The organism is Streptomyces sp. NBC_00647, from assembly GCF_045207245.1.
Classification (GTDB): Bacteria; Actinomycetota; Actinomycetes; order Streptomycetales; family Streptomycetaceae; genus Streptomyces.
In genome coordinates this window covers 8,426,713-8,484,383 of sequence record NZ_CP109040.1, presented here as the reverse complement: position 1 = coordinate 8,484,383, position 57,671 = coordinate 8,426,713, and the positions used below count along the sequence as shown (strand labels likewise).

The following is a 57,671-nucleotide window of genomic DNA, read 5'->3' as shown; positions in this document are numbered from 1 at the left end:
GTGGACCCAGGCGATGGAGGAACCGGGCAGGATGTCGTGGAACTGATGGAGCAGCACGGTCTTCCAGAGCCGGTCCAACTCCTCGTACGGGTAGGGGAATCCGGTGCGCACGGCGGCCGTCGCCGCCCAGAGCTCGGCCTCCCGCAGGAGGTGCTCGCTGCGCCGGTTGCCCTGCTTGGTCTTCGCCTGGCTGGTGAGGGTGGCGCGGTGCAGCTCCAGATACAGCTCGCCGACCCACACGGGCGCGTCGGGGTATTCGGCCTCGGCCTTGCGGAAGAAGTCCTCGGGGGTCTCCCACACCACGGTCGCCGACCCTTCGAGGTCACGCAGCCGGGCCGCCTTGGCGATCATCTCGCGCGTGGTACCGCCCCCTCCGTCACCCCAGCCGGTGGGGGCGAGGGAGTGCCGGGCGACACCCTTGTCCTTGAAGTTGTTCGCCGCGTGGGCGATCTCGCTGCCCTTCATCGAGCAGTTGTAGGTGTCGACGGGCGGGAAGTGCGTGAAGATCCGGGTGCCGTCGATGCCCTCCCACCGGAAGGTGTGGTGGGGGAACTTGTTGGTCTGCGACCACGAGATCTTCTGTGTCAGCAGCCACTTGGAGCCGGCGGCCTTGATGATCTGCGGAAGTCCGGCGGCGAAGCCGAAGGTGTCGGGCAGCCAGGCCTCGTCGTTCTCGACACCGAACTCGTCGAGGAAGAAGCGCTTGCCGTGCACGAACTGACGGGCCATCGCCTCCGAGCCCGGCATGTTGGTGTCCGACTCGACCCACATGCCTCCGGCGGGCACGAACCGCCCGTCGGCCACCGCCTTCTTCACCCGGGCCCACACCTCGGGCCGGTGGTCCCTCACCCAGGCCCACTGCTGGGCCTGGGACATGGCGAAGACGAAGTCGGGCTCGTCCTCGAGGAGGGCCGTCATGTTGGACGTGGTCCGGGCCACCTTGCGGACGGTCTCGCGCAGCGGCCACAGCCAGGCGGAGTCGATGTGCGCGTGCCCGACGGCGCTGATCCGGTGGGCCGACGGCACGGCGGGCGCCGCCAGGACGTCCCGGAGCTGTGAACGCGCCGCGTCCGCCGTGCTGTTGACGGCTTGCAGGTCCACCGCGTCCAGCGCCCGCTCCACCGCGCGCAGGATGTCCCAGCGCCGCGCGGACTCCACCGGCAGCTCGGCCATCAGCTCGCCGAGGACCTCCAGGTCGTTGACGAGCTGCCACACGGTCTCGTCGAAGACGGCGAGGTCCATCCGCTCCAGCCGGTACTGCGGCTCGCTGCCCGCCGTCTCCTTGTCTCCCAGCCGGGTGGGCAGGAAGGGGTGGTAGTCGAGGATCACCGGGTTGGAGGCGGCCTCGATGTGCAGGCGGACGCGTTCGCCGCCCTCGACCGGGTCGCCGATCCGCACCCACTGGTTGCGCGGGTTGAGGCCCTTCACCGGGGTGCCGTCGGGCCGGTAGACGAGTCCCTCGCACTGGAAGCCGGGCATGTTCTCGTCGAAGCCGAGGTCGAACAGGGCCTCCACCGTCCGGCCGGCCCATGCCTCGGGGACGGTCCCGGTCACCCGGAACCAGCTGGTGCCCCACGGAGCACCCCAGCGCGCGCCCACCTCGATCGGTTCCGGCGCGGCGGCGAGGCCTTCGTCGACCGGGACGGGCTCGCCCGGCGCGTTCCACACCGCCACCTCCAGCGGCACGGACTCGGGGTACACGGCCGGACGGATGCGTTCGTCCAGGACGCGCTTGAGGCGGGCTTCGACCAGCGTGCGGTCGTCATGCATGTGAGTGCTCCGTGGGGTGAGGGTGCGGGCTACCAGGTGTGGGTGGTCGTCGCGGGGGTCGAGACGGTGAACAGCTCCCCCACCGACCGCAGTTCGAAGCGCGCGGCCGCCTCGCCCTGCTCGGGGGCGAGACCGCCGACGTGGAAGGCGCGCTGGCAGGTCCCGCCGAGGAAGCGGCGCGTGCCGTCGGGAAGGATCCGGTACAGCTCGTAGTGGCGTACGGCTGACGCTGCTTCCTCGCCGGCCGGGCCGGGGGCGGCCTGCCAGGCGAGGCGCAGACTGCCGCCGTCGGCGTCGGTGACCCGCAGGCCGGTGGGCGCGTCGGGGGTCACGACCGCGTCCCGGACGGCGAGTCCGCCGAGCCGCCAGCGCACCGGGGCTCCGGCCCCGGTCAGCCGGACGCCGAGGGCCCGGACGGTCCCCGACAGCCCGGTGAGCGGCACGGTGGAGGTCTGCCAGTCGTTGCCCGACGTCAGCGGGAAGTAGGCGTACGGGGGCGCCCCGCCGGCCGCGTCCGGTTCGGCCGTGGCGACGGCGAGTTCCAGGGACGCGTCGCCGGTGTCGGTGCGGTGGGTGAGCTCGACGACCGTGTCCGGGCCGAGCGGGAGGCGCGTCGCGTACAGGTCCAGGGTGGCCGGCGCGTCGAGGTCGCCGGAGACCAGCAGGCTGCTGCCGCCGCGCCAGGCGTCCGCGAAGTCGAAGGCCACCGTGGGGCGTCGGCCGGTGGTGCGGACCACCCAGCGGCGGGAGGGCAGCCGGTCCTGGAGCCCGAGGTGGTTCCAGGCGGCGTCGGAGATCGCGCTGCCGTCCTCGTACCACTTCAGGCCGTGGCCGGTGTTGAAGACGGTCGCGAACGGGAGGGCGGTGACCGTGGAGCGGTCGGCGACGGAGACGGCGGGCGCCCGCCATCGCGCCGTCGGGTCGGGTCGCGCGGGGTCGAGGGAGGCGCCGGTCCAGAACGCGTCGTCGGCGGCGTGGAAGTCGCCGGGTGTGCGGCTCGCGGGAAGGTGGTTGCGAGTCCATTCGGGCCGGTAGAAGCCGATGGAGGTGACGTGTGCCGTGGTCGTCGGCACGGTGGCGTCCCAGTTCACGGAGGCGTTCGTGCCGTTCGCCTCGACGTCTACTCCGGCCCACAACTCGTACCGGTCGCGGCTGAGTTGCCGGGCGGTCGTCCCGGAGGAGGCGAGGCTGCTGCGGGACCAGCGGAAGTCGAGGAACATGGAGTCGGCGGCCTGGAAGAACGTCTTGTTCTGGTTGTTCAACGCCCCCTGCCAGCTCACCGTGCCGTTCACGGTCATCGAGTCGTACCAGGTGACGCGCTGCCCCTCGGCCGCGCCGAGTGCCTTCAGCTCGCGCAGGAAGCCGAGCATGTCGGCGGCGAGCGCGGCGTTCCCGCCGCCGGTCTCGGCGTTGATGAACCAGCCGTCGAAGCCGTACGCGGCGGCGACCGCGACGAGTCGCGCGGCCAGGGGGAAGTGCCCCGCGGAGTCCTTCTGGACCAGGTCGCGGGTCCACCGCAGCTGGCCGCCGTAGGCGACGGGCGGCAGGAACACATTGCCGAGGACGGGTACGCCGTGGCGGTGGGCGGCGTCCACGATCGGCGCGTTGGGCGCGAGGATCAGTCCCTCGCCCGACGAGCCTCCCCAGAAGACGAGTTCGTCGACGTACGCCCAGTGGGTGAGCGCGTAGTAGTCGGCGGTGGCCGCCCCCTGCGCGGGGTTGCCCGACGTGGGTCCGAAGGAGACGAGGGACTGGACGCGGGCCTGGCCGGAGCGGGCCGTGGTGTTCGCGGGCACCGGGGTGAAGCGGGCGGCGAGCGGCACGGTGGCGGCGTTGAAGGCCAGGTCCGTGTCGCCCTCGGCGCTCCATTCCTTCAGGCTGCGCCAGGTGATACCGGTGCCGGGGGTGCCCGAGGGCAGCGAGTCGGGGTACCAGTAGGAGGCGTACGGCTGGAGGTCGCGGCCGGCGGCCGCGGCCGTGCCCGGCAGGCCGGGGAGGAGTCCGGCGGCGGCGCCGGCTCCGGCGAGCAGGACGGTGCGTCTGCTGAGGTTCACGGTGTGCTCCGTATCGTTGGGGGACGGGCTACGGTGCTGGGATCAAGCGGTGACCTGACCCGGTGTGACGACCTCGGTGATGCCGCGGGCGGCGAGATGTTCCCGGTCGGCGGCGCGGCTCGCGAGGACAGTGGTGGGGCGGACCCCGTCGGCGGTCAGCCGGGCGAAGGCCTCGAAGACGGGTCCGCCCGGCGCGCAGACCGAACGACCGGGCGCTGTGTCGACGGCCAGCGCGGTGGTGCGCGCGGCGGGTGCGCCGGTACGGCCCTCCTTGACGATCCTCGCGATGGCCTCCCCGGCGGGTTTGGTCCGCCGGTCGCTCGTCAACAGGCCGAGGCTGTATTCGAGTTCGGGGAAGTCGGCGAGGTCGCGGCTGACGTCGTGCGAGCACCACCAGGTCACGCCCCACAGGTCGGGACAGTCCAGGGCGGCCGCGACGGTCGCCTCGGTGAAGGCGGCCGCGTGCTCGGCGGGGATCAGCGGGGCAGGGGCGCCGACCTCCTGGAGCCAGACCGGCCGGTGCGGGTCGTCGGCCCAGGCTTTGGACAGCTCGATCAGGTAGGCGGCGTGATGCTCGGTGGCGACGCCGGTACGGCCGTGACGCTGTGCCGTGCCGTTGAACACCCACGAGTGCACGGCCGTCATCGCGCCGAGCCGGGCCGAGTGACCGGGTGTGAAGGGCTGGTCGTCCTGGTACCAGGCGGCGTCGTACGAGGCGTGCAGATGTGTCCTGCCCGGGGCCCCCTCCTCGCAGGCGGCCAGCAGGCACCGCAGCCACGCCTCGGCCTGGCCGGCGGTGACACGGTCCGGGTCGGGGTGCGGGCCGGCCGCGAACTGGTTGACCTCGTTGCCGATCGTCATGCCGATGAAGTTCGGCCGGTCGGCGAGGGCCGCGGCCAGGGTGCGCAGGTACTCCGCCTCCCCGTCGACCACGTCCGGGTCGGTGAAGATGTTCCGCCGGTGCCAGGTCCGCGTCCAGGCCGGCAGGAAGTCGAAGCTCGACAGGTGTCCTTGCAGGCCGTCCACGTTGACGTCGAGTCCCCGCTCTCCGGCCGCGTCGGCGAGCGCGACGAGCTGCTCGACGGCCCGCGGGCGGATCAGCGTCCGGTTGGGCTGGAAGTAGGGCCACAGCGGGAAGACCCGGATGTGGTCCAGGCCGAGCGCGGCGACGGAGTCGAGATCGGCCCGTACGGAGTCCAGGTCGAAGTCGAGCCAGTGGTGGAACCACCCGGCACTCGGGGTGTAGTTGACGCCGAAGCGCACGGCAGGAGGCATGCGGGATCCTCGCGAATCGGAAGGACGGGAGTGCGGAGGTACGGGAGCGGAGGTACGGAGCGGAGGTGCGGGAGTGCCGAGGTGCGGAGCTCCGGAGGTGCGGGCGCGGCGGCGAAAGGCCCCTCGGCCGTCAGCCCTTCACCGCTCCCTCGCCCACACCCCTGAAGAAGTACCGCTGGAGACAGGCGAAGAGGGCGATCAGGGGGGCCACGGCGATGACCGTGCCCGCGGCCACGAGCCGTTCGTCGTTGGCGAAGGTGCCGTGCAGATAGTTGAGTCCGATGGTCAGGGTGAACTTCGACGGATCGCTGAGCACGATGAGCGGCCACAGGAAGTCGTCCCAGGCGCCCATGAAGGCGAAGATCGCGACGACGGCGAGGGTGCCCTTCACCGAGGGCAGCGCGATCCGCAGGAACCGCTGCCAGACGTCGGCCCCGTCGACGAAGGCCGCCTCCTCGATCTCGTAGGGGAGGTTCAGGAAGGCGTTGCGCATCAGCAGCACGTTCATCGCGCCGACGCAGCCGGGCAGGACGACCCCGATCAAGGTGTTGTTCAGACCGAGCTCCCGCATGGTCGTGAACTGGGCGATGATGACGCCTTCGACCGGCACCAGCATGGCGAGGATGAAGACCAGGGTGGCCACGCGCCGCCCCCGGTAGCGCAGTCGGGCCAGGGCGTAGCCCGCGAGTGCCGAACCGACGCAGTTGGTGACGACGTTGGCGCCGGCGACCTTGATCGAGTTGAGGGCGTAGTCCCACACCGGGATGGTGTCGGCGACCCGCTGGTAGTTGTGCAGGGTCGGTTCGGCGGGGAGGAACCTCGGCGGCGAGCTGAAGATGTCCTCGGTCGGTCCTTTGAGCGAGGTGGACAGCTGCCACAGGAACGGGCCCACGGTGAGAGCGAGGACGGCGAGCAACAGCAGGTAGCGCAGGGCGAGTTCCCAGGCGCGGACGCGGCGTCCGTGTTCGTCGGTGACACGGCGGCGGGGCGTGCGCTCCGCCGCCGGTCGCCGGTCGGCGGGACGCACCTTCTCCGGCACGCTCACGCGTCCTCCTTCCGGTCGGCGCGCAGCACGAGCAGCATGAGCGCGACGGTGACGACGAAGACGACGACCGAGATGGCGGACGCGTAGCCGACCCGGCCGGTCAGTCCGGTGCCGGTGCGCTGGACGAGCATGACGAGGGTGGTGTCCTCGCCCGCCGGACCGCCGTCCGGGCCCGCCATCAGGTACACCTCGGAGAACACCTTGAAGGCGGCGACCGAGGAGAGCGCGGCGACCAGCACCATGGTGGAGCGGACGGCGGGCACGGTGACCGTGAGGAAGCGGCGCACCGCGCCCGCGCCGTCCACCGAGGCGGCTTCGTGCAGTTCGCGCGGCACGTTGGCGAGCGCGGCCAGGTAAATGATCATGTAGTAGCCGAGGCCCTTCCAGACCGTGACGGCCATGGCGCTGAGCAGGAGCAGCCACTGGTCGCTGAGGAAGCCGACCTTGCCCACTCCGATCGCCTCCAGCAGCGAGTTCACCAGCCCGCGTTCGTCCAGGAGCCATACCCAGATGAGCCCGACCACGACGATCGACGCGACGACCGGGGTGTAGAAGGCCGACCGGAAGAAGGTGATGCCGGGGATGTTCTTCTGGACCAGGAGAGCGAGCAGCAGCGGCAGGAGCACGAGCGCGGGGACGACCCCGAGGACGTACAGCGTGCTGTTGCGCAGCGCGGTCCAGAACATCTCGTCGTGCAGCAGCTCCCGGAAGTTGGCGAGGCCCACGAACTCGCCGGGGATCAGGGTGCGACGGTCGGTGAAAGAGTTGATCACCGTCGAGACGAACGGATACAGGATGAAGACACCCACGACCAGGAGGCCGGGTGCGGCGAACAGCCAGGGGCTGATGGCCAGTTGCCGCCGCACCCGGGTCTCGGGCCGCCGGACCCGGTCGCCGGGCCGCCGCCCCGGGGAAGGAGACCTGGACTCCCTCGCGAGGGGCCGGGGTTCCCGCACGGTGCCGGAGGATCGCGCCATGTCCGCTCAGCCCTGCTGCCGTAGCAGTGTGTCGCAGGCCTTGACAGCGTTGTCAAGCGCTGTCTTGGGGCTCTTCTTGCCCTGGAGCGCCTTGGCGACCTCGTTGCGCAGTGCCGTCTTCATCTGCTCGCTGAACAGGACCGGCGTGTAATTGACCGCGTTCTTCAGCGACTTGGCGGCGGCGATCCGCACCCGCGTCTCGTCGGTGCCGTCCTCCTCGGTGAAGTACGGGTCGTCCAGGGATCCCGCCGTGCTCGGGAAGATCGCGACCTTCTTGGCGAAGGACATCTGGTTCCGCGCGTCGGTGACGTAGTGCGCGAACGCGACGGCGGCCGGGGTGCGCTTGGTGCGCGCGTTGACCATCACGCCCATCACGTACATGTTCACCTTGCCGGTGCTGGTGATCTGGTCCGTGATGCCGATGTTCTTGTAGAGGTTCGGCGCCTGCTTCTTGAAGTTGCCGAGGTCCAGGGCGCTGCCCGGGTTCATGGCGACGGCGCCGGTCAGGAACTTCTTGCCGGACGACTCCGGGGTGGCGGTCAGCGCCTGCGTGTCGAGCGCCTTGGCGTCGTACAACTCCTTGTACTTGGTGAGGAGTTCGACCCCCTTGGCGTCGTTGAAGGAGAACGCGGTGCCCTCCTTGTTCATCAGCTCGACGCCATAGCGGCCGAAGTCCTCGATGGTGGGCACGTTGGCGAGGGTGGCGACCTTGCCGTCGCTCTTCTTCGCCAGGCGCAGCGCGTCCGCGAAGAGTTCGTCGTACGTCGTCGGCGGCTCGGTCGCGTCGAGGCCGGCCTCCTCGAAGAGCGACTTGTTGTAGAAGAGCGGGCCGGTGTTCAGGTACCAGGGGAAGGCGTACGTGCCGGTCATGCCCGGCACCTGGTGACCGGCCCAGGCGCCGTCCAGGTACTCCTTCTTGTACTGGCCCGCGGACTTGTCGAGGTCGAGCGCGAGGCCCGCCTTGGCGAGCGGCGCGACAAGGTCGGGCGAGACGTTGACGACATCGGGCAGGGTGCCGCCCGCCGCGTCCGCGCTGATCTTGTCGGCGTAGCCCTCGGCCGGCTGGTCGATCCACTTCACGTGGGTGCCGGGGTACTTCTTCTCGAAGTCCGCGATCACACCCTCGAAGTACGGCTTGAAGTTGGCCCTCAGGTTCCAGGTCTGGAAGGTGATGTCGCCCTCGACCTTGCCGGAGGCGTCCGTCGAGCCGCCGTCGTCGCCGGAGCCGCAGGCACTCAGCGGCAGGACGAGGGCGACGGCGGCGGCGACTAGTGCTCTGCGGGGTATGGGCACGGTGACACGGCTCCCTTGCGGCGTCGGCAGTTGGTGGCGCCAGCGACCATGCCCGGGGTACTTCAAAGAAGTCAATGGATTCGAACGGACTAAATGAATCCGCAGAACATTAGTGCAGGTCAGAGCATTGACAGCAGCGACTTGCACACGATCACTAATGCGCTTTAGGCTGCGATCACTCAAGCGCATTAGTGTGCAGCATCAAGAAATGGGGAGCCACCATGCCGGCCAAGCGGTCCCCCGCGCGCCGCCCGACGATGAAGGACATCGCGCGCCGCGCCGGAGTCTCCGAGAGCGCGGTCTCCTTCGCGCTCAACGACCGGCCCGGCGTCTCCGAGGTCACCCGCGACCGGGTCCGCCGGGTTGCCGAACAGCTCGGATGGCGGCCCAGCACGGCGGCGCGCCAGCTGTCCGGCGAAGGCGCGGCCACCGTCGGCCTGGTGGTGGCACGCCCCGCCGACACCCTGGGCGTGGACTCGTTCTTCCTTCAGCTGATCTCCGGAATCCAGGAAGTGCTGGCGGAGCGTCATCTCGGTCTGCTCTTCCAGGTGGTCGAGGACGTGGACGCCGAGTGCGCGGTCTACCGGCGCTGGTGGGCGGAGCACCGCGTGGACGGTGTACTCGTCGTCGACCCGCGCGTCGACGACCCGCGTCCGGGCCTCCTCGACGAGCTGGGTCTGCCCGCCGTGGTGATCGGCGGGGCGCCGGACGCCCGGCATCCGGGACTGTCCACGGTCTGGGCGGACGACGCGGGCGCGATGGCCTCGGTCGTCGACGAGCTGTACGCCCTCGGCCACCGCCGGATCGTGCACATCGCGGGTCTGCCGGGGCTCGCCCACACCGAGCGGCGCATCCGGACGCTGCGCGCGGAGGCGGAGCGGCGGGGCCTGGCCGAGGTGCGCTCGGTCACCACGGACTACTCGGACGCCGAGGGCGCCGCGGTCACCCGCCGCGTGCTGGAGAGCGCCGTCCCGCCGAGCGCCCTGGTCTACGACAACGACATGATGGCCCTCGCCGGCGTGGCCGCGGCGACGGAGCTGGGCTTCACCGTCCCGGGTGACGTGTCCGTGGTCGCCTGGGAGGACTCCCCGCTGTGCCGCATGGTCAGGCCGTGGCTGTCGGCGCTCTCCCGGGACACGGTCCAGTTCGGCCGAACGGCGGCCCAGGAACTGACCGCGCTCCTGGACGGCGGGCCGGCCCGGACGGTGCGGGTGCCGGTGCCCCGGCTCATCGAGCGCGAGAGCACGGGGCCCTGCGGGGCGTGAGTGGGTCCCGCGTCGGGGCTCCGGCGACCGATCCGGCAACTCCACCGGCCGTGAACGGGGCGTTCCCGAGCGGAGGACCGGGCGATGGGGTCAGGTTCGCTTTCGATCCGTCGGCCGTCGCCCCTGCCGGTCCCGTCGGCCGTCGCCCCTGCCGGTCCCGTCGGCCGTCACGCCGGTCCTCTCCACGGTCGTCCCGCCCTGGCGGGACCGGACGGTCCCACGCGCGACGGCGGCCCTCGCGGGCACCTCGGCCGGTGCGCCACTCGACGCCCGCGAGGGCCGGGCGAAAGGTCCGGGGCCGCGGACTCTCGACGCGGCGCCCCACCTCCGGGCAGAGTGCTCCTCGTAACTACTCGCCAGTACGCCAGTCGTGAGGAGCGCCCGTGACCACCTGGGTCGGCCGGACCGCCACCGAGATCGCCGCAGCCGTACGCGAGAAGCGGGTGACCCCCCGAGAGGTGGTGGCCGAACACCTCGCGCGGATCGAACGGCTCGACGGCCGCGTCGGCGCCTTCCGCACGGTCCGCGCCGAGGCAGCCCTCGCGGAGGCCGACGCGCTGGCGACCGGGGATCTCGGCCGACTCCCCCTCGCGGGCGTGCCGGTGGCGGTCAAGGACAACCTCGCGGTGCGCGGCGAGTCGAACCGCAACGGATCCGCCGCGACCGCGGACACGCCCGCCGACGAGGACCACGTCACGGTGGCCCGGCTGCGTGCGGCGGGCGCCGTCGTGGTGGGACTGACGAACGTGCCCGAGCTCTGTGTCTTCGGCACCACGGATGGCGTGTTCGGCAACGCCCGCAACCCCTGGGACCTGTCCCGCACGGCGGGCGGATCCTCGGGCGGCAGCGCGGCCGCGGTCGCCGCCCGGATGGTGCCGATCGCGCTCGGCAACGACGGGATGGGCTCGCTGCGCATCCCCGCCGCCAACTGCGGTCTGGTCACCCTGAAGCCGGGCCATGGCGTGGTCCCGGCCGGGATCGGTCACGGCGACTGGTTCGGCATGTCCGAGAACGGCCCGCTCGCCACGACGGTCGAGGACGTCCGGCTGCTGTTCTCCCTCCTCGCGGACACCGAGCCGGCACCTCCCGCGGAGCCCGTCACCCGCAGGATCGCCGTCTCGGTGCGCAGTCCGCTGGCCGGTGTCCGCGTCACCGGGCCGTATACGAGAGCGGCCCGGGAGGCCGCCGCCCTGCTGGCCGAGGCGGGTCACCAGGTGCGCTCCGCGAACCCGCCGTATCCGCTCTGGCTGAGCACGACCTCTCTCGCGCACTGGACGGCTGGCACCGCGGTGGACGCCGAGGATCTCGACCCGCGCAGACTGGCCCGGCGCACCCGGGTGCACGCCGCGGTCGGACGCCGCTTCGTGACCGGGGTGCGCAAGGGGGCCCGCCGCGAGCAACTGCGCGGCCGCCTGGCGCCGTTCTTCGCGGAGCACGACGTGCTGCTCACCCCGGCGCTCGCCCGGCGCAGTCCCGCCTCGGCCGACTGGCACAAGCGGGGCTGGCTGCGCAATCTTCTGGCCAACACCAACTACTCGCCGATGACGCCGCCGTGGAACCTCACCGGCTGGCCCGCGATGTCGGTCCCGTTCGGGACACTGCCGAACGGCGCCCCCTGCGCCGTGCAACTCGTCGGCCTGCCCGGCTCCGAGGCGGCGCTGCTCGACGTGGCCGGACAGCTCGAGGTGCTGCACCCGTGGCGGCGTACCGCACCGCTCGGCTGAAGGGTGTTGCGGTCCTGGGCTGCGGGGCGCGGCTCGGTCACAGCGCGCGGTACATGATGTGCAGACCCACCGGCCCGTGCCGGGCGTGCTCGTAGGCGTCCGGGACGGTGCCGAGAACGGTGAAGCCGAGCGAAGTCCACAGCCCGACAGCGGGGTTGGTCTCCACGACCGCGTTGAACACCATGCTCCGATAGCCGTCGGCCTTCGCGCGGGCGAGGACGTGCTCGGCGAGGGCGCGGCCGATGCCCCGTCCGCCGTGGTCCGGGTCGACCATGAATCCGGCGTTGGCGACCCGGGCGGCGGGACCGCCGTAGTTCGCGGTGACATAGGCGGAGGCGACGACGGCGCCGGTGTCGTCCTCGGCGACGTACACGCGCTTGCCCGGGCCCGTCCACAGGGCGCGGGCGGCCTCCTCGGAGGTGTCCGGATCCCAGGCGTAGGTCTCCCGGGCGGCGACGATCCGGTGCCAGAAAGGCCAGATCCGCGGCCAGTCGTCGGCCGCGGCTTCTCTGATCAGCATGGGCGCGAGTCTGGCACGCCCATGCCGTCAGCGATCGCGATGGACCCTGGCGTCGATCAGTCGACGCTGGGCAGGATGTGGGGCTCGGCGAGGTCGTCCTCGTAGCCCGCGAGGCGGATGGGGGCGGACCTGGCCCACACGTCCAGGCTGCCGAGCTTGGTGTCGGTCCCACCGCCCGAGCGCTCCGTGTGTTCCTTGGGGCGCTGATCGCGATTCGTCTTCTCTGGTGTCACCGCGCACTCCTTATGTGTCGGGTAACCCTCGGGACATACAGCACGGTACGCGCCGCTCACCTGACGTCCGCTCGGGTCTGAGTCGAATCAGTTAGGGACGCGGTGGCGCCGGTAACTCGTAAGAGAGCGAGCCGTTGTAGCCGGCTTGTCCCGGGACGGACCGTGGGTGTGGGTGGACCCCAGTAAGGCTGTCCGTCGGCTACAGAGTAACCAAATGAGCAGGCCCCTGCTCGATGGGGCTGAAAACTTGAGGTTACTGTCACACGTCATCCAGGACTCATCAGGCCTCGATCTGCGGCGATTTGAAACATGATGCCCGCTTCGCTACCACCCATTCGGCTCAAAACCGACCCTGGGCGTGGGTGTCGGCACCGGCCCACGGGTAAGCCTGAAGTCACCGTCGGCCCACGGCGACTCACGCAGCCGGCACCGAAGACGGCACGCGGTTCAGGTCCTGTTGGCCGGTTCGCAAGGAGGCCATGCTCTGCCGGCGCCCGGCAACGGCCTTTCCCGCGGGAGGACTGACGCATGGAGCTGCGCAGCGTCGAGGAGCTGATGGACCTGCTGCACGCGTGCCGGGGCGCCCGGGACACCCCGGACCTCTCCGGCTCCCGGCTTCGCTCGAGCGGGGGGACTCGCGTCGGCGACCCCGTCGATCTGCACGAACACGCACTGCAGACCGCCGCGCTGCTGCGGCGGGGCCGTCCCAGCGACAAGGAGCTCCAGGTCGCGGGCCTGGTCCACGACGTAGGGCATCTGCTCAGGCCGGGGGACGACGCCGGGCACGCCGACCACGCGGCCGACGCGGTACGGCCACTGCTCGGCGAGCGGGTCTCCCGCCTCGTACGCCTGCATGTGGCGGCGAAGCGCTATCTGGCGGCCACCTCACCGGGCCGCGGCCCGTCCCCGCAGGGCGCGCTCACCCCGACCGGGCAGGGGGACGCGATGACCCCGCGCGAGGCGTCCGCGTTCGAGCGCGACCCGCTGGCCGAGGACGCGGTGACCCTGCGGCAGGCGGACGACGCGGCCAGGGTCGTCGGCCTGGACGCCGGGGTCATGTGAGGACTGGCGCACGGTGCTGGAGTTGGTGGCGGAACGTTCCGCGCGCCTCGGGGCCGTGGACTGACGACGGCCGCGCCGCCCGTTCAAGGCCCCCTCGCCGACCCCGAGCCGCCGCGCCCGGGGCCCTCGTTGCCGGGCCCTCGCCTCCGCGCCCGCAAAGGACCGCCGCACAGGACCGCCGGACAGGACCGCCGCGCGGGAGAGCCGCCCACGGCGCTCGCCGTCCTGCCCACCGGACGGCGAGCCGTCGCCGCCGGGGGCTGTCGGCTGACGGTCCGTCATGAGACGGTACGCGGATGATGTCGCCGTACACGCTCGAGGGCAGGGCCGCCATCGTCACCGGGGCCTCGCGCGGGATCGGTCTCGCCGTCGCCGAGGCGCTCGCCGGAGCGGGCGCGCGGGTGTGCGTGAGCGCGCGCGATCCGGACGCGGTGCGGCGCGCGGCCGAGCGGGTCGGCGGCATCGGGCTCGCGGGTTCCGTCGCCGACGGGGCGCATCTCACGGAGCTCACCGCGCTGACGCTCGGCACGTTCGGTCGCGTCGACATCGTGGTCAACAACGCGGCGACCAACCAGCCCTACGGCCCCCTCATGGACGCCGACCCGGAGCGCTGGCGCGACGCGTTCACCGTCAACGTCGAGGCCCCGCTGCGGCTGGTGCAGTGCGCGTGGCGGGCCTGGATGAGCGAGCACGGCGGGGCCGTGGTGAACGTCTGCACGGAGGGCGCCGGACACGTCGGGCCGCAGGTCGGCGCGTACGGCACGAGCAAGGCCGCCCTGCTCCATCTGACCCGGCAACTGGCCGGGGAGCTGGCCCCGAAGGTACGGGTCAACTCGGTCTCCCCCGGCCTCGTCCGCACCGAGATGGCCCGCTTCGTGTGGGAGCACTCCGAGAAGGAGCTGGGCGCCGGGCTCCCGCTCGGCCGTATCGGGCGGCCCGAGGACGTCGCCCGTGCCGTGACCTGGCTGGCGTCCGACGCGGCCGAGTGGATCACCGGGGCCGATCTGCTGGTCGACGGGGGTACACGAGTGCGGGCGGCGTACGCGGGCTCCCCCGCCCACGCCGTCCACGAACGCCTCCGGACACGGACGCCCGACGGGTGAGGCCCCTGGACTTCGGCCGGTTCGAGGCCTCGGGGTGGTACGAGACCACGGGCAGTACGAGCGCTCGGGGCGGTACGAGCGCTCGTACGCCGGCGGAAGCACCGCCGTGGCGCCCGCGGTGACGACCGCCCACGGGCGTGGTCACCGCTTGCGGGCGCCACGGGCATGGGCACCGCTTGCGGGCGCCCGCCGTCGCCTCCACGTCGCGGCGCCCGCCCCGGTCACCACTTGCCGGGCGCGTAGTCCTTCAGGAAGACGCCGTACAGGTCCTCGCCCAGTTCGCCGCGGACGATCGGGTCGTACACACGGGCCGCGCCGTCGACGAGGTCGAGCGGGGCGTGGAAGCCCTCGTCGGCCAGGCGCAGCTTGTCGTAGTGCGGGCGCTCGTCCGTGATCCAGCCGGTGTCGACCGAGGTCATCAGGATGCCGTCGGTCTGGAACATCTCCTGGGCGCTGGTGCGCGTCACCATGTTCATGGCGGCCTTCGCCGCGTTCGTGTTCGGGTGGCCCGCGCCCTTGTAGCCGCGGCCGAACACACCCTCCATCGCCGACACGTTGACGATGTACGCGCGCTGGGCGGGCGCCTTGCGCGCGGCCTCCGCCATCAAGGTCCGCAACTTGCTGATCAGGATGAACGGCGCTGTGTAGTTGCACAACTGGGTCTCGAGGAGCTCCACCGGGGAGATCTGCTCGATGGTCTGCACCCAGGTGTTGCTGTCGACCACGTCGGGGACCAGGCCGCCCGCGTCGATGGCCGTGCCGTCGAGGTGCCGGGCGACGCTGGCGTTGCCCGCGACCAGCGCGAGGTCGGCGACCTTCTGCGCGTCGATGCCGCTGGTGCCCAGGGGCAGCGCCGCCAGACCGTCGACGGCTCCGGAGTTGAAGGCGCCGATGACGTGGCTGGCGGGCAGTTCACCGGCCGGCAGCGGGGCGCTCTCGCCGTCGACGAGCGCGGCGTAGGCGGAGGGCAGGCGCCGCACCGTCTGTGTCGCGTTGTTGATCAGGATGTCGAGCGGGCCCTGTTCGGCGACCCGGTCGGCCAGGGCCACGGCCTGGGCGGGGTCGCGCAGGTCGATGCCGACGACCTCCAGGCGGTGCATCCAGTCCGCCGAGTCGTCCATGGCCTTGAAGCGGCGGATGGCGTCCTTCGGGAAGCGCGTGGTGATGGTGGTGTGGGCACCGTCACGCAGCAGCCGCAGCGCGATGTACATGCCGATCTTGGCGCGGCCGCCGGTGAGCAGCGCCCGCTTGCCGGTGAGGTCGGCGCGGGCGTCGCGGCGGGAGCGGTTCAGGGCGGCGCAGTCCTGGCAGAGCTGGTGGTAGAAGTAGTCGACCTCGACGTAGCGGGCCTTGCAGGTGTAGCAGGAGCGCGGGCGCTGGAGTATCCCCGCGATCCTTCCCTCCTCCGTCACCGACGACGGAAGGAGACCCTCCGTCTCGTCGTCGATGCGCTGGGCGGAACCGGTCGCGGTGGACTCTGTGACCATCTTGTCGTGGGCCGTCTTGGCGGCGCGGCGCTCCTGGCGGCGGCGCTGCTTCACGGACCGGTAGATGCCCGCGGTGGCGCGGCGCACGGTGATGGCGTCGGGGTGGTCGACGTCGATCTTCTCGAGTTCGTCGAGCACGCTGAGGCAGACGGCCAGCCGCTCGGGGTCGATACCGGGACCGAACGCGACGTCGGCCGCCTCTGTCGTGTCCACGGCGGGGGTCGCCCGGCCGTCCTCTGTCACCGTCATCGCTGCTGCCGTTCCTCGGGTTGTGCGCCGCGTTCGAACCGCGTTCGCTTTCGAATGCGGAATTTTACGGAGCAATCGCGCGCGGCACCAAACCCGTGATGATCAAGGCGTGCAGGCGGTGATCAGTGCGCGCACCTCCTCGGTCAGGGAACGGGCCAGCAGATCGAGGTCCGGCACGGCCTCGGCGTCGGCGACGAGCCCGTAGTGGACCTTGCCCCGGTAGGTCGAGACGGCCACCGCGACGGCCTGGCCACGGGCCAGCGGGGCGAACGGGTAGACCTCGGTGAGCGGGCAGCCGCCGAGCTTCAGGCCGAGGCTGGGCAGCGGCACGCTGGTGACGAGGATGTCGAACAGCAGCCGGGCGGCCTGGCCGACGACCGGGCCGCCGAGCCGGTGCCCGAGCGGTGGCACGTGGTCGGCGAGCAGCGCGACGGCACCGGCGCCCCGGTTGGGTCCGGCGTCCTTGTTCCGGTCCATCGCCGTCCGCACGGCACGCAGCCGGCCGAGCGGGTCCGGGTCGTCGACGGGAAGCCGTATCAGGTAGCCGGAGAGCCGGTTGCCCTGTGGCTGCGCGGTGCGGGGGCGGCGCCGCGAGACGGGGATCAGGGCGCGTGGGGAGACCCCCTCGCTGCCGTCACCGCGTTCGTCGAGCCAGCGGCGCAGGGCGCCCGCGACGACGGCGATCAGGACGTCGTTGACCGTCCCGCCGACGGTCTTGCGGACGACGTGCACGTCGTCGAGGTCGATGACCACACCGGCGGTGCGCCGGGTGCCGGTGGGCTCGGAGGTGAGGGCGGGCGAGGACTGGACGCCGAGTGTGGCGCGGGCCACCGAGGTGCCGATGTCCAGGGCACGGCCCACGTCGGAGAGGGTGCCGCGGACCAGACCGGGCAGCTTGCGGACGTCCGGGAAGAGCCCGCGGGGCTGCTCGGCGGGGCGCCGGCGGGGCTCCGGCAGGTCCATCGGGTCCATGATGGCGGCGGCGAGCATCAGCGCCCTGAGCCCGTCGGCGAGCGCGTGGTGGAACTTGAAGAGCACCGCGAAGGAGACACCGTCCTCGCCGGGAAGCACGTGGGCCTCCCAGGGCGGCCGGCCGCGCTCCAGCGGGCGTTCCATCAGGCGGCCGGCCTCGGCCTGGAAGTCGGCGGTCGGCGCGTGCAGCAGGACGTGGTCCAGCGGCTCGAAGTCGGGTGCCGGCTCACGGGCCGCGCTGCCGAAGGCGAGGGGTGCCAGCGGCTGCCACACGTCACGGATGCGCATCCGCAGTCCGGGGACGGCGGCGGCACGGGCCGCGAGCAGGTCCGCGGCGTGCGCACCGGCGGTGGGTGAGTGCGCGGCGAAGACACCGAGGGCGCCGAGGTGCATCGGATGCCGGTCGGACTCGATGTTCCAGAACGCAAGGTCGAGTGGTGCGAGCAGGTCAGAAGTCAAAGGCTTGCTCTCGCGTCGGCAACGGGTGAACTTGCAGTCAAACCCGGACCGGTGATTACGGTCAAGTACGATCAGGCTACGCTCAGTTAACACCAGATTAAGTCCCGCCCCTCCCGGGAGGGGCGGGACTCTTTTCACCTCACGACATGCCCCACGTCACTTCAGGACAGGCGCGCCCTGCGTCACTTCAGGACCGGAGGCGCCGCCGAGGCCGACGTTCCCCACTCGGACGGCTCCGGACCGACCGTGAAACCGAGCGAGCGGATGCCCCGCAGGGTGCCGGTCGTCAGATACGTGCGGCCGTACGACGAGCCGTCCACCCGCGCCGACTGGATGTACCGGTCGGTGTCCGAGGTGCCCGGCGCCGTCACCGTCAGGGCGCCCAGCGGGTAGTAGCGCCGATCGAGCGTCAGGTCGACTCGCTCGAACACCGGCGTGGACAGCCCCCAGGTGTCGTAGCCCGGCTGCACCGGGAAGATCCCGATGGACGACAGGACGTTCCAGGCGGACATCGTGCCGAGGTCGTCGTTGCCGGTCATCCCGGTCGGCGCGTCCGTGAAGAGGGTCAGCGCCGCGTGCACGACGTCGGTCGTCTTCCACGGCTGGCCGGTCGACAGGTAGGTGTACGGGGCGATCAGGTCGGGCTCGTTCTGCGGGTTGTACTTGTCCGCGTTGTAGTAGTCGTACGGGCCGTTGACCCAGACCTCGCGGGCGGTCTTCGCGGGGTCCTTCAGCAACTGCCCGTAGGCGAAGAACGAGTCGAGCCGGTCGTTCGCCGCCTGCTTGCCGCCGATCAGGTCCACCATGCCGGGCAGGTCCTGCGGCACGAGCCACTGGTACTGCCAGGACGTGCCCTCGTGGAATCCCTCGCTCTGGGCCGGGTCCGCCGGTCCGGTGAAGGCCCCGGAGGCGTCCCGCGCGCGGAAGAAGCCGGTCGAACCGTCGTGGACCGCGCGGTAGTTCTGGGCCCGCGCCAGATAGCGCTCGGCGTCCGCGTCATGGCCCAGGTCCCGTGCCATCGCGCCGAGCATGGCGTCCGACAGGGCGTACTCCAGGGTCGCGGAGGCGCCGTGGTCGTAGTCCGAGTCGCCGGGCTTCGCGTGCGGGCGGCCCTTGACGTAGGGCGCGAAACCGTTCGCGATGTACTCCCTGTTGGCCTCGCGGCCCACCGCCGGCGAGTCGGTGGGCGGCACGCCGTCGGCGTTCTTCCTCAACGCGCTGTAGGCCCGCTCGGCGTATCCGCCGGCCCCCTTGAGCAGGCCCTGCTGATAGGCGTTGGTGAGGAACGGGGTGACCGGATCGCCGGTCATGATGTTCGTCTCGACCGTGCCGTAGCCCCACTTGGGCAGCCAGCCGCTCTCCTCGTCGATCTTGATCACGGAGATCGCCATGTCGCGCGCCTCGCGCGGCGCGAGCAGGGCCAGCAGCTGCGACTGGGTGCGGTAGGTGTCCCACAGCGACCAGTTCTGGTAGTACGTGAAGCCCTTGGCGCGGTGGATCCGCTGGTCCCAGCCGGTGTAGCGGCCGTCGGCGTCGCTGCCGATGTTGGGTGCGAGGAAGGAACGGTAGAGCGACGAGTAGAACGTGCGGCGCAGGGTGTCGGAGCCGCCCTTCGCTCGTACGTCGTCGAGCCGGTCCTCCCAGGCGCGGTGCGCGGCGTCGCGGACGGCGTCGAAGGAACGGCCGCCCTCGGAGCGGAGGTTGACGGCCGCGCCGCGGGCATCCACGTACGAGAGCGCGGTGGTCGCCTCGACCGTGCGGTCGTCGGTGGTGTCGAAGCGCACGAAGGCGCCGGTGCGCCCGGTGGTGCCGGCCGACTCCCTGGAGCCTTCGGTGACGGTGTCGCCGCTCCAGGTGCCCGAGGTGGTGAACGGCCGGTCGAACCGGGTGATCGTGTACACCGTGTACGGCTTGGTGGACTGGCAGAAGCCACTGCCGGTGATCGCCGTGCGGACGGTCCGGTTGTCCAGGATCTCGACCTTCGTCGAGACGGTCCTGTGCAGCGACTGGCCCGCGTTCAGCAGCACGTTGGCCTTGTCCGTGGCCGGAAAGGTGTAGCGCTGCACGCCGGTGCGCTCCGTGGCCGTCAGTTCGGCCTCGATCCCGGTCTTCAGGCCGACCTTGTAGGAGCCGGGGTGCGCTTCCTCGGTGTCGTGGCTGAACTCGGCCTCGTACTTCGCGTAGTCCGTCCGCGTGACGTCCCCGGTGGTGGGCAGGACGGGCAGGTCGCCGCCGAGACCGCAGCCGACGCCCGAGAGATGGACGAGGGAGAAGCCGCGGATGTGGTTCTGGGAGTGGTCGTACCCGGTGTTGTGGCCGGTGTCCGGCGAGAACTGCACCATGCCGAAGGGCACGGCGGCGCCGGGATAGGTGTTGCCCTCGTTCTCCGTTCCGATGAAGGGGTTGACCAGATCGGTGAGTTGGCCGTCGCGCGGCTCGGCGGCCTGTGCGGTGGGCAGGGCGAACAGCGCGGAGGCTGTCACCAGCCCCGCCGTGCACAGGCGCAGGCGCCGGGTCCATCTCATGCGGGAGACCTCCGGTGGGTGATCGACATCGTTGTCTCATGCATGGTCGGGGCGGGGGATCGGCTTTCCGGGCAACCGGCGAGGATCCCGCGGGACGCGTCGCGTCCGGGCACGGCGCGTCCGAGACCACCACGGCCGATGACATCGTTGTCAGAGCTGTACAACGTTGTCATCGACAGCAGTTGGCATGACAACACGCACCCCCACCCCATGTCCAGGGACATGACAAACGGCCCCGGAATGCCGGGTTCGGTGAGCCCGGTGTCCGGGGCCGTTGTCCACGCACGGCATCCCGGGCCCCGGCCGTCGCCCGAGGACGACGGCCGGGGCCCGGGGTGTCCGCTGCCGGCTACGGCACCCGCTGGCCCTTGCCCAGCCCGATCACCCCGCCCTTGGAGACCGTGTAGAGGTCGGAGTCGCGCTCCGGATTGACGCCGATCGTCGCGCCCGGCGGCACCTCGACGTTCTTGTCGAGCACCGCGCCGCGCACCACGGCACCCCGGCCTATCTTGACGTTGTCGTGCAGGATCGAGCCCTGCACCACCGCTCCGGGATCGACGACCACGCCCGGCGACAGGACCGACCGCGTCACCTGTCCCCGGATCAGGCACCCGGCGCTGATGATGGACTCGCTCGCGATGCCCCCGGCGTTGAACCGCGCGGGAGAGAGCTGCCCTGAGCTCGTGTAGATGGGCCAGCTGCGGTTGAACAGGTTGAAGGCGGGGCGCTCGGCGATCAGGTCCATGTGGGCGTCGTAGTAGGCGTCGAGGGTTCCCACGTCACGCCAGTAGCCCTGGTCGCGGGTGGTCTCGCCGGGCACGTGGTTGTCGCTGAAGTCGTACAGCTGCGCCTCGCCCCGCTCGGTGAGCGCGGGCAGGATCGAACCGCCCATGTCGTGCACGGAGTTCTCGTCCTCGGCGTCCCGCTGGAGCGCCTCGATCAGCGCCTTGGTGGTGAAGACGTAGTTGCCCATCGAGGCGAAGACGCACTCCGGGTCGTCCGCGAGACCCGGCGGGTCGGCGGGCTTCTCCAGGAAGCCGCGCACGGTCTGGCCGTCGGAACCGGGGCTGATGACGCCGAAGGACGACGACTCCGTGCGCGGCACCCGTATCCCGGCCACCGTCACACCCGCCCCGCCCTCGATGTGCTGCGCGAGCATCTGCCGGGGGTCCATCCGGTAGACGTGGTCGGCGCCGAACACCGCTACGTACTCGGGCTGTTCGTCGTGGATCAGGTTGAGCGACTGGAGGATCGCGTCCGCGCTTCCCAGGTACCAGCGAGGGCCGAGCCGCTGCTGGGCCGGAACAGGCGTCACATAGTTGCCGAGCAGGCTCGACATCCGCCAGGTGGTGGTGATGTGCCGGTCCAGCGAATGCGACTTGTACTGCGTGAGCACGCAGATGCGCAGGATGTCGGCGTTGACGAGATTGGAGAGTACGAAGTCCACGAGGCGGTATGTGCCGCCGAAGGTCACCGCCGGTTTCGCCCGGTCCGCCGTGAGCGGCATCAGCCGCTTGCCCTCACCGCCCGCCAGTACGATGCCCAGCACCGAAGGTCCACCGCGCCGCATGCCGCCGCCCCTCTACACCCGGTAGGGCCACGCCCGGCTGCCCGGGCCCGCCCGTGTTTCCGAAGCTCGCCTGTCCGATGGTTACCCCGGTTTGAGCACTTCCTCGTACAACCGGACGGTCTTTCGGGCGACCGCGTCCCAGCCGAACTCCCCCACCGCGCGCCGCCGTCCGGCCTCGCCCATGCGGCGGGCCCTCTCGGGGTCGGCGATCACGGAGTCCAGGGCCGCCGCCAGAGCGGTCTCGAAGTCGTCCTGGAGCGGCACGAGCAGGCCTGTCTCCCCGTCCTCGACCACCTCGGGAATGCCTCCGACGCGCGAGGCCACCACCGCCGTCCCGCAGGCCATCGCCTCCAGGTTGACGATGCCGAGCGGCTCGTACACCGAGGGACAGACGAACACGGCGGCGTGCGTGAGGAGTTGGATGACGTCCGGACGGGGCAGCATCTGCGGGATCCAGTGCACGCCGTCGCGCACACCGCTCAGCTCCTGGTACAGCTCGCGGAACTCCCGGTCGATCTCCGGGGTGTCGGGGGCACCCGCGCACAGCACCACCTGCGCGGCCGGGTCGATGTCCCGTACCGCGCGCAGGAGATGGGGCACGCCCTTCTGCCGGGTGATGCGGCCGACGAACAGGATGTACGGGCGACCGGTGTCCAGGCCGATCCGCTCCAGGACGTCCGTGCCGTGGTCGGGCCGGTAGAGGGAGGTGTCGATGCCGTTGTGCACGACGTGCACCCTGGCCGGGTCCAGCACCGGATAGCAGCCGAGAATGTCCTCGCGCATGGCGCCGGAGACGGCGATCACGGCGTCCGCGGCCTCGATCGCGGTGCGCTCGGCCCAGCTGGACAGGGCGTAGCCGCCGCCCAGTTGCTCGGCCTTCCAGGGGCGCAGCGGTTCGAGGGAGTGGGCGGTCATCACATGCGGGATGCCGTGCAGGAGCTTCCCGAAGTGTCCCGCGAGGTTGGCGTACCAGGTGTGGGAGTGGACGAGTTCCCGGCCTTCGAGGGCGGCGGCCATGGAGAGGTCCACGGAGAAGGTGCGCAGGGCGTCGTTGGCGCCGTCGAGCGTGGGCCAGGACCGGTGGCGGACGACCCCGCCGGCTCCGCCCTCGCCCCAGCAGTGCACGTCGAGTTCCGTGAGAGCGCGCAACTCCCGCGCGAGGAACTCGACATGGACGCCTGCACCGCCGTACACGTCCGGCGGGTACTCCCTGGTCAGCAGTCCCACGCGCACACAGAACCCCCGTGATAGCCGGCTGGTGCCCCTCATGGTCACTCAGTTGAAGCCGATACGGAAGACCACGCGGGAAGCCCCGCCGTCAGGTCCGGCCGGGCGCGGGGCGCGGCGGGCGGTCGAAGCAGCAGTCGCCGCAGACTCCGCCGCCGGGCACCCGGTAGTAGAGACAGCAGCTGCGGCGGCGGAGCGTCCCGGGATCGAGGGTGCCGGCGAGGTCGGGGTGCTCGAAGAGCCGCCCGGCCAGTGTCCTGGCCCGCTCGCCCACGTCCGGGCGCCCGTGGGCGAGCGCCCAGCGGTCCAGCCCGCGCACGGCTCCGGCCAGGGCGGAGCCCGCGTTGCCCCACAGCAGGGCCGGTGAGACGCGGTGGCGCGAGCGCAGAGCGGCGCTCAGCGGTACGAGAAGCCCGTCGCGCACGACCGCGTCGAGATCGGTCACGGGCCGGGGGCGGACCTCGGCGAGCCACAGATCGTCCGGGACACCGGCGTCCGGGTCCCAGCGCAGCAGCTCCGGATCGAGGTCGGGCAGGCTCCCGCAGAGCGCGGCGGCACCCAGCGCGATCGACCAGAACCGGGCCGCGAGACCCTGCTGCGCCACCGAGGCCGCGACTCGCGGCTCCGGTGCCCGAATACTCTGTGCGACCTTCCGGACGCGAAAAGTTACCGGATCCCCGTAAACCTCGGCAGGGGTCCCGAATCGCGGGTTCTCCCAGGCGCTCGCGAGGGTCGGCAGGGGGCCGCGCGGCGCTACGCCGGTACGTAGTACGAAGAATCCGCCGAGCGCGTCGAGCGCCGTGAGTCGGGGGTCGAGGTCCACGAAGACCAGTAGTACCAAGCCCCCTAGGGGTTACCACCAGTGGATCGGTCCGTGGTGTCGCCCACCCTGGGGAGGACAAGGGGCGTTTCGTACTCCATCGGCAGTAGGACCCAATGACTGCTCAGGGACGACGACGAGAAACAAATCGCGGGGCATCGTTGTTTGCATGGAAGCCGACCGTTCGTCGCGCCGGGCAGCTGCTCCGCGCCGTACGCAGAGGAGGGACTCATGAGTGCCCTCGCTTTGTCCGTAGTGCTCTCGTTCGTCTCGGCCGTCGCGTATGCGGGCGGCGCGATCATTCAGGAACAGGTCGCGCTGACCTCTCCCGGCCAGACCTACGCACCGCTGCGCAGGCCCGGCTGGTGGGCCGCCGTCGCGCTGACCGGCCTGGGCGGGCTGCTGCACGTGGTCGCCCTCGCGTTCGGCCCGCTGAGCCTCGTACAGCCGCTCGGCGCGCTGACCATCGTCTTCGCGCTTCCGATGGCGGCCCTGTTCGTCGGCCGGAAGGCCGGAGCGACCGCCTGGCGCGGCGCGATCATGGCCACGGTCGGTCTCGCCGGTCTGCTGGCGCTGGTCGGCGCGTCCGACACGCAGTCGCTGAGCGGCGCGCAGCGCCTGGCTCTGGCCGTGGTGGCGGGCGGCGCGGTCGCCGCCCTCATGGTGGCGGGGCGCGCGGCGCACCGGCACCCGGCCGTGCGCAGTGTGCTGCTGGCGGTCGCGGCGGGCATCGCCTTCAGCTTGTCCTCCGTGTTCACCAAGTCCGTCACGGTGGACTGGTCCCAGCACGTCTCGCTCGCCAATATGTCGAGCCTCGCCGCCATCGGTGTCTTCGCGACGGCCGGCATGCTGCTCTCGCAGGCCTCGTACCGAGGCGCCGGACTGGAGGCGCCGCTGGCCACGCTGACGGTCGTGAACCCCGTCGTGGCGGCCGCGGTCGGCATCACGATGTTCGGCGAAACCTTCCGCTACGGCACGACCGGCACCGCGCTCGCGCTGGGCTGCGGCGTCGTCGCGGCGGGCGGTCTGATCCTGCTCACGACCGAGCGGATCAGCAGCGGTGGCCGGACGGCGACCGCTCCCCCGGAGCTCGCGGACGTGCCGGAGACGGACGCCCGGGAGCCCGGCGACGCCCACCGGCCCGTCGACGAGCCGTCCACGGCGGCCGTCCCGGCCCTCTCGGCCCCGCGGCTCCCCGAGCCGCTGGTCCCGGTCGCCGCCGGCCTCGGGGCTCTCACGGTCACCGAGGCGACCGTGCGGAAGCTGCTGGACGGACTTCCCCAGCCTGCCGAGGCGGGCGACGGCACGCTCGTACCGGCTCCGCCGCCGGGCGGCGAGAGCGCGTTCGTACACGCTCCGCGGTCCAGTGCCGCGAGCGGGTTCGTGCCGGTTCCGCAGCGCGGTGCCGGGGGCGTGTTCGCACCGGCTCCGCTCAAGGCTCCCGCGCCGAGGATGGAGGTCGTCGCCGCGCAGGACCCTGCGGCGGCGGACGAGCTGCCGTTCCTGACCGCCATGCTCGGTGTGCCCTACGTGCCGATGCCCTTCGTCAACCACCACCGCACCCGAGTCAAATCCTGACGCCGCCCGCCCGGAGGTAAGCCACCGGGTCGATGTCCGAACCGAAGCCGGGCCCCGTCCGCACCTCGAAGTGCAGATGCGGGCCCGTGCTGTTGCCCGTGGACCCGGAGCGGCCGATCCGCTGGCCGCCCACCACGCTCTGCCCCGCCTTCACGGAGATCGCGGAGAGGTGGGCGTACTGCGTGTAGCGGCCGTCGGCGTGCCGGATCACCACCTCGTAGCCGAACGATCCGCCCCAGCCGGAACTGACCACATGACCGGCGGCGACCGCCTCGACGGAGGTACCGGTCGGCACGGGGAAGTCGACGCCCGTGTGGTAGCCCTTCGACCAGGAGGAGCCGGCGGCACGGTAGGGCGTGCCGGTCGCCGCCCTCACCGGGGCGACGACCGAGTGCGTCTTCCCCGCCTTCTCCGGGGTGGTCCTGTGCGGGGTCGTCGTGCCGGCCGAGGTCTTCTTCGCCGGTGTCCTCGTGGGCGCCTTGGCCGGCGTCTTCGCGGGGGTCTTCGTCGGTGCCTCCCGCGTGGTCGCGGGCGCCTGGGCCTTGCCGCGCAGGTTCAGCCGCTGGCCCGGCAGGATCAGGTCCGGGTCGGAGCCGACGGTCGTGCGGTTCGCGGCGTACAGCCCCTGCCAGCCGCCCTCGACCTGCCGGGAACCGGCGATGCCGGACAGCGTGTCGCCGTGCACGACGGTGTACATCTCCGCGGTCCCGGCCTGGGACTGCGGCGTGGTCTGCGGCTTCACGTCCCGGACCGAGCGCTGCTTCGCCGTCTGCGGCGCGGTCCCCGCCGGGCTGATGTCGGGAGCGGCGCCGCCTCTGGTCAGCCCGCCGCGGACCGAGCAGACCGGCCAGGCACCGGGCCCCTGGCCCTTGAGCACCTTCTCGGCGACGGCGATCTGCTGGTCCTTCGTGGCCTGGTCCGCGCGCCGCGCGTAGGCCTTGCCGCCGTACGCCTCCCAGGTCGACTGGGTGAACTGCAGTCCGCCGTAATAGCCGTTGCCGGTGTTGATGCTCCAATTGCCGCTGGACTCGCAGGCGGCGACCTTGTTCCAGGTGCTCACATCGGCCGCGTCGGCGACTCCGGTTCCGACGAACGGAAGCGCGATCCCGGCGCCGCCCGCCGTGACGGTGAGTGAGGCGCGGTTGATCCTGTTCGGCTGATACCGGCGGTGCCGACCGCGTACGGCCATGAGGGAGCCCCCCTAGACATGCGTCAGGAGCGGCAAAAGTAAGCGCTGGGAACAGGCCAGGACAAGGTGGCAATCGGTCGCTCCCAAAAGGCGGTTGACCGGTACTCCGGCCTCCGCCGGCCCGAACGCGCTCCGCACGTTGGGTGACCGGGCCGCCGCGGAAGCGGGGTGTGCCGCTCCGCCGCTCCGTGGCCTGTCGGCATCGGTTTCCGGTGCCCGGCGAGGAGCGGGCGGAACGGCCGCCGGAACGGACCGCGCGCGAGCGGGGACCCGGTCGGGGACGCCGGAAATCCCTGTCACCGGCGGTCGGCGGCGTACGGCCTGGCCGAAATCCGACCTCGCGACGCCGGGGCGGTCTGCTGCGTGGACACCTCCGACGCGTCAGGATGGCCTGGGGCAATACTGGCGAACAGCACGGACGAGCACGACCGGCGGCACCGATATCGGGATGTTCCTCCCTGTCGGTCGCCGGACTTTCTTACCGGACTTCATAGGAGCCATCCGAATGAGCACTTCAGCCCAGATCGGCGTCACGGGTCTCGCGGTCATGGGACGCAATCTCGCCCGCAACTTCGCGCGCAACGGTTACGCGGTCGCCGTGCACAACCGCACCGTGGCGAAGACGAACGCGCTGGTGGAGGAGTTCGGCCACGAGGGAACGTTCGTGGCGGCCGAGACCGCGAAGGAGTTCGTGGCGGCGCTGGAGCGGCCCCGGCGCCTGGTGATCATGGTGAAGGCGGGCGAGCCGACCGACGCGGTGATCCAGGAGTTCGCCCCGCTGCTGGAGCCCGGCGACATGATCATCGACGGTGGCAACGCGCATTTCGCGGACACCCGGCGCCGTGAGCGGGCGCTGCGCGAGCAGGGCATCCACTTCGTCGGCACGGGCGTCTCCGGCGGCGAGGAGGGCGCGCTGCACGGGCCGAGCATCATGCCGGGCGGCTCGGTCGAGTCGTACGCCTCGCTCGGCCCGATGCTGGAGAAGATCTCCGCGAAGGCCGCCGACGGGGCGCCGTGCGTCACGCACGTGGGTCCGGACGGCGCCGGGCACTTCGTGAAGATGGTCCACAACGGCATCGAGTACGCCGACATGCAGCTCATCGGCGAGGCCTACCAGCTGCTCCGTGACGTCGCCGGGTATTCCCCCGCGCAGATCGCGGACATCTTCCGCACCTGGAACACCGGCCGGCTCGACTCCTACCTGATCGAGATCACCGCCGAGGTGCTGTCGCACGTGGACGCGGCGACGGGCAAGCCGTTCGTGGACGTGGTCCAGGACCGGGCCGAACAGAAGGGCACGGGCCGCTGGACCGTGCAGATCGCGCTGGACCTGGGTGTGCCGGTGTCGGGTATCGCCGAGGCGGTCTTCGCCCGTTCCCTGTCCGGGCACGCCGACCTGCGCGCCGCCTCGCGCGGCCTCGCCGGTCCGACGGCGCAGCAGCTCGGCGAGTCCGAGGCGGGGGCCTTCGCGGACCGGGTGGAGCAGGCGCTGTACGCGTCGAAGATCGTCTCGTACACGCAGGGCTTCCACGAGATCACCGCGGGCAGCGACGAGTACGACTGGAACATCGACCTCGGGTCCGTCGCCTCGATCTGGCGCGGCGGCTGCATCATCCGGGCGGCCTTCCTCGACCGTATCCGCGCGGCCTACGACACCCGGCCCGACCTGCCGAGCCTGCTGTCGGACGAGACGTTCGCCCGGGAGATCGCGGCGGCCCAGGACGACTGGCGCGAGGTCCTCGTCGCCGCGACCCGCCAGGGCGTTCCGACCCCCGGCTTCTCGGCGGCCCTCGCCTACTACGACGCCCTGCGCGCCGAGCGCCTGCCGGCCGCCCTCACCCAGGGGCAGCGGGACTTCTTCGGGGCGCACACCTACCGCAGGACGGACCGTGAGGGGTCGTTCCACACGCTGTGGGGCGGCGACCGCTCGGAGGTCGAGGCGTAGGGCACCCGCCCGGATCACCCCGGCCCGGATTCGTCCCGGCTCGGATCAGTCCCAGCTCGGATCACCCGGTCCCGATCAGCCCGGTCCCGATCAGCCGGTCCGGATCAGCCGGTCCGGATCAGCCCGGTGCGCGGTATCCGGCTCGGCGCGGCACATCACGTCGCCGGGCCGGGGCCGCGCGGGGCACGCGCCGTCACCGAGGCCGGCACGCTCCCGGAGCCGGGAACGTGCCGGCTCCGGCGTGCTCGAGGTGCCGGGATGCTCGGGGAGCGGCGTGCTCAGGTCCCGGGGGCCGGTGAGCCTAGTCCCGCTGAGTGGCGAAGAGTTCCAGGTGTGCGCAGGTGGGGCACCGATAAGCGTCTATCTGCCGGCGCGGTCGGCCCAGCCTCTTGGCGCCGCCGAAGAGACCTCGCTCGAGCGGGCCCGCGATCCATCGTGCGAACCCGGGAGCGTTCTGTCCGGAGTCCTCGACGAAGCCCTGCTCCAGCCCCACCGTGCCGCATTGCGTGCACCGCACGTTGTTCATCGTCGGAGTGTATTGATCCTCCGCGCGCGTCGGGCACGTGGGGCCGGTTCTCCTCGGCTCCTCCAACTGCCGCGTGACAAAAGGGCCGTGGCGATGCGCGCACGACCCCATGAGGCGTACTCCTCACGCCCCCGTTCTCGAACACTTGGGCAGCCCGGCATCCGGGCGGCCCCGGCCGGGCGCTCGGGTCTCCGTCCTCACGCGCCCGGCCGGGAACCCGTCGAGGCCGGGCGCGGGGACGTCCGTCAGGTCAGGGGCCCGGGCTGGGGCTGGGGCTCCGGTACCGGGTCGGGGCCCGGCGGTTTCGGGATCGGGGACGGGGACGGCACGGGTTCCGGACCGGGCACGGGGTTCGGACCGGGCACGGGATCGGGGCCGCCCGGCTTGGGCCCGGGGGCCGGATCGGGGCCCCCGGGGTTCGGCGTCGGGTCCGGGAAGGGGCTCGGCCCCGGGGGCTCGGGGCTCGGACCGGGGGTGGGCCCCGGGGGTACGGGGTCGGGGTACGGATGTGTCATGGCGGTCCTCCAGCCAGTCGGTACGTCGGCCCTGGACTTGTCCCCCGCGTACCCGGCCCCGGCGCACCCACTCACCCCGTCGCGCGAGGGACGGCGACCAGGTGGGCCTACGCGGGATGCGCCGCGGGGCCCTGGCCCCCACTCGGGGTGTGTCGCGCCGACGCTGAGGCCCCCGCAGGGTGCTCGCCGGTGGGCCCGCACGGGCACGAGGCCCGGACCGCAGGTGGGGCCGCACGCGGCGCGGGCCTGGACCACGAGTCGGTCCCTCTCCCCCGGCGCGCACCCGGATCTGCCCGGGCGCGATGCCCGGACGGCCTCTCGGCCAACCCGGGGCGCACGCCCGGACCACGAGTCGATCGCCGTCCGGCGCGGCCGGACCACGGCCGGCCCACGCGAGGCGCGATGCTCGGGCGGTCCGTGGACCTACCCGGCGCTGGTCGCGCGGAGCGCGTCCGCCGCGGTTGCCAGACCGAGGCGGGGGCTCGACAGCACCGGCACCGAGGTCGTGGTGAGCCGCTGGGCCGGAGTCATGGACGCCTGGGCGAGGACGATCACATCGGCGTCGGTGACCGCGTCGGCGGCGCCGGCGACCGCGCGGGCGCAGGCGTCCACGTCGCCCGCGTCGAACAGAGCCCACGCGTCCTCGACCAGTGCCGTACGGACGTCGACCGGGCGGCCCGCGCTGCGGGCCTCCTCCTCGATCAGGGCGACCGTCGGCTCCAGGGTGCTCTCCACCGTCGCAAGGACGACGACCCGCGGGCCCGTGGCCACCGCGGCGGCCGCCATCGGGCGGTCCACACGGAGCACGGGCACCCCGGCGCCGGCCCGCTCCGCGACCGCGCCGATGGTCGAGCAGGTGCAGAGCACGACTCGCGCGCCGTCGGCGACCGCCCGGCCGAGCAGCGCCCGGACCTCGTCGGCCACCGCTTCGGGACCCTCGCGCCGGGCCCTGGCCAGCAGTTCCTCGTCGACCAGGTGCCGTAGTTCCAGGCCCTGGTGGGCCTCGTCCCGCAGCGCGTCGAAGACGGGGACGTGCGTCGGCGAGGTGTGCAGCAGTGCGAGCGGCCCGGACCGGGGCAGGTGCGGCGCCCCGGTCATCAGAAGCGTCCCGGATGCGCCTTGAGCCACTCCACCGCGGCGTTCAGCAGCGCCGGATCGGCAGCCGGCGCCTCATCGGGGTGTCGCTCCGCCCACTTCACGACGTACGGGCAGAGCGGGGCGACCACGACGCCCTCGCGCGCGGCCATGACGTACAGCTCACGCGCGAGGGAGCCGGCGATGCCCTGGCCCTCGTGCTCGGGTTCCACGATGGTGTGCACGGGCACGAGGGCCCTCGCGGGCTCCTCCAGAACGAAGTACTCGATGTGCCCGACCACTCGGTCACCGGCGAACGCCTCAAGGCGGCCGGCCGGCCTGTCGTCGCGGATCTCGATGTCGCTCACGGGCACTCCTCGGGTCCTTGGGTCCAGGGGTCCTGCGCCGCCGCGCCGCGGCTCAGACGGTGACGGCCTGCGGGCTGCGCTGCTGGTCCGAGCCCGGTACCGGCTCGGAGGGATCGGCACCGAGGGCCACGATCCGGTTGTCGCGGTCCACGTGCACGACGCTCGGCCGAAGCGCTCGCGCCTCTTCGTCGGTGACCTGAGCGTAACTGATGATGATCACCAGATCACCGGGATGCACGAGATGGGCCGCCGCTCCGTTGATCCCGACGACACCCGACCCGCGCTCCCCCTCGATGACGTACGTCTCCAGGCGGGCGCCGTTCGTGATGTCGACGATGTGGACGAGCTCGCCGGGCAGCAGATCGGCGGCGTCGAGCAGGTCGGCGTCGATGGTGACGGATCCGACGTAGTGCAGGTCGGCCTGGGTGACCGTGGCACGGTGGATCTTGGACTTGAACATGGTGCGCAGCATCGAGGCAACTCCAGAATCTCGGCTCCCTGCCTGCGTTCTTGCAGGTCAAGGGCTGTTTTCTACCTTACAGCGAGTCGCTGGTCCGGTCAGCTGTCCCGCAATGTTCCAGGGTTCCCGCTGACCGGCCGGCGACTTCCGCGACGGTGCATCCGGCGCCGCGAAGGGTGCTCGGGAGCGTCTTCACGCCCCCGGGTCGCCCTTCACGAACGGCCGGGAACAGGGTACGCAACAGCCCCCGAAGACCTGCGTGACGATCGCCACAGCCGGGTGCGCGCTGAGTGCCTACGACCGGGGAGCCCCTTCGGCATCGCTCGTCCGGTCCAGCGGGCAGCTGGTCAGCAGCGTCGCCCGGTCCGCGTCGGCCGGGCGCGGGACGGTGTGGCCCGCGGGAGGGCGGCCCTCTCCTGCCAGCCATCGTTCGAGCGCCGTGAAGGCGGAGCGGTGGCAGGGGACCATCGGGCGGAGCCTGTCGGGGAAGGCGTCGACGAGCGAGTCGGTGTGCGTCCCGTCCTCGATGCGGTAGTAGCGCAGCAGCCCGCCCCGTCCGGCCTCCCGCACCATGCGGGCGTAGACGTCGGAGTCCTGGCTGATGGGCAGCAGCACGTCGAGTGTGCCCTGGAGGGTGATGAGCGGCTTACCGATGCGTCCGGTCAGCGCGATGCGGTCGACGGCGCGGTGGACCGCTCCCGGCCGGGCGGCGTAGTCGTAGTCGGCGTCGCAGCCGGGGGTGCCGGAGGCGCAGTACGGGGTTCCCGCCTCGGTCGCGCCGTCGTAACCGGGGTCCACTTCCTCGCGGTAGATGCGCTGGGTCAGGTCCCAGTACACCTGGTGGTGATACGGCCACAGGAACTCCGAGCCTGCTGGATAGCCCGCGGCGTGCAGGGCTTCCTGCGCCTGTCGGGCACCGGCGCCCCCGGCCGCGTACACGGGGTACTCCCGCAGCGCCGGCGGCAGGAAGGTGAACAGGTTGGGGCCGTCGGAGCGCCACAGCGTGCCCTCCCAGTCGACTCCTCCGTCGAACAGTTCGGGATGGTTCTCCAGCTGCCAGCGGACGAGGTAGCCGCCGTTGGAGAGGCCGGTGGCGATGGTGCGGTCCGGGAGCCGGTGGTAGCGCTGCCTGACGACGGAGCGGGCCGCCCGGGTGAGCTGGGTGAAGCGCGTGTTCCACTCGGCGATGGCGTCGCCGGGCCGTCGGCCGTCGCGGTGGAAGGCGAGGCCGGTGTTGCCCTTGTCGGTGGCGGCGTAGGCGTAACCGCGGGAGAGCACCCAGTCGGAGATCGCGCGGTCGTTGGCGTACTGCTCACGGTTGCCCGGTGTTCCCGCGACGACCAGTCCGCCGTTCCAGTGGTCGGGAAGGCGCAGGACGAACTGCGCGTCGTGGTTCCAGCCGTGGTTGGTGTCGGTGGTGGACGTGTCGGGGAAGTAGCCGTCGATCTGGATGCCGGGCACTCCGCTCGGCGTGGGCAGGTCCTTGGGTGTGAGGCCCGCGTAGTCGGCAGGGTCGGTGTGGCCCGAGGCCACGGTCCCGGCGGTGGTCAGCTCGTCCAGGCAGTCGGCCTGCTGGAACTCCGCGCCCGGTACCCGCAGCGGCAGATCATGGGCGGCGCAGTGCCCGCCCGCTCCCCCGGCGACGGCGACGGCTGGCGCCGCCGCGGCCGGCGCGGGGACGGTCGAACAGGCGGCGGCGAGGGACAGCGCTCCGAGAGCGACGCGCCATCTGGGCCGTCTTCCGCGAGGTGGGGCGACAGTCGTACGCAGTGAGGGCATCCGGTGCCTCCGGGTCGCGTGGTGAGGGGTGGACGCACCGGAGGCTAGGGGTGCGGTGACTGCTCAGGACATGTGCTGGCCCACCATGGTGGCGGCCCCGATAGGGTCGCCGACCACCATGGCGGGCCTGGTCACCTCACCGGACCGGGGATGCGGGCCCGGTCAGGGGCAGCCGCCGTCGGCGACGGTGTAGTAGCCGGTGGGTGATTCCTTCAGGGTGTGCGTGACGAAGGTGTTGTACAGACCCATGTTCTGGCCGGAGCCCTTGGCGTAGGTGTAGCCGCCGCTCGTGGTGGCCCTTCCCGCCTGCACGTGGCTGTAGTTGCTGCCCGTCCAGCAGGCGGCGGTGCCGCCGGTGGTGGTCGCGGTGATCGTCCCCGAGGCTGATCCCGCCGTGCCGCCGGCGTCCCGGGCGGCCACCGCGTACGTGTGCGAGGTGCCCGCCCGCAGCCCGGTGTCCGTGTACGACGTGCCGCTCGGCGTTCCGACCGGGGTGCCGTCGCGGTGGACGACGTAGTCCGTGGCGCCGCTGACGGCGTTCCAGCTCAGGCTGATGCTCGTGTCGGTGGCTCCGGTCGCCGCCAGCCCTGTCGGCGCGGGCAAGGTGCCTGTTCCGGTCCCCGGGCCGTCGAGGCCGAAGAACGCGGCGATCCAGTGACTGGAACAGATCGAACTCAGGAAGTACGGGGCGCCCGTGCTGCCGCACTGCTGGGCGCCGGTACCCGGGTCGACCGGGGTGCCGTGACCGATGCCGGGAACCCGGTCGACCTCGACGGCGACCGTGCCGTCCGCGGCCAGGTACTCGTCGTGCCGGGTCGAGTCGGGCCCGATGGTGGTGGTGCGGGTGGGGGTCTGGGACAGCCCGTGCAACGCCGTCCACTGGTCGCGCAGTTCACCGGCATTGAGCGGTGCGACCGTCGTGTCCTGGTCGCCGTACCAGATGGCCGTGCGCGGCCACGGGCCGGTGTACGACGGGTACGCGTCGCGCACCCGCTGGGCCCAGTCGCCCGGGCCGAGGTCGACCCCGGGGTTCATGCACACGTAGGGGCTGTTGTCCTTCGTGCAGTTGTAGGGCAGCCCCGCGACGACGGCGCCGGCGGAGAAGACGTCGGGATAGGTGGCGAGCATGACCGCGGTCATGGCGCCGCCGGCGGACAGGCCGGTCACGTAGGCGCGCCGGGGGTCGGCTCCGTACGAGGAGACGGCGTTGCTCACCATCTGCCGGATGGAGAGGGCCTCCCCCTGATCGCGCCGATTGTCGCTCGACTGGAACCAGTTGAAGCACTTGTTGAGGTTGTTCGAGGAAGTGGTCTCCGCGAACACGAGCAGGAACTTGTCCCGGTCGGCGAGTTGAGGCAGCCCGGAGTTGTCCGCGTACGTCTGGGCGCTCTGGGTGCAGCCGTGCAGCGCGACGACCACGGGCGGGTTCGCGGGCAGGGACGCCGGACGGTACACGTACATGGTCAACGCACCAGGATTGGAGCCGAAGTTGCCGACGCGGGTGAGTGCGACGGCGGCGTGGGCGGGCGTGGGACCGGTCAGCGCGGCGCCCAGGACGAGGGCGACGACGGTGAGGAGACGGGGCAGGGCCCGGCCCCACGGGTTCCAGTGGCGTCCTTGGGCTGAGGGGAGTGGCATCGGCGGCTCCTTCGTCGAATACCCGGTGCTCTTGCGGCAGTCGGCGCAGTACTGGGCGCCGGGCGCACCGAGGGGTTGCGGAACCTTAGGAGCGGACGCGCGGCGCCGATATGGCACCGAGCACCACAGCCGGCCTCGCGTCAGTCCCCGTCACACGGATTGCGCGGGTGCCGAAGGATCTGTTAGGGCGCGCATGATCGCCCTGCGCGGTAGAAGCGGAGCCGAACTCCCACAGCCCGATCCAGGCAGCACAACTCCCTTACGTTCGCGCTCCCTCGTCGATGTTCTGGCCCGTCATCCGCACTCCCCGGCCGTAGCGGCTCATGTGCAGGGAACCGGCCATTCCTGAACCACGAAATCGCCAACGTGGAACGCGCTGATCGAGGTTGATCTCTTGGTACGCGGGCCGACCCTGACCAGTCAGCCCTCATCACAGGGGGCTTCATGCACATCGCGCATCACAGACACGTCGTCGCGGCCACAGCGGCAGCGTCCCTCGCACTCGCTGGCGTGCAGGCCGGTACTCATCCGGCTTCCGCCACCGAGCAGTCCACAGCGAGTTCCGACACCACGACCCTGGCGGGGCTTGCCGAGAACTACCTGCAACAGCGGGCCGACATGCTGACCACTTCATCTCCCAAGGCGAAGACCGCGCTCGTCCATGTCCGGGTCACACGTTCCATGGCTACGCAGACACAGGATGATCTCGCCGCCCTCCGCGACAAGGGCAAACGGTACAAGGAGGTCGACGGGGGCTACACGGAGGCGCAGGTCGACGTGAAGGTCGACGAAACGACCGTCGATAACGGGACGGCGACGCTCAAGCTGACCGAGCGCACGCGTCTCCGCTTGCCGTTCACGCCCCAGGAGGTCGAGGACGGTGCGCCTGAGTACGAGGAGCTGTCGCTCCCCCACACCGTGAAGTTCGCCCAGGATCCCAACGGAACGTGGCTGTTGGCATCGGACAAGGCTGATGCCGAGGGCGGGCCGACTCCGACGACGCAGGTGGGCGACGCAGATGCCGGGGCCGGCACCGACGACGGGGGCGGCACCCCGGACGAGGACGAGAGCCCCAAGAACGACGCCTCGGACACCACCCCGCTGCCCGACAGCGGCACGTCCGACAGTGTCAAGCCGGGGGTCTCGGCCGCCTACGGCTACAACAAGATGGTGGCCTACGCCGACAGGTACTGGGATCACCACAACGACGCCTACCGGACTTATGGCAACGATTGTACGAACTTCATCTCCCAGGCAATGCTGGCCGGTGGATGGGGCCCCAAGGGGGGGCGCCCTTATCCAGCGGACAAGCAACAAGTACTGGTTCTACGGTCCAGCGAAGGTCTTCACCAGCTACACCTGGGCCGGTGCCGAGAACTGGTACTGGTTCGCGAAGAAGCACGCGAAGAGGACCAAGATTCTGGACAGCGTGTGGCGGCTGGCCAAGTCGGACGTGCTCCAGGCGGACTGGACCCGCAACAACAACATCGACCACTCGATGATCGTCACGAAGAAATTCCAGGGAACGCCGTACCTGACGTACCACACCGGCGACACCCACAACAAAAGCCTGAGCAAGCTGTTGTCGGACCACCCTCATGCCCTGTGGTTCGCACACCGCACCTGACAAAGCTGCCGCACCACAGGAGAAGCAGATGAACAAGGAGCGCGCTGTGGATCGTCGACGACTCTTGGCCGTGTCAGCCGCGCTGGTCGTGCTGGCCGTCGGCACCGGCTGCTCTACCCAGGACGACAACGGCGAACCCTCCCGCTCGGCCTCTTCCGGCGGGGCACGGCACGCCGTCGAGGCCTATGTCGACGCCCTCAACTCCCGCAGCGTCACCGGTCTGATCCATGTAGGCGGCGTCGACAACGAGGGTTGGTCGCGGAAGGAGGCCGCACGGATCCTCACGGAACGGGGCGGGAAGAAGTGGAAGATCAAGGATGTCCGGATCGACTACGACATGGGTCCCGACACCGGTTCCGCCAGACTTCTGGCCGAGGGGAAGGCGGGCGGATCCCTGCGCGACACCTTCACCGTGACACGGGAAAAGGGCGTGTGGCACCTGGCCTTCTTCACCCACCAGCCCGGCGGGAGAAGCAAGGAGTCCTCCTCGACCGACAAGCCCAGTTCTTGACCCCACAGGAGCAGCCTCCCCGCGCCGCGTTCAAGCCGCGCCCAGCGGTGCGGGGAGACCCACCTCGGCCCACACGGTCTTGCCCGGTGCGGCCGGGCGCGGAGCCACACCCCAGTCGTGGGCGAGTGCGGCGACGAGAAGGAGGCCGCGCCCGGATTCCCCGTCCGGGTACGGCGCTTCCGGAGCGGGGAGCCTCTCGGCCCGCGTGTCGGTGACTTCGACCCGTAGGACACGGTCGGTCTCGGCCAGGCGGAGGTGGAAGTCGCGGCCCGGCACACGGCCGTGCCGGACGGCGTTGGCGGCGAGCTCCGCCGTGATCAGGGTGACGGTCTCGTTGACCGGTGACGTGTAGGGGTGGCCCCACTCGTTCAGGCGGAGCGAGATGAGGCGACGGGCGAGTCGTGCGCCGCGTGGGGTCGATGTGAACCGCATCGCGAACTCACGTGCGACCAACGTGCGTTGCGGCATATGCCCGTGTGGGGGAATTCCCGGCTTCATAGGGAGAACGGTCGCGGCCCGTGCGTAGCGTTGAACAGGCGTGACGCGCCGACCGCTGCCGGTTGTACGTGCCGGGTGCGCGCTTGTACGCGGGGTGAGGCGTGACCGGCCTCCCGTGCGGCGCGTTGGTGGCGGGAGCGGTTGTGGTGGTGTTTGCGAGGTGTTCCGGTGGCGGTGCGTACGGGAGGTGCCGGGCGTGGAGGAGCGGCGGGCGGAGGAGGAGTACGAGTCCGGGGCGGGCATCCTGCACGTGTTCGGGCGGCAACTGAAGCTGTGCCGTGAGCGGGCGGGGCTCGACCGGACCGAACTGGGCTCGCGGACGGGGTACTCGGCGTCGACGATCGCCTCCTTCGAGCAGGGGAGGCGGATCCCACCACCCAAGTTCATCGACCGGGCCGATGAAGTGCTGGACACCGGTGGCGTGTTGGGGGCGGGAAAGGAAGAGGTGGCTCGGGCGCAGTATCCGGCCTTCTTTCGGGATGCGGCAGCCCTGGAGGCGCATGCGGTTGAGCTGCATGTGTACGCGACCCAGGCTGCACCAGGGTTGTTGCAGACGGAGGAGTACGCGCGGGCGGTCTTTGCCATGTGGCGGCCGTTGTTGGACGAAGAGGTCATCCAGCAGCGAGTGGCCGCACGGCTGGCGAGGCAGGAGATCTTCGTCAGGCGTCCGGCACCTCACTTGAGCTTCGTGATCGAGGAAGCCGTGCTTCATCGCCCCCTGGGCGGGGAGGGAGTCTGGCGTGGGCAGTTGGAGCATTTCCTCCTGACAGGCGAGCGACGGAACGTCGAGATCCAGGTGATGCCACTGTCTCGCGTGGAACACGCAGGACTGGCGGGCCCGTTCACCTTGATGGAGACGGTGGATGGGCGGAGGATCGCCTACACGGAAGTCCAAGGTGACAGCCGCGTCCACACGGAGCGTGGGAAGGTCCGGGAGGTTGAGGCCGCGTACGGGAGTCTCCGCGCGCAGGCCCTCACACCGGCCGAATCGCTCTCATTGATCGAGAAGCTGTTGGGGGAGAGATGAGCGGCGGGGTAGCGGCCAGGCCGGACAGCGACGGCCCGGCTTGGTTCAAGAGCAGCTACAGCGCGGGCAACGGCGGCGAGTGCGTCGAGGTCGCAACCGGGCCGGGCACCACGCACGTACGGGACTCGAAGCACACGGCGGGCCCCATAGTCAGCCTCGGCCAGAACGCCTGGACCGAGTTCCTCGGCTTTGCGGCCCGGCACGCCACCTGAGGCGAAACGCGACCTTCGCGAGCGCCCCGTGGCCGGCCACGACCGGCTCCGGGGCTTGACAGGGCGAGGCGCGAAAGAGTGAGGCACGAAAGGGTGATGGCCCCCCCTGTGGAGGAACAGACGCCGGCCGAGCAGGCCTTGAGCCGCTCGTACGTGACCCCTGACGGACTCCGTTTCGACGTCACGGAGTTGTCGGTCGGGCACCGTCCGAGCCACGGTGTGACCTTGACGTACCGGCTGACCGTGAGCCGCCCGGGACACCCGGACGAGCGCTGGGTGGTCGCCCTGCCCTGGGACGACAGGTCCTGGGTGGATGTGCTGACCTCACCCACACCTCCCCCCGACCGGGTGCGGCAGCTCGCGCGTCTCGTCCGCGCCCATCTGGACGAGTGGTGGGACACGAAGGAGCACAACCGGCGCTCGGCGAAGCTCGGACAGCGGCTCGCCTGACCGTCCCGAGCCCGAGCCCCAGCCCGTCGCGGGCAGCAGGCAGCAGGCAGCAGGCAGCAGGCAGCAGGCAGCAGGCAGCAGGCAGCAGGCAGCAGGCAGCAGGCAGCAGGCAGCAGGCAGCAGGCAGCGGGCAGCGGGCAGCGGGCAGCGGGCAGCGGGCAGCGGGCAGCGGGCAAGCATCACGGAACCGGCCGCCATGCGCCACCCGGCAGCATGCCGGGCGCCGCGCCGAAGCCACCCGCCGGACGATTGAAACCGTTCAATCGCCCAACGACGTGAACCAGCCAGATCCCCTTGGTGACACGGATCAGCAGCCCGAAAGCACGGAAAATCCTGCACACACATTGACCCTCACCCCGCACACCCCTACGTTCGCCGCTGTGAAGTCGGTTTGAATCGATTCATAACTGCGATTCACAACTCCTAGGTGAGGGGCCGCAATTGATCAGCAGGAGGAACATCCTGGCGGGCGCGGCGGGCGCCGTTGCCGTAACGGCCACGGGAGCGGGAGCGGGAGCCGGAGCGGCCGTGGCCGCGCCGGCGTCCGCGCGGACCGGGCCGCGCGCGCCGCGCGGAGCTCCGCGCGTCACCGCTCCGACCGTCGAGTACGTCCAGCACCCCTTGGGTCTCGACGCGCAACACCCCCGGCTGAGCTGGCCGATGGCCTCGGACGAGCCGGGGATGCGCCAGGCCGCCTACCAGGTCCGTGTCGCCACCAGCGCGGCGGGCCTGTCCCACCCGGATGTCTGGGACAGCGGAAAGGTGACGTCGGACCAGTCCGTCCTGGTCCCGTACGCGGGCCCTCGGCTCGCCCCGCAGACACGCTACTTCTGGTCGGTGCGGGTCTGGGACACCGACGGAGCGGCCTCCGGCTGGAGCGCGCCGTCCTGGTGGGAGACCGGTCTCATGGACTCCGCGCGATGGTCGGCGAGCTGGATCTCCGCTCCCCCGGTCCTCACGGACGCGCCCTCCCTCGAGGGCAGTTCCTGGATCTGGTTCCCCGAGGGAGATCCGGCGAGCAGCGCTCCGGCGGGCACGCGATGGTTCCGGCGCGTCGTCGACCTCCCCGCCGACGTGACGGCGGCGAAGGTGGCCATCAGCGCCGACAACGTTTTCTCCCTCTCCGTGAACGGCGCCGAGGTGGCCCGCACCGACCTGGCGACGGACAACGAGGGCTGGCGCCGCCCCGCCGTCGTCGACGTCCTCCCCCGGCTGCGCCCGGGGCGCAACGTCCTCGCGGTCGCGGCGGCCAACGCGACGGTGGGACCCGCCGGTCTGGTCGCCGTGCTCACGCTGCGCACGGCGTCCGGCGAACAGCGGATCGTCACCGACGCCTCCTGGAAGGCGACGGACACGCAGCCCGCGGCCGACTGGCGCGGGGACGGCTTCGACGACGGCGGCTGGCCCGCGGCCAAGCCGGCCGCCGCGTGGGGGTCGGGTCCCTGGGGAAGGGTCGTCCCGGCGTCGTTCGCCGCCAACCAGCTGCGGCACGCGTTCACGCTGCCCCGCAAGAAGGTGGCCCGCGCCCGCCTGTACGCCACGGCTCTCGGCCTGTACGAGGCTCACGTCAACGGCCGCCGGGTGGGCCGTGACCAGCTCGCCCCCGGCTGGACCGACTACCGCGAACGCGTCCAGTACCAGACGTACGACGTCACCTCCCTCCTGCGGCCCGGCGCCAACGCCATCGGCGCCTATGTGGCGCCGGGCTGGTACGCGGGCAACGTCGGCATGTTCGGGCCCCACCAGTACGGTGAACGCCCCGCGCTGCTGGCGCAGTTGGAGGTCGAGTACGCCGACGGGACGAGCGAGCGCGTCACCTCGGGCACGGACTGGCGGGCCGCGTCCGGGCCGATCGTCGCGGCGGACCTGCTGGGCGGCGAGACGTACGACGCGCGCATGGAGACCCCCGGCTGGACCTCACCCGGCTTCGACGACCGGACGTGGCTCGCGGTCCGCGCCGCGGGTGATGCCGCGCCCCCGCAGATCGTCGCGCAGGTGGACGGCCCGGTGCGGGTGGCCGGCGAACGGGCGGCCGAGAAGGTGACCGAGCCCGCGCCGGGCGTCTTCGTGTTCGACCTGGGCCAGAACATGGTCGGCTCGGTGCGGTTGCGCGTCTCGGGCGACGCTGGGACGACCGTGCGGATGAGACACGCCGAGGTCCTCAACCCGGACGGCACGCTCTACACCGCGAACCTGCGCTCGGCCTCGGCGACCGACGCGTACACCTTGAAGGGCGGCGGCGAGGAGACGTACGAGCCGCGCTTCACCTTCCACGGATTCCGCTACGTCGAGGTCACCGGGTTCCCCGGCACTCCCTCCACGCGGGCGGTGACCGGGCGTGTGATGCATACGTCGGCGCCCTTCACCCTGGAGTTCGAGACCGACGTCCCGATGCTCAACCAGCTGCACAGCAACATCACCTGGGGGCAGCGCGGCAACTTCCTCTCCGTCCCGACGGACACACCCGCGCGCGACGAGCGACTGGGCTGGACCGGCGACATCAACGTCTTCGCGCCCACCGCCGCGTACACGATGGAGTCGGCCCGTTTCCTGTCCAAGTGGCTCGTGGACCTGCGCGACGGCCAGACCTCGGAGGGCGCGTTCACGGACGTGGCACCCATGGTCGGGACGGTCGGCAACGGCGTCGCGGGCTGGGGCGACGCGGGTGTCACGGTCCCCTGGTCGCTGTACCAGGCCTACGGGGACCGGCAGGTGCTCGCCGACGCCTGGTCGTCCGTCCAGGCCTGGCTGACGTACCTGGAGCGCCACAGCGACGGCCTGCTGCGGCCGGCGGGCGGATACGGGGACTGGCTGAACGTCTCGGACGAGACGCCCAAGGACGTCATCGCCACCGCCTACTTCGCGCACAGCGCCGATCTCGCGGCCCGGATGGCCGAGGAGCTCGGCAAGGACCCCGCGCCCTACGCCGGACTGTTCGAACGCGTCCGCGAGGCGTTCCGCGACGCCTATGTCGGCGCCGACGGGAAGGTGAAGGGCGACACGCAGACGGCGTACGTCCTCGCCCTCTCGATGAACCTGCTCCCGGACGCCCTGCGCACGGCGGCGGCCGGCCGTCTCGTCGACCTGATCCGTGCCAAGGACTGGCATCTGTCGACGGGCTTCCTCGGCACGCCCCGGCTGCTGCCCGTCCTCACGGACACCGGGCACACCGACGTCGCCTACCGGCTGCTCCGGCAGCGCTCGTTCCCGAGCTGGGGCTACCAGATCGACAAGGGCGCCACCACGATGTGGGAACGCTGGGACTCCGTCCGGCCCGACGGCAGCTTCCAGACCCCGGACATGAACTCCTTCAACCACTACGCCTACGGCTCGGTGGGCGAGTGGATGTACGCCAACATCGCCGGCATCTCGCCGGGCCGGCCCGGATACCGGGAGATCGTCGTCCGCCCACGGCCCGGCGGCGACGTCACCTCGGCCCGCGCCACATTCACATCGATGTACGGCCCGGTCTCCACGCGGTGGCAGCAGCGTTCCGGCGCCTTCGTCCTCACCTGCGCCGTGCCCGCCAACACCACGGCCGAGGTGTGGATCCCCGCGAGCGGGCCGGACGAGGTGTCCCACACCCACGCGACCTACCTGCGCACCGAGGACGGCTGCGCGGTGTACCGGGTCGGCTCCGGCAGCCACCGCTTCACCGCCTAGCGAAGGGAACGGCTCCGAGGATCGGCTCCGAGAAGCATGTCCCGGAGCGGACACGGTGGACGCCCGCCGGGGTACGGCGGGCGTCCACCCGATGGCTACGGCATCGCGTCCGCGGTGACCGCGATGTCCGCCACGTCGTCCCGGGCGGTCTTGAACTGCGTCCGGTACAGCTCCGCGTAGCGCCCGTCGGCCGCCAGCAGCTCCTCGTGGGTGCCCCGCTCGACGATCCGGCCGGCCTCGACGACGAGGATCATGTCGGCGGCCCGCACCGTCGACAGCCGGTGCGCGATCACGACGGCGGTGCGGCCTTCCAGTGCCTCGGCGAGCGCCTCCTGAACGGCCGCCTCCGAGGTGTTGTCGAGATGGGCGGTGGCCTCGTCCAGGATGACGACGCGCTGGCGGGCGAGCAGCAGCCGGGCGATCGTCATGCGCTGGCGCTCGCCGCCGGAGAGCCGGTAGCCGCGTTCGCCGACCACGGTGTCGAGTCCGTCGGGCAGGGACCGTACGAGATCGTCGAGACGCGCGCGGCGCAGTACGTCCCACAGCTCGTCCTCGGTCGCGCCCGGGCGGGCGAGGAGCAGGTTCTCTCGGACCGTTTCGTGGAAGAGGTGCCCGTCCTGCGTGACCATGCCGAGGGTCGCGCGCATCGACTCGGCGCTGAGTTCGCGGACGTCGATCCCGCCGACCCGCACGGTGCCCGCGTCGGTGTCGTACAGGCGCGGCAGCAATTGCGCGATGGTCGACTTGCCGGCGCCGGAGGAGCCGACGAGCGCCACGGTCTGGCCGGGTTCGGCACGGAAGGAGATGCCGTGCAGGACCTCGGCACCGCCGCGGGTGTCGAGGGCGGCGACCTCCTCCAGGGAGGCGAGGGAGACCTTGTCGGCGGAGGGGTAGGCGAAGCGGACGTCGTCGAACTCGACGGCGGCGGGCCCGTCCGGGACCGTGCGTGCGTCCGGCTTCTCCTCGATGAGCGGCTTCAGGTCGAGCACCTCGAAGACGCGCTCGAAGCTGACCAGGGCGCTCATGACCTCGACGCGCGCCCCGGCGAGCGAGGTGAGCGGCGCGTACAGGCGGGTGAGCAGCAGCGCCAGCGAGACGACGGCACCCGGCTCCAGCGTGCCCTTGAGGGCGAACCAGCCGCCGAGCCCGTAGACGAGCGCCAGCGCAAGGGCCGACACCAGGGTCAGCGCGGTGATGAAGGCGGACTGCGCCATCGCCGTACGTACCCCGATGTCCCGCACCCGCCGGGCGCGCGCCGCGAACTCGACGGACTCCTGCCCGGGCCGCCCGAAGAGCTTGACGAGGGTGGCGCCGGGCGCGGAGAACCGCTCGGTCATCCGGGTGCCCATGGCGGCGTTGAGGTCCGCGGCCTCGCGCTGGAGTTTGGCCATCCGGCTGCCCATCCGCCGGGCGGGGAGGACGAACACCGGCAGCAGCACGAGCGCGAGCAGGGTGATCTGCCAGGACAGGGTGAGCATCACGACCAGGGTGAGCACCAGGGTGACGACATTGCTCACGACTCCGGACAGGGTGTTGCTGAAGGCACGCTGGGCGCCGATGACGTCGTTGTTGAGTCGACTGACGAGCGCGCCCGTACGTGTACGTGTGAAGAACGCGACCGGCATGCGCTGCACATGATCGAAGACAGCTGTCCGCAGATCGAGGATGAGCCCCTCGCCGAGCGTGGACGAGAGCCAGCGCCCCAGGATCCCGAGCGCCGCCTCGGCGACCGCGATGACGGCGATGAGCACGGCAAGACGGATGACGGTGCTTTCGTCGCCGTGTTCCACGATGGCGTCCACGACGTGCCCCGCGAGCACCGGCGTCGCGACGGCCAGCAGCGCGGTCAGCACACTGAGGAGGACGAACTGCGCGATACGGCGGCGATGCGGGCGGGCGAAGGCGGCGATGCGGCGCAGCGTCGCGCGGTCGAAGGGACGGCGCTCCTGTTGGGCGTTCATGACACTGTGCAGCTGTGTCCAGGCTGTGGTCTCCATGCTCATAGGAGTGACAGTAGGACCTCAAGCTTTGTTGAGGTCAACGGTTCGAGCCGGAGGCATGCGCGCGAGCGGCTCCTCGTCGGCACCGCGCGCCCGGCGGCCACCCCTCCCGCACCTTGCCCGGCGCGTCAGCCGCCGTCTCCGCGCCCGCAACCTCACGTTGGTCCGGTGTGGAAAACCTCTCCCGATGTGACCGTCGCACGCCTTCCCCGGGCCCTGCCCAGGCTCCCCCGGCGCCTCGCCCTTCGGCCTGCCGTCCGGCCGGTCCTGTGCCTTCTCCCGCTCGCCCTGGTCCTGGTGGTGGCCGTGCGCCACCGGTCGGTGCTCATCGAGGGCTTCGGGCACCTGGAGTCCGCCGAGTGGCCCTGGCTGGTGGCCGCGGTCGTCGCGACCTGCCTGACCTGGGTCGCCGCGGCCGTGACCCGCCAGGGCGCGGTCATGGAACGGCTTCCGGCGCGCCGGCTCCTCGCCACGCAGTTCGCCGCGGGCGCGGCCAACCATCTGCTGCCCACGGGTCTCGGCGCCGGTGCGGTCAATCTGCGGTTCATGACGGTGTGCGGGGTGCCGCTCGCCCGCTCGTCGGCCGCGCTCGCGCTGTATCTGCTCGCCGAGTCGATCGCCCGGCTGGGCCTGCTCCTCGGTCTGCTGATCGCGTTCCCGGGAGCGCTGCGGCTCGGCGGTCTGCTTCCCGACGGGGCGGTCGGCCCGCTGCTGCTCGGCATCGGGGTGGCCCTGTGCGCCGCGGCGGCGGTCCTCGCTCTCGTACGGCGGCTGCGCGCGGCCGTATTCTCCTTCCTGCGCACCGCGATCGGCGAGGCACGCTCGGTGCACACGCGTCCGTCCCGGGCGTTCGCCCTGTGGGGCGGCTCGCTGGCCTTCCCGCTGCTCCAGGCGGCCGGACTGGCCGCGGTGGGGCAAGCGCTGGGCCTTGCGGTCCCGCTCACGCACATGGTGATCGCCTATCTGGCGGCGACGGTGGCGGTCGCGATGGTGCCGACGCCCGGCGGACTCGGTTCGGTGGAGGCCGCGCTGATCGTGGCGCTGGTCGCGGCGGGCGGCCCGGTGGCCGTGGCGACGGCGGTGGTGCTGGCGTACCGGATCATCACGGTGTGGCTGCCGCTGCTCCCGGGGGCGCTGACGCTGGGCGCGCTGGTCCGCTGGAAGGTGATCTGAGCCGGGTCCACCCCGCTCCGGGTCGTCCTTGGTCCGAGTCGTCCGCTCCGGGTCGTGCGTTCCGGGTCGTGCGTTCCGGGTCGTGCGTTCCGGGTCGTGCGTTCCGGCGCATGCTGTGATACCGAGGAGTAACCACGGCGTGCGGTGAGGCGCGTCGGCCGGAGAAGGGGACAGCGCGATGCCGGTCAGGATCGAACGTCAGGGTCACGTCACTACCGTCGTCCTCTCCCGGCCCGCGGCCCGGAACGCGGTGGACGGGCCGACGGCCGCCGAACTCGCGGACGCCTTCCGGAAGTTCGAGGCCGACGAGACGGCGCGCGTCGCCGTGCTCTGGGGCGAGGGCGGCACGTTCTGCGCGGGCGCGGACCTCAAGGCCATCGGCACCGAGCACGGCAACCAGGTCACCGAGGACGGCGACGGCCCGATGGGTCCCACCCGGCTGCGGCTGACCAAGCCGGTGATCGCGGCGGTCGCGGGGCATGCCGTGGCCGGTGGTCTGGAGCTCGCGCTCTGGTGCGACCTGCGCGTCGCCGAGGAGGACGCCGTCTTCGGGGTGTTCTGCCGCCGCTGGGGTGTCCCGCTCATCGACGGGGGCACGGTACGGCTCCCCCGGCTGATCGGCACGAGCCGCGCGATGGACATGATCCTCACCGGCCGCCCGGTCGCCGCCGCGGAGGCGTACGAGATGGGGCTCGCCAACCGTCTCGTGCCGGTCGGCCGGGCCCGCGCCGAGGCCGAGCGGCTCGCCGCCGAGATCGCCGACTTCCCGCAGGCCTGTCTGCGCGGCGACCGCGCCTCGGTCCTCGACCAGGAGGGCCTGATCGAGAAGGAGGCCATGCGCACCGAACTCCGGTACGGCATGGACGTGCTGGACGAGGGCCTGGAGGGCGCGGCCCGCTTCGCCTCCGGTGCCGGGCGGCACGGTTCGTTCGGCGGGCTGTGACACCGGCGAACCCTGCGCCGCGGGAGCCGTCGGCCGGCCCGTCCGTCAAGGGCGGCTCCCCGCAGGCGTGGTGACGGAAGGGCAGGCGGATACGGCAGGATGAGCGGTCTCCCCGGACGGCGACGAACACGCGTCCGGGCGTGATCGCGCGTTCCCGGATTCGAGCAGGTGGCAAGTGACGACACAGCACATTCGGCCCGCGGGCCCTCACCCCGGCCCCGGTCTCCGAGGAGGTCATCGATGAAGCGCTCCGTCACCGTGGACGACCTGATGATCGCCGGTATAGCCCTGGCAGCCGGGCTGCTGGCGGCGTTCCTGCTGCGGATGCTGCTGCGCTGGCTGAGCAAGCACGCCGAGCGCACCCGCTGGAGCGGCGACGACGTGATCGTGGCCGCGCTGCGCACCCTGGTGCCGTGGGCGGCCATCACGGCGGGCATGGCGTCGGCGGCCGCGGTGCTGCCGCTGACCGCGCCGGTCGGGCGCACCGTCAACCGGTCGCTGACCGTCCTGCTCATCCTGGTCACGACGATCACCGCCGCCCGGCTGATCACCGGCCTGGTCCAGTCGGTGACCCAGTCCCGCTCGGGCGTCGCCGGTTCGGCCACCATCTTCGTCAACATCACCCGGGTCGTGGTGATGGCGATCGGCTTCCTCATCGTCCTGCAGACGCTGGGGATCTCGATAGCACCCCTGCTGACGGCCCTGGGTGTGGGTGGTCTGGCCGTCGCCCTCGCCCTCCAGGACACCCTCGCCAACCTCTTCGCGGGCGTGCACATCCTCGCCTCGAAGACGATCCAGCCGGGCGACTACATCCGTCTGAGCAGCGGCGAGGAGGGGTACGTCGTCGACATCAACTGGCGCAACACCACGGTCCGTCAGCTCTCCAACAACCTGGTCATCATCCCCAACGCCCAGCTGTCGGGCACCAACATGACCAACTTCACCCGGCCCGAGCAGCAGATGACGCTCCTCGTGCAGGTCGGCGTCGGCTACGACAGCGACCTGGACCATGTCGAGCGGGTCACCAACGAGGTCATCGAGGAAGTGATGACCGGGATCACCGGTGCCGTCCCGGACCACGAACCCGCCGTCCGTTTCCACACGTTCGGCGACTCCCGCATCGGCCTCACGGTGATTCTCGGCGTGGGCGAGTTCAGCGACCAGTACCGGATCAAGCACGAGTTCATCAAGCGCCTGCACAGGCGCTACCGGGACGAGGGCATCCGGATTCCGTCGCCCGCCCGGACGGTCGCGCTGCAGTCCGGCGGTGTGGGGCTCCTGGAGACCGCCATCCCGCATCAGCGCGAGGCCACGAAGCAGACCTGAGAACGGACCGAGGGGCCGGGCGGAACACTTCCGCCCGGCCCCTCCCTGCTTGACCGGGCGGTCAGAGCGTGGCGGACGAGTCCGGGTAGTGGCCGGGCTCGCGGTGGCGGGGCGCGACCAGGCTCGACACGACCGGGGTGACCGTCCAGTCGGGGTGGTTCGGCATGCGCGGTGTCTTCGTCCCGTACAGCCAGTCGTTCAGGAAGCCGGACTGGTCCTGTCCGGAGACCTCGGAGGCGACCGCGACGTAGTCGGCGGTGGTCGCCGCGGAGTTGCGGTGGCGCTCCAGGAAGGTGCGCTCGATGCGGTTGAAGACGTCCTCGCCGACGGCCTCGCGCAGCGCGTAGAGGACCAGGACTCCGCCCACGTAGCGCTGGTTGTCGAAGAGGTTGACGGCGTTCGGCGCGGCGACGGGCCCGGAGTCCCTGCGCCACTGGTCGCCCTTGGCGTACGTGTCCTTCATCCGGGCTTCGAGGGTGGTCAGACCGAGCGAGTCGGCCCAGCCGCGCTCGTAGCGGTAGAGCAGCCCGTAGAAGTCCGCGTGGCCCTCGTTCAGCCACAGATCGGCCCAGTTGGCCGGGCTGACGCTGTTGCCGAACCAGGAGTGGACCAGCTCGTGCATCATGTGCGAGCCGATCTTCTTCTCCTCCTGGAGCAGGAAGTTCGGCTTGTAGAGCGTCAGGGTCTGGGTCTCCAGGCCCGTGAAGTCGAAGGCGTTCGCGGCGTCGGAGTTGCAGGGCAGCAGCCCGTACGTCTCGAACGGGTAGGCGCCGAGCCGCTGCTCCAGCCAGTCGAGGAGACCGGGGGTGAGCGCGAGCGCCGGCTCCAGCGCGGCGGCGCGCGCCGTCGGGACGACGTCCCGCAGCCCGAGCCCGTGCGGCCCCTGCCTCTCCTTGACGACGTAGTCGCCGACCGTGATCTGCACCAGCTCGGTGGCTATCGGCGAAGCCGAACGGTAGGTGTACGCCGTCCGGTCGCCGTCCAGGTTCTCCGTGCGGACCAGCGTGCCGCTCGCGACACCGCGCAGGGTGCTCGGCACGGTGATGCGGAAACTGAAGGCCGCCTTGTCCGTCGGGTGGTCGTTGCACGGGAAGACGGTGTGCGCCGCGTTCGGCTGGGGGCACACCGCGAATCCGTCGACGGTGGGGACCCAGGCGGTGTACGCGAGTGTCCTGGCCGGGTCGGCGACGTACTCGACGCAGACCGCGACGGCGCAGGACTCCGGCAGGGTCCGGGCCGGGGTGACGCGCAGCTTCTCGCCCACCTGCTCGAAGGTTGCGGTCGCACCGCCGACCCGTACCGAACGCACGTCCAGGCCGAGCGCGTCGAGCGAGAAGCGGGAGAGGTTCTGGGTCGCCTTGATCATCAAGGTCGCCTTGGCGTCGACCAGACGGGTCGTGGCGTCGTACGAGAAGTCGAGGTGGTACGCCTCTACGCGGTAGCCGGCGTTGCCGAGGGCCGGGAAGACGGAGTCGCCGAGGGTCTCCGCACCCGGGGTGCCCTCAGGTCTTAAAGCCAGGGGGCGCGCCGAGGCCGCGGGTCCGGCGGCGAGCACGGCGGCCGTGCCGATCAGCGCGGCCGCGGGGGCCGTCACTCTGGTGCGATATCTCATGGTTCGCTTTCGTTCGGGCGGCGGGAGAGCCTGGAGGCCCGTCGCCGGATCCAGTGGGTGATCAAGTGATTGATCACCTTCCTTTACGCGTGGGCGGGGCGTCCGGTTGCCTCCGGCTCAGCATTTCCGTTTTCACTCGGGCCGGCGTGTTCACTCCGGCCCGCAGCCGGCCGGCCGCGGAGGGCGGTTTTCCGTCGGGCTCGCCGGGCCCGGGACGGACCGCTGTCGAGCCGGGGTCGCTCACGAGATATCTTGATGTCGAGCAATGTTGCAGACGTGGAGCGGAGCACCCGGTGACTGACTCGACCATCATTTACACGCACACTGACGAGGCCCCGGCCCTGGCGACGTATTCGTTCCTGCCGGTGGTCCAGGCGTACGCCTCGCAGGCGGGTGTCACTGTGGAGACCCGTGACATCTCGCTGGCCGGGCGCATCATCGCCCTGTTCCCGGAGTTCCTCCGGGAGGACCAGCGCATCGAGGACGCCCTGTCCGAGCTCGGTGAGCTGGCCAAGACGCCCGGGGCCAACATCATCAAGCTGCCGAACATCTCGGCCTCGATCCCCCAGCTGAAGGCGGCGCTGGCCGAGCTGCAAGCGCAGGGCTACGCGCTCCCGGACTACCCGGACGACCCGAAGTCGGACGAGGAGCGCGACATCCGCGCCCGTTACGACAAGGTCAAGGGCAGCGCCGTGAACCCGGTGCTGCGCGAGGGCAACTCCGACCGCCGCGCCCCCGCGTCGGTCAAGAACTACGCCAAGACCCACCCTCACCGCATGGGCGCCTGGTCGTCGGACTCGAAGACGAACGTCGCCACCATGGGCGTCGACGACTTCCGCTCCACCGAGAAGTCGGCCGTGGTCTCCGAGGCCGGCGCGCTGAAGATCGAGCTGGTCGGCGACGACGGCTCCACCACCGTGCTGCGCGAGTCCGTACCCGTCAAGGCGGGCGAGGTCGTGGACGCGTCCGTCATGCACGTCGCGCCGCTGCGCGAGTTCCTCACCGAGCAGATCGCCCGCGCCAAGGCCGAGGACGTGCTGTTCTCGGTGCACCTCAAGGCCACGATGATGAAGGTCTCCGACCCGATCGTCTTCGGCCACGTCGTGCGCGCCTTCTTCCCGAGGACCTTCGCGAAGTACGGTGCGACGCTCGCCGCCGCCGGTCTTTCCCCGAACGACGGTCTCGGCGGCATCTACAAGGGCCTGGAGGCCCTGCCGGAGGGTGCCGAGATCAAGGCGTCCTTCGACGCCGAGCTCGCCGAGGGCCCGGCCCTCGCGATGGTCGACTCCGACAAGGGCATCACCAACCTGCACGTGCCGTCCGACGTCATCGTCGACGCCTCGATGCCGGCCATGATCCGCACCTCCGGCCACATGTGGGGCCCGGACGGCCAGGAGGCCGACACCCTCGCCGTCCTGCCGGACAGCAGCTACTCCGGTGTCTACCAGGTCGTCATCGACGACTGCCGCGCCAACGGCGCCTTCGACCCGTCGACCATGGGCACCGTCCCGAACGTCGGTCTGATGGCGCAGAAGGCCGAGGAGTACGGCAGCCACGACAAGACCTTCGAGATCCCGGTCACCGGCACGGTCCGCCTCGTCGACCAGGCCGGCGACGTCGTCCTGGAGCAGGCCGTCTCCGCGGGCGACATCTTCCGTGCCTGCCAGACCAAGGACGCCCCGATCCGCGACTGGGTGAAGCTGGCGGTCACCCGCGCCCGCGCCACCGGCGACCCGGCCGTGTTCTGGCTGGACGAGGACCGCGCGCACGACGCCGTGCTGATCGAGAAGGTCAAGCAGTACCTTCCGGAGCACGACACCGAGGGCCTGGACATCCGTGTCCTGTCCCCGGTCGAGGCGACCAAGCTGTCCGTGGAGCGCATCCGCCGCGGCGAGAACACGATCTCGGTCACCGGCAACGTGCTCCGCGACTACCTCACCGACCTGTTCCCGATCCTGGAACTGGGCACCAGCGCCAAGATGCTGTCGGTCGTCCCGCTGATGGCGGGCGGCGGCCTCTTCGAGACGGGCGCCGGCGGCTCCGCGCCGAAGCACGTGCAGCAGCTCGTCAAGGAGAACTACCTGCGCTGGGACAGCCTCGGTGAGTTCCTCGCGCTGGCCTCCAGCTTCGAGCACCTCGCGACCACCACGGGCAACGCGCGCGCCCAGGTGCTCGCCGACACCCTCGACCGCGCGACGGCGACCTTCCTCGACGAGGACAAGTCGCCGACCCGTCGCGTCGGCGGCATCGACAACCGCGGCAGCCACTTCTTCCTCTCCCTGTACTGGGCGAAGGAGCTGGCGCAGCAGACCGACGACGCGGACCTCGCCAAGGCGTTCGCCCAGCTCGCCGAGGTGCTGACCGCGCAGGAGCAGACGATCGTGGACGAGCTGATCGCGGTCCAGGGCGACGCGGCCGACATCGGCGGCTACTACCAGCCCGACCCGGCCAAGGCCGCCTCCGTGATGCGCCCTTCGGCCACCTGGAACGAGACCCTGGCGATCCTCGCCTGACCTGAGCATCACCTCGCGGGCACGCTCCGCGCACGCCGCCCCGGCCGGATCTCTCCGGCCGGGGCGGTTGTCGTCGTGCCGGGGGCGCACGCCCGGGCGTACCAAGTCCAATGACTTCATGGGCAGGGCGCTGTGTCCGGGCAGCCACTCCCGGGGCTGCCCCTCGTGCCTGTCCAGGGGCTGTAGCCGTGACGGAACGGCGGTCCGGGGTCAGTGCGCGGGGTCGGGGCAACCTGAAAGGTTGGTATACGCCGCGTGACATCTTGCACAAGAGGGTGCATGTCCAACTCGGCGGTGGTTACCTGTAGGTAGCAGCCCGGAGGTTCGTCGATACTGGCGACGAACCCCCGGGCTTCTTTGTGTCCCGAGCGAGAGTCCGGAGTAACTGGACCAGCATCAATCGTCTACACGCACGACGACTTCACAGACGCTCTCTTTGCCGCCACCTCGCGAGGGAGTGAACTCGACACAGAGTTTCTCGAATTTTTCGTCCGAAACGTAGGTGATGCCGACCTTGGCCGTGCCCACCTCGCGCTTCGACGCGGGTATGTCGGCGGCGAGCTCGTTGGTAGCCCCGGCCGCACCATTGTTGATCTCGCGCGTCTTGCGCACCCTGCGCATCTCACGCTTGGCAGGGAGGAATTGGATCCAATTCCAGCCCTTGACAGTCCACATCGTCGCATCCAGCGCGATCAAGAGCGGATGCACTCCGTGCATCAGGATGCTGATTGCTATGCCAATAAACTCGCCCACGAACTTCCCTTTCAGCACCACCCGAACGACTTGTGCCGATCGGTTCGTTCCGGCCCACTGAGAGCGCTTCGGCCTGCTGTCAGGCCTGACGCTCTCCCCTAGCAACCCCTTGGATCTTGGGCTGCTCGGAGTCCTCGCTGGTTCGCGAAGACGTTCTGCTGGACTGGATCTTCGAGGTTTGGAGACCCGGCCTGTCTTGCGTCGGATGACGCTCGAAGTGGTCGGATTTCCGTCCTCCGACCGATTGCCTCGGGCTGCGCCCGAGCGGCATTCGGTCATGTGGTGTTGAAGTTGATCTGTCCTCTCGATCGGGTCGGGTGGGTTCGTCTCCCTTGCTGTGATTGCTTGTTGCCGGACTAATGGACTAGACCGGAGTCGCAGTGCTCACAGGGACACGCAGGCGGGACCAATACACGGAATCCGAGATTCCTCGGACCCTCGGCAGCTTCGCCGACAAAGCAAGAGTCCTCAATGCCGACGGGGAAAGCAAGTGGGGCCGCTGTGACGACATGTGACGTCGCCTACACCCGATGCACGACGACCGCCGAATTGAACATGGCGATCAACTCCGCTGGCAGCGACCTGCGGTGATAATCAGTCACCGAAGGAAACACGCCTTACACCGAGCCCGAGGGCCCCCGTGTCCAAATGGTGAGACGAGCGGCTGCCTGTCTACTCCTTGGCCGGTCCACGAGAGCCGGCCGTACACGCGGATCGTCGTCCAGACCGGCGGACATCTACGTCAGCCCGCAGAAGCGGGGCTCGTTTCACCATGACCGAGGGTCGAAGACCCTGCTCGTGCGAGGGACTCGCCTCGTCGGCCATGGCCGACCGGACGGTACGTCGCCCCATGGGTGGGACGTCCCAACCAAGGTGTAGACCGACGAGTGGTACGCCACCCGTGGGGCCCAGGGCCTCGGGCTCGGGTCGCACCGTGAGCGTGACTCGCTCGGCGTCCACACAGTCGAGGAGCTGCTCGTGGAATGGCGCTGAGATTCTCGGCGGCGGCATCTTGCGGACTGAGGTCCGCCTCCGTCGCTCCGCGCGGCGCGGTGACCACGTCCGGTGCGCCACGAGCAAGGTCACTCAGCACGCCACGGTGACGTCGTTCGGCGCGTCACGGTGATGGAGCGGGCCACCTGGAGGAGCACCGGTGGCGGGTCTGAACGCCCGTTCATAGCTTCGGCCCATGACCAAACAACAGATGGCCTACCTCGCGTGCACCGCGGTGGTCCTGGCCTCAGGGCTGGGCGCAGCCCCTTCGGCCGACCACCGTTCGGTGCACGTGGTACGCGCCGGACAATCCATCCAGAAGGCCGTGGACTCGGCGAAGCGGGGCGACACCGTCCTCGTCCGCCCCGGCACTTATCACGAGAGCGTCCGCATCACGGTGTCGGACCTGACCCTGCGGGGCGCCGACGCCCGTTCCACCGTCATCGTGCCGGGTACGGCCACCGGCGACACGTGTGCCAAGGCGGGCAACGGCATTTGTGTGACGGGGACGGACAGCAGTCCCGTCCGGGGTGTCACCGTGACCTCGCTGACCATCAGGGGCTTCGCCAAGCAGGGCCTGTGGGCGTCGGGAACCGACCGGCTGACGGTCCGCGGGGTGACCTCCGAGAAGAACGGCCAGTGGGGTATCGCCTCGGAGCGGTCCGTCCGCGGGAAGTTCGTCCACAACATCGCCAAGGACAACGGCGACGCCGGTCTCTTCCTCTCCAACACGGTCGACACCGAGGAGGGAGCCCGTGACACCAAGGGAACGGTGGTCAGGCGCAACCTGCTGAGCGGCAACCGGATCGGCATCACGGTGCGGCGGCTGCGGAACCTGACCGTCGCCCGCAACGAGGCCACCGGCAACTGCGCCGCGGTCTTCGTCGTGGGTGACGAGAACAAGCCGCGTATCGGCGCGATCAAGGTGCGCCGCAACTACATCCACGCCAACAACAAGTCCTGCCCCAAGACCCCGCGGCTGCCCGCGCTCCAGGGTTCGGGAATCGTCCTCACCGGCGCCGAGGACACGCACGTGACCCGGAACCGGGTCGAGGACAACGTGGGCACGTCCCCGCTCTCGGGCGGCATCGTGCTGTTCAAGAGCTTCGTGGGCGCGCTCAGCGAGAACAACGAGGTGCGCGACAACGTGGTCCTGCGCAACGGCCCGTCGGACCTGGCCAACCGCGACACCGGCAAGAACAACTCGTTCCGGGGCAACACCTGCGCGGTCTCCGAGCCCGCCGGGATGTGCTGAGGTCCCGGCCCGTCCACAGAACCGGGTCCGCACCCCCGTACAGCCCGGTCCTGCCTCCGTACCGCCCGGTCCGTCCCCCGTCCGGACCGGTCCGGTCTCCCCGTACAGCACGACATCGGCATCAGAAACGAGGCATTGAATGACGACTGTTGATCAGAGTCCCCCGCCGTCCATGCAACTGCGGGAACTCGTCTTCGGAGCGGCCCGCGCCGCCGCCGTACGCGCCGCGGCCCGCCTGGGTGTGGCGGACGCCCTGGACGACACGCCCATGAGCGCCGAGGACCTGGCGGCGGCGGTGAAGACCCAGCCGAAGACCCTGCGCCGGCTGCTGCGCGCCCTGTCCTGCCAGGGCGTCTTCGCGGAGCGCCCCGACGGCACGTTCGAACACACGGAGATGTCCCGGCTCCTGCGCGAGGACGACCCGCACAGCCTGCGCTACATCGCGCTGTGGTGCACCGAGCCGTGGACGTGGAACGTCTGGCCGAAGCTCGACGAGGCGGTGCGCTCCGGCCGCAACGTCTTCGAGGACGTGTACGACAAGGAGTTCTTCGAGTACCTCAACGAGGACGCCCCCGAGTCCGCGCACGTCTTCAACCGGGCCATGACGACGTCCAGTTCGCAGTCGGCCCAGGACGTGGCGAACCTGCTCGACCTGCGGGGTGTGAAGGCGGTCGCCGACATCGGAGGCGGTCAGGGGCACGTCGTGGCCAGCCTGCTGGAGAAGCACCCCGGCATGCACGGCACCCTGCTCGACCTGCCGGGCGTGGTGGAGAACGCCGATCCTCGCCTGCGGAGCGGCGGGGCGCTGGCCGACCGGGTGCGGATCGTCGCCGGGGACTGCCGTGAGGACATCCCGGTCCAGGCGGACGTGTACATCATCAAGAACATCCTGGAGTGGGACGACGAGAGCACCCGCCGGGCGCTCGCCAACGTCCGCAAGGCCGCGCGTCCCGGTGCCCGCGTCGTCGTCATCGAGAACCTCGTGGACGACACCCCGTCGATGCGCTTCACGACGGCCATGGACCTGCTGCTGCTCCTCAACGTCGGCGGTGCCAAGCACACCCGGCAGAGCATGGTCGACCGGCTCACGGACGCGGGCCTGGTCATCGGCGAGATCCGCCCGGTGAACGCCTACCTGCACGCCTTCGAGTGCACCGTCCCCGGCTGATCCGTCCGGAACGCCGAGGAAAACCCGAGGCCGCCGGTTCCGCTTCTTCGCGGAGCCGGCGGCCTCGGGTTGTGTCACGGTGCTCGCTCAGGAGGCGGAGTCCCGCTCCCAGCGGTAGAAGCAGTGCGCCATGGCGTCCTTGGGACTCCGCCAGGTCTGCGGGTCGTACGCGCTGACGTACGCCGACAGCTCCTCGCTGACACTGCGGAACTCGGGGTGTCCGACCACCTTCGCGATGGCGGGTGCCGGGTCCCGGTCGGATTCGATGAGGTGCAGATACACATCACCGAACTGGAAGAGGCTGCGCCGGTTGACCCCGATGAGGTGCGGGAGTTCACCCCGGTCGGAGGCGGCGAACACGTCGGAGATCGCCGGCGCCGAGTCGGGCGCCATGCGGGCGACGATCAGGGCGTGGTGCATCGGATTTCCTTCCTGTGCCGGGGTCAACGGGGCATGGCGGCCGGGCTGCGGCGCTCACGCGCGGCCTTCTCGATCCGGTCCCGGATGAGGGCCATCTGCGTGGCGGAGTTGCGGTTGATGTTGTCCGTCATCCAGGCGTCGTCGACCGGGGCCTCCGGCTTCATCGCGAAGTCCTGCACCCAGCGCATGTGGGTGCCGGCCGGGGTCTCCTCGTACTCCCACCGGATGTTCATGTGCGCGAACGGCCCCGTCTCGACGCGGCGCGCCCGGACGGTCCGCCGCTCCCGGTCCACGGTTCTCTGCGAGACCCAGCTCCACACCTTCCCGTTGTCGTCCGGGTGCATGGTGAGGCGGAAGGTCGTCGTGTCGCCGTCCCGGGACAGGACTTCGAGGGACGCGTACTCGCTGAAGAGCAGGGGCCACCTCTCGATGTCGTTCGTCATGTCCCAGACGAGGTCGAGAGGGGCGTCGATGGTGATGCTGTTGTCGGTGTGTCCGGGCACTTCAGGCTCCAGCCTTGAGGGTGTGGTTGACGAGATCGAGGAACTCGCGGGGGGTCTTGCAGCGCTCCGTGTCGGGGGGCAGGGGCCGGCTGTACCGGTTCTCCAGCTCACCGACGATGCCGAGCAGCCCGAGCGAGTCGAGTCCGAGGGTGCCGAACGGCGCGTCGGACGCCTGCGCCAGCTCCTTGGGGTCGACGGTGATCCCGGCCGCCTTCTTCATGAGGGCGGCGAGTTCGTCGAAGGTCACTTCGGTGGTGATCATGCGTGTTCTCCTCACTTGCGCCCGGGCTACCGGGCGGAGTCGCCGCCGCGGCGCACGACC

The 57,671-nt window shown here is 70.9% G+C and carries 47 protein-coding genes and 1 pseudogene (2 of these 48 only partly in view); 19 read left to right on the top strand and 29 right to left on the bottom strand.

The features are described 5' to 3' along the window. The 6 genes from OG788_RS37200 to OG788_RS37175 all read right to left on the bottom strand — a co-directional run. Nucleotides 1-1,770, bottom strand: partial view of an alpha-mannosidase gene (locus tag OG788_RS37200; RefSeq protein WP_406375389.1) — the 5' portion only. It extends 1,248 nt beyond the left edge of the window; the window shows 1,770 of its 3,018 coding nt (coding positions 1-1,770); the start codon lies at nucleotides 1,768-1,770; its stop codon lies off the left edge, out of view. 29 nt (nucleotides 1,771-1,799) lie between these two features. Continuing rightward, nucleotides 1,800-3,824 carry an endo-beta-N-acetylglucosaminidase gene (locus OG788_RS37195; protein WP_406375388.1) on the bottom strand — a complete coding sequence of 675 codons (2,025 nt, stop codon included), beginning with the start codon at nucleotides 3,822-3,824 and terminating at the stop codon, nucleotides 1,800-1,802. Between the two features lie 42 nt (nucleotides 3,825-3,866). After that, nucleotides 3,867-5,099 carry a glycosyl hydrolase gene (locus tag OG788_RS37190; RefSeq protein WP_406375387.1) on the bottom strand — a complete coding sequence of 411 codons (1,233 nt, stop codon included), beginning with the start codon at nucleotides 5,097-5,099 and terminating at the stop codon, nucleotides 3,867-3,869. A gap of 130 nt (nucleotides 5,100-5,229) precedes the next feature. Continuing rightward, nucleotides 5,230-6,144, bottom strand: a complete 915-nt coding sequence (locus OG788_RS37185) for a carbohydrate ABC transporter permease (RefSeq protein ID WP_406375386.1) — start codon at nucleotides 6,142-6,144, stop codon at nucleotides 5,230-5,232. Further along, nucleotides 6,141-7,121 (bottom strand): carbohydrate ABC transporter permease, encoded by a 981-nt coding sequence (locus tag OG788_RS37180; RefSeq protein WP_406375385.1) that lies wholly within the window; start codon nucleotides 7,119-7,121, stop codon nucleotides 6,141-6,143. The genes OG788_RS37185 and OG788_RS37180 overlap by 4 nt, the downstream gene beginning before the upstream one ends. A gap of 6 nt (nucleotides 7,122-7,127) precedes the next feature. Further along, nucleotides 7,128-8,414, bottom strand: coding sequence for an ABC transporter substrate-binding protein (locus OG788_RS37175; protein ID WP_406375384.1), 1,287 nt, complete (start codon nucleotides 8,412-8,414; stop codon nucleotides 7,128-7,130). 221 nt (nucleotides 8,415-8,635) lie between these two features. On the opposite strand from OG788_RS37175, the gene OG788_RS37170 reads away from it, so the two are divergent. Together OG788_RS37170 and OG788_RS37165 are read left to right on the top strand one after the other, a co-directional pair. Continuing rightward, entirely contained in the window at nucleotides 8,636-9,679 is a 1,044-nt protein-coding gene (locus OG788_RS37170; RefSeq protein ID WP_406375383.1) for a LacI family DNA-binding transcriptional regulator, read from the top strand. A 383-nt stretch (nucleotides 9,680-10,062) separates the two neighbouring features. Further along, complete coding sequence (locus tag OG788_RS37165; RefSeq protein WP_406375382.1) at nucleotides 10,063-11,403, top strand: amidase; 1,341 nt, start codon at nucleotides 10,063-10,065, stop codon at nucleotides 11,401-11,403. Between the two features lie 37 nt (nucleotides 11,404-11,440). On the opposite strand, the gene OG788_RS37160 is transcribed toward OG788_RS37165, so the two are convergent. Both OG788_RS37160 and OG788_RS37155 read right to left on the bottom strand, forming a co-directional pair. Continuing rightward, entirely contained in the window at nucleotides 11,441-11,923 is a 483-nt protein-coding gene (locus OG788_RS37160; protein ID WP_406375381.1) for a GNAT family N-acetyltransferase, read from the bottom strand. Between the two features lie 56 nt (nucleotides 11,924-11,979). Beyond that, nucleotides 11,980-12,156, bottom strand: coding sequence for a hypothetical protein (locus tag OG788_RS37155; protein WP_266764192.1), 177 nt, complete (start codon nucleotides 12,154-12,156; stop codon nucleotides 11,980-11,982). A gap of 528 nt (nucleotides 12,157-12,684) precedes the next feature. On the opposite strand from OG788_RS37155, the gene OG788_RS37150 reads away from it, so the two are divergent. Together OG788_RS37150 and OG788_RS37145 are read left to right on the top strand one after the other, a co-directional pair. Next, complete coding sequence (locus tag OG788_RS37150; RefSeq protein WP_406375380.1) at nucleotides 12,685-13,218, top strand: HD domain-containing protein; 534 nt, start codon at nucleotides 12,685-12,687, stop codon at nucleotides 13,216-13,218. Nucleotides 13,219-13,514: 296 nt separating this feature from the next. After that, the gene (locus OG788_RS37145; protein WP_406375379.1) at nucleotides 13,515-14,321 is read left to right on the top strand and encodes an SDR family oxidoreductase; all 807 of its coding nucleotides are present in this window, start codon (nucleotides 13,515-13,517) and stop codon (nucleotides 14,319-14,321) included. A gap of 221 nt (nucleotides 14,322-14,542) precedes the next feature. Here OG788_RS37145 and OG788_RS37140 read toward each other — a convergent pair whose 3' ends face one another. The 6 genes from OG788_RS37140 to OG788_RS37115 all read right to left on the bottom strand — a co-directional run bounded on the left by OG788_RS37140 (nucleotide 14,543) and on the right by OG788_RS37115 (nucleotide 23,651). After that, on the bottom strand, nucleotides 14,543-16,057 hold the full coding sequence (locus tag OG788_RS37140) for an SDR family NAD(P)-dependent oxidoreductase (RefSeq protein WP_406375378.1): 1,515 nt from the start codon (nucleotides 16,055-16,057) through the stop codon (nucleotides 14,543-14,545). A 102-nt stretch (nucleotides 16,058-16,159) separates the two neighbouring features. Then, complete coding sequence (locus OG788_RS37135; protein WP_351540757.1) at nucleotides 16,160-17,488, bottom strand: wax ester/triacylglycerol synthase family O-acyltransferase; 1,329 nt, start codon at nucleotides 17,486-17,488, stop codon at nucleotides 16,160-16,162. A 182-nt stretch (nucleotides 17,489-17,670) separates the two neighbouring features. Further along, nucleotides 17,671-20,013, bottom strand: coding sequence for a GH92 family glycosyl hydrolase (locus tag OG788_RS37130; protein WP_406375376.1), 2,343 nt, complete (start codon nucleotides 20,011-20,013; stop codon nucleotides 17,671-17,673). Between the two features lie 349 nt (nucleotides 20,014-20,362). Beyond that, nucleotides 20,363-21,583 (bottom strand): glucose-1-phosphate adenylyltransferase, encoded by a 1,221-nt coding sequence (glgC, locus tag OG788_RS37125; RefSeq protein ID WP_406375375.1) that lies wholly within the window; start codon nucleotides 21,581-21,583, stop codon nucleotides 20,363-20,365. Between the two features lie 81 nt (nucleotides 21,584-21,664). Next, a complete protein-coding gene (glgA, locus tag OG788_RS37120; RefSeq protein WP_351540765.1) occupies nucleotides 21,665-22,816 on the bottom strand; it encodes a glycogen synthase in 1,152 nt (383 codons plus the stop codon). A gap of 85 nt (nucleotides 22,817-22,901) precedes the next feature. Beyond that, on the bottom strand, nucleotides 22,902-23,651 hold the full coding sequence (locus tag OG788_RS37115; RefSeq protein ID WP_406375374.1) for a (2Fe-2S)-binding protein: 750 nt from the start codon (nucleotides 23,649-23,651) through the stop codon (nucleotides 22,902-22,904). Between the two features lie 210 nt (nucleotides 23,652-23,861). Here OG788_RS37115 and OG788_RS37110 point away from each other — a divergent pair, with 210 nt between their 5' ends. After that, a complete protein-coding gene (locus OG788_RS37110; protein ID WP_406375372.1) occupies nucleotides 23,862-25,208 on the top strand; it encodes a DMT family transporter in 1,347 nt (448 codons plus the stop codon). Here the strand turns inward: OG788_RS37110 and OG788_RS37105 are convergent. Beyond that, nucleotides 25,198-26,397 carry a transglycosylase family protein gene (locus OG788_RS37105; protein WP_406375371.1) on the bottom strand — a complete coding sequence of 400 codons (1,200 nt, stop codon included), beginning with the start codon at nucleotides 26,395-26,397 and terminating at the stop codon, nucleotides 25,198-25,200. The two genes, OG788_RS37110 and OG788_RS37105, sit on opposite strands and share 11 nt — an antisense overlap. A 505-nt stretch (nucleotides 26,398-26,902) precedes the next feature. Here OG788_RS37105 and gndA point away from each other — a divergent pair. Continuing rightward, nucleotides 26,903-28,342: an NADP-dependent phosphogluconate dehydrogenase gene (gene gndA / locus OG788_RS37100; RefSeq protein WP_406375370.1), complete on the top strand. Its 1,440-nt coding sequence runs from the start codon at nucleotides 26,903-26,905 to the stop codon at nucleotides 28,340-28,342. A 301-nt stretch (nucleotides 28,343-28,643) separates the two neighbouring features. On the opposite strand, the gene OG788_RS37095 is transcribed toward gndA, so the two are convergent. From OG788_RS37095 to OG788_RS37070, 6 genes are all read right to left on the bottom strand, one after another. Then, complete coding sequence (locus tag OG788_RS37095; protein WP_351540778.1) at nucleotides 28,644-28,868, bottom strand: hypothetical protein; 225 nt, start codon at nucleotides 28,866-28,868, stop codon at nucleotides 28,644-28,646. A 938-nt stretch (nucleotides 28,869-29,806) separates the two neighbouring features. Further along, entirely contained in the window at nucleotides 29,807-30,481 is a 675-nt protein-coding gene (locus tag OG788_RS37090) for an aspartate/glutamate racemase family protein (protein WP_406375369.1), read from the bottom strand. After that, nucleotides 30,481-30,825 (bottom strand): GNAT family N-acetyltransferase, encoded by a 345-nt coding sequence (locus OG788_RS37085; RefSeq protein ID WP_406375368.1) that lies wholly within the window; start codon nucleotides 30,823-30,825, stop codon nucleotides 30,481-30,483. The genes OG788_RS37090 and OG788_RS37085 overlap by 1 nt, the downstream gene beginning before the upstream one ends. A 52-nt stretch (nucleotides 30,826-30,877) precedes the next feature. Beyond that, nucleotides 30,878-31,297, bottom strand: coding sequence for an aspartate 1-decarboxylase (gene panD / locus OG788_RS37080; RefSeq protein ID WP_351540786.1), 420 nt, complete (start codon nucleotides 31,295-31,297; stop codon nucleotides 30,878-30,880). Between the two features lie 282 nt (nucleotides 31,298-31,579). Further along, nucleotides 31,580-33,064 carry a 3-hydroxybutyrate oligomer hydrolase family protein gene (locus tag OG788_RS37075; RefSeq protein WP_406375367.1) on the bottom strand — a complete coding sequence of 495 codons (1,485 nt, stop codon included), beginning with the start codon at nucleotides 33,062-33,064 and terminating at the stop codon, nucleotides 31,580-31,582. Nucleotides 33,065-33,226: 162 nt separating this feature from the next. Continuing rightward, entirely contained in the window at nucleotides 33,227-34,702 is a 1,476-nt protein-coding gene (locus OG788_RS37070; protein ID WP_406375366.1) for a PHB depolymerase family esterase, read from the bottom strand. Nucleotides 34,703-35,146: 444 nt separating this feature from the next. On the opposite strand from OG788_RS37070, the pseudogene OG788_RS37065 reads away from it, so the two are divergent. From OG788_RS37065 to OG788_RS37055, 3 genes and pseudogenes are all read left to right on the top strand, one after another. Then, nucleotides 35,147-35,974 (top strand): annotated as a pseudogene (locus tag OG788_RS37065) (amidase domain-containing protein); the annotation flags it as partial. Then, nucleotides 35,925-36,329 (top strand): amidase domain-containing protein, encoded by a 405-nt coding sequence (locus tag OG788_RS37060; RefSeq protein WP_406376949.1) that lies wholly within the window; start codon nucleotides 35,925-35,927, stop codon nucleotides 36,327-36,329. The pseudogene OG788_RS37065 and the gene OG788_RS37060, both read left to right, overlap by 50 nt. Before the next feature lie 46 nt (nucleotides 36,330-36,375). After that, complete coding sequence (locus OG788_RS37055) at nucleotides 36,376-36,840, top strand: hypothetical protein (protein ID WP_406375365.1); 465 nt, start codon at nucleotides 36,376-36,378, stop codon at nucleotides 36,838-36,840. Between the two features lie 30 nt (nucleotides 36,841-36,870). Here the strand turns inward: OG788_RS37055 and OG788_RS37050 are convergent, their stop codons facing one another. Continuing rightward, complete coding sequence (locus OG788_RS37050) at nucleotides 36,871-37,272, bottom strand: ATP-binding protein (protein WP_406375364.1); 402 nt, start codon at nucleotides 37,270-37,272, stop codon at nucleotides 36,871-36,873. Between the two features lie 262 nt (nucleotides 37,273-37,534). On the opposite strand from OG788_RS37050, the gene OG788_RS37045 reads away from it, so the two are divergent. From OG788_RS37045 to OG788_RS37030, 4 genes are all read left to right on the top strand, one after another. Beyond that, nucleotides 37,535-38,365: a helix-turn-helix transcriptional regulator gene (locus tag OG788_RS37045; protein WP_356758270.1), complete on the top strand. Its 831-nt coding sequence runs from the start codon at nucleotides 37,535-37,537 to the stop codon at nucleotides 38,363-38,365. Beyond that, nucleotides 38,362-38,577: a DUF397 domain-containing protein gene (locus OG788_RS37040; RefSeq protein WP_406375363.1), complete on the top strand. Its 216-nt coding sequence runs from the start codon at nucleotides 38,362-38,364 to the stop codon at nucleotides 38,575-38,577. Before OG788_RS37045 ends, OG788_RS37040 begins: the two co-directional genes overlap by 4 nt. A 96-nt stretch (nucleotides 38,578-38,673) precedes the next feature. Next, nucleotides 38,674-39,027 (top strand): hypothetical protein, encoded by a 354-nt coding sequence (locus OG788_RS37035; protein WP_406375362.1) that lies wholly within the window; start codon nucleotides 38,674-38,676, stop codon nucleotides 39,025-39,027. A 441-nt stretch (nucleotides 39,028-39,468) separates the two neighbouring features. Beyond that, complete coding sequence (locus tag OG788_RS37030) at nucleotides 39,469-42,690, top strand: alpha-L-rhamnosidase (protein WP_406375361.1); 3,222 nt, start codon at nucleotides 39,469-39,471, stop codon at nucleotides 42,688-42,690. A 95-nt stretch (nucleotides 42,691-42,785) separates the two neighbouring features. Here the strand turns inward: OG788_RS37030 and OG788_RS37025 are convergent, their stop codons facing one another. Beyond that, nucleotides 42,786-44,693 carry an ABC transporter ATP-binding protein gene (locus OG788_RS37025; RefSeq protein ID WP_406375360.1) on the bottom strand — a complete coding sequence of 636 codons (1,908 nt, stop codon included), beginning with the start codon at nucleotides 44,691-44,693 and terminating at the stop codon, nucleotides 42,786-42,788. A 213-nt stretch (nucleotides 44,694-44,906) separates the two neighbouring features. On the opposite strand from OG788_RS37025, the gene OG788_RS37020 reads away from it, so the two are divergent. The 3 genes from OG788_RS37020 (at nucleotide 44,907) to OG788_RS37010 (ending at nucleotide 48,132) form a co-directional block, all read left to right on the top strand. Then, a complete protein-coding gene (locus tag OG788_RS37020; protein WP_351541020.1) occupies nucleotides 44,907-45,863 on the top strand; it encodes a lysylphosphatidylglycerol synthase transmembrane domain-containing protein in 957 nt (318 codons plus the stop codon). Between the two features lie 178 nt (nucleotides 45,864-46,041). Next, entirely contained in the window at nucleotides 46,042-46,806 is a 765-nt protein-coding gene (locus OG788_RS37015) for a crotonase/enoyl-CoA hydratase family protein (RefSeq protein WP_351540809.1), read from the top strand. Between the two features lie 240 nt (nucleotides 46,807-47,046). Beyond that, the gene (locus tag OG788_RS37010) at nucleotides 47,047-48,132 is read left to right on the top strand and encodes a mechanosensitive ion channel family protein (RefSeq protein WP_406375359.1); all 1,086 of its coding nucleotides are present in this window, start codon (nucleotides 47,047-47,049) and stop codon (nucleotides 48,130-48,132) included. Nucleotides 48,133-48,193: 61 nt separating this feature from the next. Here OG788_RS37010 and OG788_RS37005 read toward each other — a convergent pair whose 3' ends face one another. After that, entirely contained in the window at nucleotides 48,194-49,744 is a 1,551-nt protein-coding gene (locus tag OG788_RS37005; RefSeq protein WP_351540815.1) for a M1 family metallopeptidase, read from the bottom strand. A gap of 293 nt (nucleotides 49,745-50,037) precedes the next feature. Between OG788_RS37005 and OG788_RS37000 the strand changes: the two genes are divergently transcribed. Beyond that, the gene (locus OG788_RS37000) at nucleotides 50,038-52,257 is read left to right on the top strand and encodes an NADP-dependent isocitrate dehydrogenase (protein WP_406375357.1); all 2,220 of its coding nucleotides are present in this window, start codon (nucleotides 50,038-50,040) and stop codon (nucleotides 52,255-52,257) included. 396 nt (nucleotides 52,258-52,653) lie between these two features. On the opposite strand, the gene OG788_RS36995 is transcribed toward OG788_RS37000, so the two are convergent. Continuing rightward, nucleotides 52,654-53,031, bottom strand: coding sequence for a hypothetical protein (locus OG788_RS36995; RefSeq protein ID WP_406375356.1), 378 nt, complete (start codon nucleotides 53,029-53,031; stop codon nucleotides 52,654-52,656). A 1,168-nt stretch (nucleotides 53,032-54,199) separates the two neighbouring features. Here OG788_RS36995 and OG788_RS36990 point away from each other — a divergent pair. Together OG788_RS36990 and OG788_RS36985 are read left to right on the top strand one after the other, a co-directional pair. Continuing rightward, nucleotides 54,200-55,258, top strand: a complete 1,059-nt coding sequence (locus OG788_RS36990) for a nitrous oxide reductase family maturation protein NosD (protein WP_406375355.1) — start codon at nucleotides 54,200-54,202, stop codon at nucleotides 55,256-55,258. A gap of 139 nt (nucleotides 55,259-55,397) precedes the next feature. Continuing rightward, nucleotides 55,398-56,426 carry a methyltransferase gene (locus OG788_RS36985; RefSeq protein WP_351540838.1) on the top strand — a complete coding sequence of 343 codons (1,029 nt, stop codon included), beginning with the start codon at nucleotides 55,398-55,400 and terminating at the stop codon, nucleotides 56,424-56,426. An 87-nt stretch (nucleotides 56,427-56,513) separates the two neighbouring features. Here OG788_RS36985 and OG788_RS36980 read toward each other — a convergent pair whose 3' ends face one another. The 4 genes in view from OG788_RS36980 to OG788_RS36965 are tightly spaced (at most 26 nt apart) and all read right to left on the bottom strand, a layout consistent with a single transcriptional unit that may run on beyond the window. Further along, a complete protein-coding gene (locus OG788_RS36980; protein ID WP_266764159.1) occupies nucleotides 56,514-56,846 on the bottom strand; it encodes a TcmI family type II polyketide cyclase in 333 nt (110 codons plus the stop codon). A 23-nt stretch (nucleotides 56,847-56,869) separates the two neighbouring features. Beyond that, nucleotides 56,870-57,349: an SRPBCC family protein gene (locus tag OG788_RS36975; protein ID WP_351540841.1), complete on the bottom strand. Its 480-nt coding sequence runs from the start codon at nucleotides 57,347-57,349 to the stop codon at nucleotides 56,870-56,872. A gap of 1 nt (nucleotide 57,350) precedes the next feature. After that, nucleotides 57,351-57,611, bottom strand: a complete 261-nt coding sequence (locus OG788_RS36970; protein WP_356758251.1) for a phosphopantetheine-binding protein — start codon at nucleotides 57,609-57,611, stop codon at nucleotides 57,351-57,353. A 26-nt stretch (nucleotides 57,612-57,637) separates the two neighbouring features. Beyond that, nucleotides 57,638-57,671, bottom strand: the 3' end of a protein-coding gene (locus OG788_RS36965; protein ID WP_406375354.1) for a ketosynthase chain-length factor. 1,214 nt of this gene lie beyond the right edge of the window; only the last 34 of its 1,248 coding nucleotides appear in the window; its start codon lies beyond the right edge, outside the window — the gene reads right to left on this strand; it ends in the stop codon at nucleotides 57,638-57,640.

Bases quoted from the DNA above. Each gene is read 5' to 3' on its own strand.
- OG788_RS37075 (WP_406375367.1), bottom strand. From the start codon at position 33,064: ATGCCCTCACTGCGTACGACTGTCGCCCCACCTCGCGGAAGACGGCCC.
- OG788_RS36980 (WP_266764159.1), bottom strand. From the start codon at position 56,846: ATGCACCACGCCCTGATCGTCGCCCGCATGGCGCCCGACTCGGCGCCG.
- OG788_RS36970 (WP_356758251.1), bottom strand. From the start codon at position 57,611: ATGATCACCACCGAAGTGACCTTCGACGAACTCGCCGCCCTCATGAAG.
- glgC (WP_406375375.1), bottom strand. From the start codon at position 21,583: ATGCGGCGCGGTGGACCTTCGGTGCTGGGCATCGTACTGGCGGGCGGT.
- OG788_RS37060 (WP_406376949.1), top strand. From the start codon at position 35,925: ATGGCAACGATTGTACGAACTTCATCTCCCAGGCAATGCTGGCCGGTG.
- OG788_RS37145 (WP_406375379.1), top strand. From the start codon at position 13,515: ATGATGTCGCCGTACACGCTCGAGGGCAGGGCCGCCATCGTCACCGGG.
- OG788_RS36985 (WP_351540838.1), top strand. From the start codon at position 55,398: ATGACGACTGTTGATCAGAGTCCCCCGCCGTCCATGCAACTGCGGGAA.
- OG788_RS37160 (WP_406375381.1), bottom strand. From the start codon at position 11,923: ATGCTGATCAGAGAAGCCGCGGCCGACGACTGGCCGCGGATCTGGCCT.
- OG788_RS37190 (WP_406375387.1), bottom strand. From the start codon at position 5,099: ATGCCTCCTGCCGTGCGCTTCGGCGTCAACTACACCCCGAGTGCCGGG.
- OG788_RS37170 (WP_406375383.1), top strand. From the start codon at position 8,636: ATGCCGGCCAAGCGGTCCCCCGCGCGCCGCCCGACGATGAAGGACATC.
- gndA (WP_406375370.1), top strand. From the start codon at position 26,903: ATGAGCACTTCAGCCCAGATCGGCGTCACGGGTCTCGCGGTCATGGGA.
- OG788_RS37110 (WP_406375372.1), top strand. From the start codon at position 23,862: ATGAGTGCCCTCGCTTTGTCCGTAGTGCTCTCGTTCGTCTCGGCCGTC.
- OG788_RS37005 (WP_351540815.1), bottom strand. From the start codon at position 49,744: ATGAGATATCGCACCAGAGTGACGGCCCCCGCGGCCGCGCTGATCGGC.
- OG788_RS36990 (WP_406375355.1), top strand. From the start codon at position 54,200: ATGACCAAACAACAGATGGCCTACCTCGCGTGCACCGCGGTGGTCCTG.
- OG788_RS37105 (WP_406375371.1), bottom strand. From the start codon at position 26,397: ATGGCCGTACGCGGTCGGCACCGCCGGTATCAGCCGAACAGGATCAAC.
- OG788_RS37150 (WP_406375380.1), top strand. From the start codon at position 12,685: ATGGAGCTGCGCAGCGTCGAGGAGCTGATGGACCTGCTGCACGCGTGC.
- OG788_RS37015 (WP_351540809.1), top strand. From the start codon at position 46,042: ATGCCGGTCAGGATCGAACGTCAGGGTCACGTCACTACCGTCGTCCTC.
- OG788_RS37070 (WP_406375366.1), bottom strand. From the start codon at position 34,702: ATGCCACTCCCCTCAGCCCAAGGACGCCACTGGAACCCGTGGGGCCGG.
- OG788_RS37050 (WP_406375364.1), bottom strand. From the start codon at position 37,272: ATGCGGTTCACATCGACCCCACGCGGCGCACGACTCGCCCGTCGCCTC.
- OG788_RS37180 (WP_406375385.1), bottom strand. From the start codon at position 7,121: ATGGCGCGATCCTCCGGCACCGTGCGGGAACCCCGGCCCCTCGCGAGG.
- OG788_RS37095 (WP_351540778.1), bottom strand. From the start codon at position 28,868: ATGAACAACGTGCGGTGCACGCAATGCGGCACGGTGGGGCTGGAGCAG.
- OG788_RS37040 (WP_406375363.1), top strand. From the start codon at position 38,362: ATGAGCGGCGGGGTAGCGGCCAGGCCGGACAGCGACGGCCCGGCTTGG.
- OG788_RS37025 (WP_406375360.1), bottom strand. From the start codon at position 44,693: ATGAGCATGGAGACCACAGCCTGGACACAGCTGCACAGTGTCATGAAC.
- OG788_RS37140 (WP_406375378.1), bottom strand. From the start codon at position 16,057: ATGACGGTGACAGAGGACGGCCGGGCGACCCCCGCCGTGGACACGACA.
- OG788_RS37130 (WP_406375376.1), bottom strand. From the start codon at position 20,013: ATGAGATGGACCCGGCGCCTGCGCCTGTGCACGGCGGGGCTGGTGACA.
- OG788_RS37035 (WP_406375362.1), top strand. From the start codon at position 38,674: ATGGCCCCCCCTGTGGAGGAACAGACGCCGGCCGAGCAGGCCTTGAGC.
- panD (WP_351540786.1), bottom strand. From the start codon at position 31,297: ATGCTGCGCACCATGTTCAAGTCCAAGATCCACCGTGCCACGGTCACC.
- OG788_RS37010 (WP_406375359.1), top strand. From the start codon at position 47,047: ATGAAGCGCTCCGTCACCGTGGACGACCTGATGATCGCCGGTATAGCC.
- OG788_RS37090 (WP_406375369.1), bottom strand. From the start codon at position 30,481: ATGACCGGGGCGCCGCACCTGCCCCGGTCCGGGCCGCTCGCACTGCTG.